Source organism: Pelosinus sp. IPA-1 (assembly GCF_030269905.1).
Lineage (GTDB): Bacteria > Bacillota > Negativicutes > DSM-13327 > DSM-13327 > Pelosinus.
Genome location: NZ_BSVC01000003.1, coordinates 115,344 through 173,014, shown reverse-complemented (window position 1 = coordinate 173,014; position 57,671 = coordinate 115,344). Strand labels below are relative to the sequence as shown.

Below are 57,671 nucleotides of genomic sequence, written 5' to 3'. Positions count from 1 at the left end.
AACGCAACTCGTCCACTGCCAAATCTGACAACATCCATTCCCAAGACCGTCGAGTAAAATTCTATTGCTTTTTCGATATCAACAACCGTCAAAACAAGATGATCGATTCTATCCACTACTTTTAGGCACGGAGTAACTACATTTACATCATTACTTGACGACGCACTTGCTACCACATTGTCCTCCTCCTTGCACGTCAATTTCGAATTCCTGTCTGACCATTTGAGCGAAGGTCATCATCACTCACATTGAATAAGGAATTTTCTCTTTGTCTTCCAATAAGCTTGCACTATTTTACTTAAGAATCATATCTTTTAACAAATCCAAAAAATGCTTACTACTAGCAGACAATTTGTGATTTCTCGCCCAGACAATTACCGTTTGCGTTGATACGGCAGGCTCCACAATTGTTTTGTAAGTCAATTCTGAATCAGAAATAAGTCCCTCGGTAGACTTCGGAACTAAGGCCATACCAATCCCCAATTTTGTCCATATTATATTGAGTAAAATCCCATCACTAATACATACGATGTTTGGCGTAAACCCGACCTTCTCGCACCATTCTACGAACATGGCTTTCCACCTTAATGGAACAATCAACGGCTGGTTAGCAAGTTCAATCAGCCGAACATTGACAGGATCATCGCCACAAAGGCTTCCATCCTTTCGCATCGCAATTACTAGCGGCTCATCGGGTAGAGTAATTGATTCGTAAATTTCCGAATCAAAAGGGGCTCGTATAATACCAATCTCAATGACTCGATTATTCAATAACTCTAAAATCCGACTGCCGTCCCCTTCCCATAGTTGGAATGTAACATGAGGATATACATTATGAAATTGGTGAAGTAAGTTTGGCAGCAATGTTGCCCCAGATGTGGTAACCGTTCCTATAGAAAGTGTACCGACTAAACCTGAGTTCAATTCAGTAATTTCTTTAACTGTACCATCGACTAATCCTAAGATTTGTTCTACCCGCTCCCGTAATAACTGACCAGCTTCGGTCAATCTGATTCTACGACTGCCGCGCTCAAACAATTGAACTCCAAGATCATCTTCTAATTGCTTCATCTGCTTACTAAGGGGCGGCTGCGCTATATTAAGACGCTTCGCAGCATTGCTAATATTCCCCTCCTCAACAATGGCATAAAAGTTCTTCATATCCCGAATATCCATTTTACATACCTCTTACTATACTTTTTCGATATAGAACGTATATTTTATTAGTAATTTTATTATAGTTTGCACCATGCTATAATTGCAACAAATAATAGAAATGCCACATCAATTTTCCTAACGTTTGATTTCTTTAGATCGCAGAATAAACAAGATTAAGGATTGGGAGTGATTGTAATGAGTGACCAAACTACTCTTTGTAACAACTTTGACATTAGAAACATCGCAACTGCTAACCCTTCCCCTCGGATGAAATTCCAAAACATACACCTGCTTTTAATGACTGTTCCTATATTTCTTGGAACTTCCTATGTTGCAGCTAAAATAGGGATGCAACAACTTCTTCCTCTGAACCTAGTTATCTTACGTTTTGTTGTTGCCTCTTTCGTGTTTACCCTTATTCTATTACTTAAAAAGGGAACTAGCTCCATCGATAAAAAAGATATACCTCAATTTTTCACACTTGGCTTCTTTGCGATTACTTCCTTTTTCTATATTCATTATACTGGTTTACAATATACAACCAGTACAAATGCCGGTCTCATTATGGCAACGACCCCGGTCTTTGCTGCTTTATTCTGCATAATTACTAAAAAAGAAAAAGTGACTACTCGTAGTAGGATAGGAATCTGTATTGCCTTTATGGGTGTTCTGCTAGTCATCAGCCAAGGAAAATTTGGCGATCTATTCCACCAAAAGACACTTTTAGGAGACGGTTTACTGATCCTAAATGCACTCGTTTGGGCCTGGTTTACTCTTAAAGGTAAAACAGTGTTAGAAAAATATAGTCCATTTACCGCAATGGCTTATATTCATATTTCTGGAACCATTCTATTGCTGCCATTTGCATTTTTTCCAACGGTATTTGCGGAAACATCACTGTTGCAGCAACTTCCCACAATTAGCAGGGCTACCCTCTTAGCCACCGCATATTTAGCTGTTTTTTGCTCCGTTTATTCATACTTTATTTGGTATTTAGGAATCTCAAAGATCGGTGCCGTTAAAACAGCAATCTTCAGTTATTTTAACCCAATTATGGCTATCGTAGCAGGCATACTGTTTTTTGATGATAAACTGACTCTATCGATTGCTTTAGGTGGATTATTCGTCATTTTAGGTGTATATATCACCAATCAAAAAAATGCCCTCTCTTCAGATAACACTATATCTGCCAAATAAAATAGAACCTTCTTTAGCAAAAATTCTTTTCAATAACCCCCGCTTTACACTATGCTAAATCGAAAGAGAAGCTGCCCATAATCTACTCTTATTAGTAGATTATGGGCAGCTTCTCTTTCGTTAGAAACATTTTAGGTCTTACACTTGATACTCAGATTTTAATAAAGAATAACAATATTGATCAACGAATTTACCACGATTAAACTCGTATTCTCTAAGTAAACCATCTAATTTAAAACCGTTTCTCTCTAATACTTTTTTTGACCTTACATTACCAAAATTAACAAACGCCTCAATCCGATTATATTGCAGCGTATCAAACCCGTAGTGAATAATAGCCTGTAACGCTTCCGTCATAATTCCCAGGTTCCAGTATTCTTTTCCCAGCTCATAACCCATTTCAGCTCTACGGTGCTCACTTTTAAAGTTATGAAAACCGCATGTGCCAATTATCTTTCCGCTATCCTTTAATGTGATCACCCATCTGGCTCCTTGACTATCACCGTATAAATTTTTTAGGATAGCAATCATATCAAGGCTTTCTTGTATGCTGGCAAAAGGATCGATGGAAAGATATTCCAGAACATCCGAATCTGTCCAATATTTATGTAACGCTTCAGCATCTTGGTTGGTTAATTCGCGAAGAATTAACCGACTTGTTGTAATAACAGGAAATATATCCGTAATATTATTATTTTTCAATGTAAACACCTTCCTTATCGTTTTTTCCCAAAAAGGAAAACCTCTGTAGTGTTACTCCCATCTAGCTCTAAATAGTTTTGTCGTATACTATTATAAAGTGTATTGGTTTAATTTCAACTATTTTCCATACAATAAAAAAACTCCTGCATTATGCAAGTACAATGAATTCGCTTGCATTCTTGCATTCACATTAAAGGGTTTTGGATTCTCATGGTAAATAGTATTAACAACTAGATGATCTAGGTGACTCGTCGCTTGTATTCGTCATTAAGGAGGATTTATGCCGATCAATACATTTTCAAATCGCTTGCATACTCTTAGAAGCCAGGAAGTAAAACAACAGGAGACCTCTAATCGAATTAGCAATATTCGTATGCTAGTATTTTTAATAGGCGCAGGGATTACTAGCTTCTGTTTTGTCAAAATAGATTCCATTTATGGATATTTCGTTTTGCTCCTATCTCTGATACCATTTATTTACTTTGTGCTTAAACATCAACAGGTCAAAAGAGAATTAAATAAGATCCGCTGTAAAATTGAGATTAATGAAAAGTATCTCAGTAGAATGGACGGAAGTTGGATCAATTTTAAAGAAAACGGGCAGGAGTTTATTGATCCAGGTCATTCTTATACTGGAGATCTAGATATATTCGGAGAAAAATCTTTGTTCCAGTGGATCAATGTTGCACACACCTTTTATGGAAGAAAGACAGTAAAGAAGTTCCTTGCAACTTCAGAAAAGGATATCGAATTAATCAAGAGACGACAGCAGGCTGTAAAAGAGCTGGCAGAAAAGGGCAACTTTGTCGAGGAATTACAGTGTCTCGGTATGCTTGCAGCAGACATTGAAAAGGACCCTAGCAGTCTAATTGCTTATGCGGAAAATCCTTCACAACGATTTCAACGTAAGTGGCTACAAAGTATCTTTTATATACTGCCTGTGGCAACGGTTCTCTCATTGATTCTGTTTCTTTTTGAAATTTCGATTCCTACTTTTATACCATTGAGTCTGATTTTCGTCCAAATGATACTTACCGCCATTGGTTTTAAAGAAAACTCCCTAGCATTAAATACGGTACACAAATTTAAAGAAAATCTGGACGCTTTCAATCAGTTTATTTCCCTAATTGAAAAAGAAAAATTTCAGGATAAGTATCTGACCCGGTTGCAATCCGACCTATTACAGGAAGCCAAAGCAGCGTCTCTACGAGTAAAGCATCTTGAAAGAATTGTAACAGCTAGTGAACTTCGTTATAATCTCATCTCATTTAGTATCATGAACTTTCTCATGCTGTGGGATTTTCATTGTGTCTTCGCATTAGAGGCTTGGAAGAAGCAAAATGGAAAATTGATACGAAGTTGGCTTCATACCATTGGTCACTTTGAAGCACTGACAAGTCTAGGTGTCATCTTACAGCTACATCCCCAATGGAGTTTTCCTGCCTTCGCGGAAAAAGGACTATTGTTTTCAGCAGTCGACATAGGGCATCCGCTACTCGTTGAAACCAAAAGTGTACGCAACAATATTGATATGAAAAATACGATTTGTGTAATTACAGGATCAAATATGTCAGGAAAAACTACCTTATTACGAACCATCGGTATAAACCTTGTCCTGGCCTATTGTGGAGCTCCCGTCTCAGCCAGCAAGCTGGAATGTTCCATTATGAATATCTTTACATCTATGAGAATTAATGATGATTTAAACAGTGGCATATCAACCTTCTATGCGGAACTGCTGCGCATAAAAACCATCATTGATTTTTCACATAAACAACAAGACATGATTTTTTTAATTGATGAAATATTTCGCGGCACCAATTCACGAGATCGTGTTCTAGGAGCTGCCAGTGTGTTGAAAAATTTAAATAAGGATTGGATTATCGGACTGATTTCCACCCATGACTTTGAACTATGCAATCTAGAGAAAGATACAAATGGCAAAATTGTAAACTATCATTTCACTGAGAACTATGTAAATAATGAAATACAGTTTGACTATAAACTTCGCACTGGACAGTGCACAACTACCAATGCGAAATATCTGATGAAAATGGTGGGCATCGAATTATACGAGTAGTGGGATCGGCCAACTCATCCAGCAATCTACCAATATAAAGCCAAAGCTCTTGCAAAGCTTATCAAGCTTGCAGGAGCTTTGGCTTTATATAAACAAATCCTCAAGATTTTTTAACGAAAGAACTCAAAATAGTTTTACCACTGGCTAAAACCATATCTCCAAATCCTCTATTTTTTGAGCATATTTCTTCCAATGCTGCAAGTAATGTATCAAGTTGCTCATAAGATACGATCAGAGGCGGTTCTAAGCGTATCACATTCGGATTGTTCAAGGTATATGCCGTAACAATTCGATGTTTATTTAAAAGTTCTCCAGCTACCATAGCACCCAAATATTCACTAGCTAACTTTTCCACCGTTCCCCCAGTCAGTCTATTAAGCAGCCCCTTCTCAGGCTGAGCAAACTCAAGTCCAATCATAAGCCCTCTTCCGCGAACTTCTTTTAAGAAGGGATATTTTTTCTGGAGCTCCTGTAATTTCCCCATGAGATATTCGCCCTTTTCAGCAGCCTGACGGGATAAATCATCTCTAAAGAGAATTTCTAAGGTGGCAATTCCTGCTGCTACCGCCCTCGAATTTCCGCCAAAGGTAGAAGTATGTAGTGTCGCTTTTTCTATACTGCCATAGGCCTTTTTCCATATTTTTTCTGTTGTAGTATAGGCAGCTAATGACATCACCCCGCCTCCGAAAGATTTGGACAGACATAAAATATCAGGTACAATGCCGTCCTCTTCACAGGCAAAAAGTTTTCCAGTACGTCCAAATCCTGTTTGGATCTCGTCAACAATAAGCAGCGTATTATAAGTTGTACAAATATCTCTAACCTTTTTCAAGTATCCTTCCGGTGGAACAATAATTCCTCCTTCTCCTTGAATGGGTTCCACGATAAAGGCCGCTACATCTTTCTGGCTCAAAGCTTGTTCAAGGGCTTTGGCATCTCCATACGGAATAAAGTCTACACCCGGCAGTAGAGGGGCAAAAGGTTTCCTATATTTCTCCCGGCCTGTAACCGACAGAGCTCCGAAGGATTTTCCATGGAAAGAGCCTTCACAGGAAATAAATTTTGTTCTTCCAGTAGAGGCTCTAGCTAGTTTTAATGCCCCTTCCACAGCTTCTGCTCCACTGTTACTAAAAAATGAGTATTGCAGTTCTCCAGGAGTGAATAATGCTAGGTTTCGCGCTAATGCCCCTGCTAAAGGGTTTAGAGCCGCTTGCAGCAGATTTGGAAATTCCTTTACTGCCTCAACTGCTGCATTGATCTCAGGGTGGTTATGTCCTAGGTTTAATGCCCCATAGCCTCCTAAAAAATCTAAGTATTCATCATTGTCTTTATCCCATAGCGACGCCCCTTGCGCCTTAACAAAACACTTATCAAAATTTAAAAGTCCCATGAGATTTACCAACTCGGGATTTATAAATTTTCGGTGATTTTCCCGATTTTGTTCCCGGGATAATTCCATAGCTTCTCTCAGCCCTATAAATTCAGGCATATTGTCTTTTATCTGTCTTTTCATACTTCTATTCCTCCCTGTCCGAAACACTTGTATACATTATGTACAATCATTGCCTCCAAGCACTTCCCTGAGGCACTTCAATGCATAAATGAGCTGGAAACCTGATTACTAATCTACTAATGCCACTCCTATTATACTTGCATTAACTCATTCAGTACGGCTTTGCGATTATTGAAAAAATGTTTATTAATCATAAAATGATCCGTTTGCTCATATTCGATCTTATTAATGCCGCTTCCATCAATATTATATATGTAGGAATTAGGATAGGATAAAATAATCGGTGAATGAGTAGCAATGATAAACTGTGAATTGTCTAATACTAGCTGGTGAAGGCGGCTGATAAAAGCAAGCTGTCGCATTGGAGATAAGGCCGCTTCGGGCTCATCAAGAATATAAAACCCCTTCCCCTTAAATCGATGTAAGAAAAGTGACATGAAGGACTCACCATGTGATTGCTCATGAAGAGAATGCTCACCATAGGCTTCTCCAACACCTAGATCATCAACATTCGTAGCCACGTTAAAGAAACTCTCCGCCCGTAGAAAAAAAGAATCCCTTGGCCTTTTAACGCCTTTACATAAAACCATATGTTCATGCAACGGCGAATGTGATTCTTTCGTTGAAAAGGTAAAATGTTTCGATCCACCCTCAGGATTAAGCCCAAAAGCAATTGCGATTGCTTCGACTAACGTTGATTTTCCTGCTCCATTTTCTCCAATCAAAAAAGTCACATTGGGATGTAATGCAAGACTATCCAATTTTGCTATAGCAGGTATTGAAAACGGATAGTGCTTACCGGAGGGTATATTATGTTTCTCCAACAAAACTTTAGAAACATATTGATTCTTATCCAAGAAATTAATCTCTACCACCTTCTTTCGGAAAACCTAAGATAAAACAGTAACTAAGAACCCCAATCAGTAACTTCTTCCATAGTAATACCCTACATTCCTCTTTTATGATATTTCCCGATTCTGACTATAATTATATCATTTGTCTATTTCTACTAAATAAATAGCTATAAGAAAAAGTCCTGTAAAGCATCTACTTTACAGGACTTTTTTCAATGAGCAGGTCCCTTTAAGTTAAGCATTACTACGCCAATGACGATTAATCCTATCCCTATACCACTATAGATATTAATAGATTCTTTCCAAATCAAAATAGACACTAATGCTGTCAAAACCGTTCCTAATCCAGCCCAAATCGCATAGGTGATGTTTAGTGGAATAACCGTCATGGCTTGAGCCACTGCATAAAATGAAGCACTCATCCCTACTACAAAAGCAAGACTAGGGTATAGCTTCGTAAAGCCTTCTGAATATTTAAGCATAGATGTAGAAAATACTTCTAAGGCTATTGCTATGCCTAAAAAAACATATCCGTTCATTTTATATCCTCCTTAGTCAAAGAAATTAAATATTTTAAATATCCTTGATACCTCTCCAACAGGAAGAATCAAGGACATTGTTATTTAAACAGTATTTATGCTGAATAGACTTCTTTTTTCTTTTTCTTCCAGCTTAATTTAGCTACAATCCATTCCACAACCACAAATAATACGGGAATGAGGAAAATACCAAAAGCCGTAGCGATCGTCATACCACCAACAACCGCAGTCCCCATCGCCTTCCTTGCGCCAGCACCAGCACCACTAGCCATTGCCAGCGGCAGGCATCCAATAATAAAGGCGAAAGAAGTCATCAGAATAGGTCGAAGCCGTAAGGATGCCGCTTCGATAGCAGCTTTAACCGGGTCCATCCCCTTATCCACCCTAACTTTAGCAAATTCAACGATTAAAATTGCATTTTTAGCGGCTAAACCGATCAGCATAATCACTCCAATCTGCATATAAACACTGTTTTGCAGATTCATAGTATATTGGGACAATAATGCCCCAAAAATGCCGGTTGGCACAGAAAGCATAACAGCATAGGGAACGCTCCAACTCTCATACAGTGCCGCCAGGCATAAAAAGACAAATACCAAGGCCAGTGCCAAAATCTGCATGGTTGTGCTGCCGGCTTTCTTTTCCTCCCGGCTTTGCCCTGACCACTCCACACTAAAACCGGAAGGCAGCGTTTCTTTCGCCAGTTTCTCCATAGCAGCAAGAGCTTGCCCCGAACTGTAGCCTTCTCCTACGGAGCCATTAATCTGAATGCTGCGAGCAGCATTGAAACGGGAAATAATGGACGTCCCTGTCGTTAGCTTCGGTTTAAGCAAGGTATCTAACGGAATCATGGAGCCATTCGAGGACCGGACATAGATAAAGCGCATCATGTCAGCTTCATTACGGAACATTGTATCTGCCTGCATAACCACTTTATAAGTACGGTTGAACAGGTTAAAGTCATTCACCTGGGTACCGCCGAAATTGACTTGCAGCGCCGTGAATACATCATTTAAGGCAATGCCCAGATTTTTCACCTTTTCCCGGTCAACTTCGAACTCATAGCCGGGAGAATCACTTTTATATGTTGAGTATACCGCCGCCACTTCCGGAAGTTGATTGGCGGCAAGCACAAGTTTCTTCGTCATACCATCCAGTTCTTCCTTGCTGTGACCGGACATATCCTGCAGTACCATAGTAAAACCGCTGATCATCCCCAGACCTGGCAAGGGCGGCATGTTAAAGGCCATAATAGAAGCTTCTGGAAAGAGGTCAGATTTGCTTTGAACCTGACCGATGATGGAATCGATCTGGGTAGCAGAATCTCTTCGGTTACTCCACGGTTCAAGACAAACAAATAGAGCTGCCGTGTTGGCCTTGGCACCATTTGACAACATATCAAAACCGTCAATTGCGATAACCTGATCGACACCTGGCAGTTCTTTAATTTCTCCAGCCAATCGGTCGGTTACTGCCTGTGTCCTATTCATACTCGCGCCTTCCGGCAGAGTGACAGCTACCGCAAAATATCCCTGATCTTCATCCGGTACAAAGGTCGTCGGGACAATTTTGTATAGGAACACCATCCCTACTAAAATGATCAACAAGAATATACAAGAATATTTCGCTTTGGAGATTAATGATTTCACCATTTCACTATATGCACTGGTAGTTCGGTCAAACCAGTCATTAAATTGGCCAAAAAATCTGCCCAGAACACTGTCCTTTGCCTGCTCTTTGTAAGGCTTTAATAACAGGGCACACAGTGCCGGGGTCAGGGACAAAGCGACTAGAGCAGATAAAGCCATCGACACCGCTATCGTCAAGGCGAACTGGCGGTAGAGAACGCCTACCATGCCGCCGATGAAAGCAACCGGAACAAATACAGCGGCCAATACAAAAGCAATGGCAATAACCGGCCCGGACACTTCGGCCATTGCTTTTTTCGTGGCCTCCACCGGTGTCAGTTTATTAAAGCGCATATGATGCTCGACGGCTTCAATAACGACAATGGCATCATCGACAACCAATCCAATTGCCAATACCATAGCGAATAGAGTCAAGGTGTTAATCGAAAAACCAAGAAGCACAAAAGCACCAAACGTACCAATTAATGATACGGGAACGGCCAGCATCGGAATCAGCGTTGCCCGCCAGCTTTGCAGAAAAAGAAATACTATGATCATAACGAGGGCCATCGCTTCAAAAAAGGTTTTAACCACCTCATGCATGGATTCGGCGATAAAATTCGTATTATCAAAGATGGCTCTATATTTCATATCCGGTGGAAAATTTTCTTCTGCTGCTGCTACAGCTTTTTTCACTCCCGCAATGGTATTCATTGCATTGGCATCGCTGGTGAGCTGAATGCCCACTGCAACTGCATTGGCTCCATCTTGTTTTGTGGAATAATTCAAGTCTTTCCCGGCATTCTCGACTCGCGCAATATCTTTCAGATAAACGAAGGAGCCATTCGGCTGGGCCTTCACGATAATATTTTCAAAATCGGCGATACTTGCTAAACGCCCCCGCACTTTCGCGGTATATTGAAACTCCTGCTTTTTGGGTACAGGCATGGCACCGATTGTACCGGCCGGTGCCTGAACATTCTGTTCCTTGACGGCCTCAAGCACATCGGCTACCGTTAAGCCCAGTTCCGCCATGCGATCTGGATTAATCCAGATACGCCGGGAAAAATCCGACCCCAGGACCATCATATTGCCGACACCGTTAACCCGCTTAATAGCATCCTTCAAGTAAACATTGAAATAATTAGTTAAAAATACACTGTCATAAGTGCCCTTGGGTGAATAGAAGCTCAGCATCATAGCCATGTCTGAAGATGCTTTTTGGGTGGTAATGCCAGCCGCGGTTACTTCTGCCGGCAAATTGGCATTGGCCTGGGCGACACTGTTCTGCACCTTGACGGCAGCAATGTCTCCATCGACTCCCAAATCAAAAACAACTTCCAGACTGTAGGCACCCGAATCATCGGAATTTGAGCTCATATAGTTCATACCCTGTACACCATTAATCTGCTCTTCCAAAACCTGGGCTACCGTCTGATTGACAACTTCAGCATTCGCGCCAATATAGGATGCCGACACCGATACTGTTGGCGGCTGGATTTGTGGATACTGGGCAATGGGGAGATTCAGCCCAGCAATCGTTCCCGCTACCACAATCATAATGGAAAGAACAATTGCAAAAATTGGACGCTCGATAAAAAATCTTGCCACGATTATGCACACCTCCTACGAGTTAATAGATAGCTCCAACTCTTCCGGAGCGACGACAGTCACATCAAGGGTCACCCCTTCCTGAACCTTTGTCAGTCCTTCTACAACCACTATGTCATTTGCAGTCAAACCTTCTTTTACAAGATAATAACTGCCCACCTTTTCTCCCAGAATCACCGATCGGGGCTCCGCTTTGTTGTCAGCATTGACAACCGTGACAAGGGATTTATCCAATACTTGCTGCACAGCCCGCTGGGGAACCAGCACCGCATTTTTTACCGGTATGCCAGGGATTTTAACTCTAGCAAACATGCCCGGAATTAACATCCCATCTGGATTGGCAAAAGAGGCTTTTAGCGTCAAGGTTCCACTATTATTGGCCAAACCTCTGTCCGCCTGCGTTACTTTCCCGCTCAGCGGATAGACTGCACCGTTGCTTAATGTAATCACCACGTTTTCACCCCAGCCACTATTGGCAACGTTGTTTTGCGAAACCTGCCGCAAGCTAAGGTATTCATTTTCGCTCATGTTAAATTGCACAAATACCGAATCCAGAGCACCCATCGTGACTAACGTGGTACTTCCTGCTTGCACATAGGTTCCCACACCGACATCATTTACATCGATGCGTCCGTCTATTGGAGAAACAACCAAGGTACCGTTTACATCATCCTGAGCCTTTCTTACTAATGCACGGTTGGAAGACACTAAGGCTTCATTCTGGCGTTCGGCCGATCTCTGGGTAGTTAGCCGCTGTTCCGGGATGGCCGCAGCGTTTAACAGGTTTTGATACCTTTCTGTATCAATCCGTGAGTTTTCTAAGTTAACCTCGGCTTGCACTAATTGCGCCTGTGCAGAAAGCAATGTGCTTTCATATTGAGTGCTGTCGATTCGAAATAACGGCTGCCCTTGTTTAACAATATCGCCACCAGAAATCATTTTTTCGATAATATTGCCTGACACACGGGCCTGAATCTTCACTTCATTTTTTCCCTGTACCTGGCCTGCATATTCATTGACTCTCGTTACATTCTGCTGGATAACCTTTATTGCTTTAACTGGCACTGCTTTTTCCTGCACCATCATCTCCGTGCCGCCACATCCTGTTATAATCAAACCAATCATTATGGTACCCAATCCTACACAGCAACTTTTTCTGAATTTTGCTGAAAACACAATTTTCAACCTCCCCATTCGTTAACGGTATTGCAGCATACCTATGCTGCGCCACCAAGATATATCGGCCCAGCATCCTTATGTACTCCAAAATTGACCAATTTGGAGCTATGGGATATGATAAACTATACAGTAACTGTATAGTCAAGGGGAGGATTTTGCATCATGCATGATTTTTTACAAAAAGAATTTACTACCGGCCAATTTGCCGCTCTTTACGGCATTAACAAGCGCACCTTGATGTATTACGACAACATTGATTTATTCAAACCGGCTATCGTGAAAAAAAACGGGTACCGCTATTATACGTTTGGGCAAAGCACTGTTTTTGACGCCATTCAACTGCTGCGCAAACTCCGTGTCCCATTAGAAGAGATCAAAAAACATTTGGTACACTGCACTCCGCAAAAGACACAAACGGTGCTGTATAATCAAAGTCAAATGTTAGAGCAAGAAATTGCCGAGCTTATGTGGCTGCAAAGAATTGTACAGAATAAGATCAAGAGCATGGAAGCAAACCTAGAAATGGATTGTTCTAAAATCGAAATTATTGAATCAAAAGCACAAGCAATCGTAATCAGCGAACCGACTAACGAAATGTCTATGGAACAAACAATGAAAGTTACGCTGAAATTTATGCGTGACTGCTACCACACTCGAAACTATTGTGGCTACCCCCTTGGCTACATGATGGCTACTGACAAAATACAACAAGGAATTTTCAGCCAATTGACCAATTGCTATTACCGTATTGATGAGAAAAACACTGAAGCCATCAATTGGACTTATAAACCTGCCGGCCGTTACCTTGTGAGCTATTACAGAGGATCTTGGACGGAGATAGATCCAACCCTTCAACAACTTGTAGACTATGCAAATGATCACGGGCTTACATTTAGGGGACACGCCTATATAGAAAGCATCCTGGATGATACTACGGCAGCCGTTGAAGATCCCTACTATTGCGAAGCTAAAATTTCAATTCTATTGAAATAACTCAGCTTTTTACATAACAGTAATTTCCCTTATCAACGATACAAATAAAAAAAGCCTAAACCGAAGTCTAGACGAATATATCATCTTTCTATATAAGCAACTATGGGGCACTGGGACAGGCTCTTTGTCTCATCATACAAATATCATTATAACCTATAGTTATCATACCATGATTATTCAATATTTCAGTTATTTTCATAGTAGGAATATAATAAAGGAAAGGCATAGGTATTCAGTATACTGTATTCTAAATACATTCAACAGAGAAGATATACTCCACTGTGGTGCCTTATTGGCAGGTCAAGAAGCAGAGAGTTTTTCGAAAAAAAATTTATAGCTGTCAAATGACTATCTATCAGGTTTCTAAAGCCCTATCGCAACTGAGTAATAGAATAGTTTTATAATTTATGCTTATTTAGGAGGATTGATTATGTCATTAGTCAAGGTAGAATTCTTAGAAAAAGTGGGCGTTATTACGCTAGATAATACCCAGAAACTAAACGCATTAAGTGCTGAACTCGTTGATGATATTATTGAAGCACTTGATAATTTTCAAAAACAGAAGATCCATATCGTTATTTTGCGTGCTCCAGATGGATCTAAGGTATGGTCGGCAGGTCATGATGTTAAAGAATTACCATTAAAAATGAGGGATCCGTTAAGTTATTACGATTCACTTGAGGTACTTTTACGGGCTGTGGAAGAATACCCTGGTCCGGTTATTGCAATGGTACAAGGCAGTGTCTATGGTGGTGCTTGCGACTTAATAATGACTTGTGATATGGTGATCGCCGATAAGACGGCTAAGTTTGCCATGACTCCTGCTAAGCTTGGGGTTCCCTATAATTCTACAGGTATTTTACATTTTATGAATCGTTTACCGATTAATATTGCTAAAGAGATGTTTTTTACTGCTGATTTAGTACCTGCGGAACGGGCTTTAAATGTAGGCATTATCAATCATTTAGTTTCAGAAGAAGAACTTCTCCCTTTTACATTGAATTTAGCTGCGACAATTAGCACACGATCGATTTTATCGATTGAGGTAATAAAAGAACAGTTCCGTGTTTTATCAAAAGCATATTCTATCACTCCATCCGCTTTTGAACGGGTACAGGGGATGCGGCGGAAGGTTTATGACAGCCATGATTATGAAGAAGCGATTACTGCATTTTTAGAAAAACGCCCAGCACATTTTAAAGGCGAATAAGCTATCTTCACATAGCGAAGATATTTTGCAAAAAAGATATTTCCAATACCCATGTTCCAAACAAAGGGATACGGGGACAGTTTCACTGTCCCAATAAAAAAACAATACTTCTAAATTGTCTTTATCTTATTGATATGTTAAATAAAAGAGAAGCTACCCATAAATCTACTAACTGTAGATTAGGGGTAGCTTCTCTTTATAAATGCTAAATCCCGCTATATTTTTTACATTATATTCATTATTTTACCAACAAGCTTCTATTTTAGGCTTCTTGTCAATCTGCAGTTGCCTTTATCCCAATAACAATTGTAGTTTATGACCTTAATTCTTCCATCTCTCGGGACAAAAAACCTATCCCTTGTTGCATTCAGCCTGCAAACACTAATACTATAACTAAAATTGTAGCAAATAATACTACTCTGGGTTTCATATACCGTTTATTTTATATACTCATTACTAACCAAAGTATCTGATAAGATATTGGTTGGAATAATGAATTGACCAATTCCCATATATCCTGGGGCAACCTCGTATTTGTCAAATGAAATTACCAGCTTACCTTCTGAGTTAATATAGAAGCTTTGCTCCTTTGAAATTTTTTCAAATAGCTTCATATTCCCTTTCTGCTCAATCCCTGCAACCCAATAAAACTTATTGTTATCCGCTTTATTTTGTTCTATCATTTGCTTCTTAATGTTTTCACTTATAATTTCAACATACCTATCGTCTTTAAATAAGCTTGGTAAAGTAATCAGGATTCCGTTTTTCTTATCTACAGTATCATACTTCATTGTTGTTGATGAAGAACCCACAGTATTCACCACATAACGACCTATAGAAAGAATTCTGTCAGTATCGGTCTTCACTTCATAGCCGCTATTTACGCCTAAATGACCGCCACCGTTTTTCTTCAAGTCTTCCATATCAGCCATAAACTGCTCATATAACTTTTTGTTTTCAGCAAGGTATTTTTCATTCAAGCTATTTTCCAGGGTTTTATTTTCTAAACCTTGTATGGCAGGTACTTTTATATTCGTATTGAAGGTATCTTCGTTTACAGTAAATTCTCGAAAAGTTAGCACTTTTACAATACTACCTACAACCGGTACTTTAGTCATTGCTGCTGCAAAAACTGGGCTAGTATTAACGCCTACAGTAAGTACGACAAATGCTGCGGCTATTGAAGCGACTGCTATTTTTATTCTTTTAAAGTTATTATTTCTCATACTGCTATTAATTTCGTTATCTTTTAAGGCTTTTCTTACTATAAAGTCCAATTCCGAAGGAATAGGTACGTTCATGTATTCCTTTTTCAGCATTTTCAATTTTTTATCCATCACAAATGGCTCCTCCTTACTCTAATCATTCATTTGAATACGTAACATTTTTAGTGATTTGTATAAGCGCGTTTTTATTGTATTAACATTTTCATCTAAAATAGCCGCAATTTCTTCTATTTTTAAGTCCTCAAAAAACCTAAGTACTACTACACTACGGTATTGAACAGGTAAATTATCTAATGATTTTTGAAGATCTATGTCCTCACAATTATCAAATGTACCTGAATCCAAACTTAATAAAACTTCATCATTTACTACAACTAGTTTCTTCCGTTTTCGAAGTAAATCCAATGAGGTGTTTACTAAAATTTTATAAAACCAAGTTTTAAAATAGCCAGGATTTTTGAGAGTATCAACAGTTGAAATGGCTTTATAAATAGATTCCTGTACAACATCCAAAGCGTCGTCAACATTTTTAACATAACTAAAAGCAAGCCGATAGTGGTTATCCTTATTTTCCATAACGTAATCTACGAATTGTTTTTCTATATTGCATTTCCCCATTAGCACGAGTAGCTCCTTTCTTTGCTTTACACAGTATAGACGCTGGTGGTCCATAAAAAGTTTGCGCCATATATGGATTTTGTAACAAAAATCTTTCCAACCTATTCTTAGAACGGTTTATGTAATAATAAGCTACGCTATGATGTACTAGACATAAGAGGACAAAAGTGACTTTCTTTTTGTCAGCCTTTCGCTATTATACCTCTCGATATTCCTGTTGCTCGCTCAATTTGACGTATCGATAGCCCGTCTTCTTTTAGTCGCCGAATTATAAGGGGCAAGAGGACAGATTAGTTTTCCCTATTAAAAACTCTAGCTTTAAATTGTCTTTATTTTATCGCTATCTCAAATTAAAGAAAAGCCACCCATAATCTACTAACTAGGTAGATTATGGGTAGCTCCTCTTTCATAAATATTAAATCCTGCTCTGTTTCAGTTTTCTTATCAATTGACAGTTTCTCTAATCCCAATAAGAATCGCAGCTTAAAATTATCTTAATTATTATATTGCCTCTTTCATCTCTCGGGACAAACAACCTGTCCCCGTGTCCCATTTACTTTTCTACTCACATATGTTCAACTGGACAATTGGATGGATTCTGCTTGAATTTATCGTGTTTTTCTGTTATGGTTATGACTGCTGTATATGACTCGAAATCTGAGGGATTGCTTAGTTATTAAACTAGTAGCCTTCCTTTTTGAATTTAATTTATTGTAATGCAGATAATAATTAGGGAGGCGATACTTATGGGGCAAAAAAAAGTAAATAAGGCTAATGATGCTTTTGGACTAAAGAAATCTAGAGAACAAAACAATCAAAAGAATGATACCAGTTTTAGCAATAAATCTACTAATCATCCTAATAAAACAGCACTCATGAATACATTCTTAGAAAAAGTAAAAGGAAAAACTACACAAAAATAAACAGGCTAAAAATAGCCTGTTTTTTTTGATACCCTTCCTATTATGCAGACATAACATGAAGAACGGGACATGGGGACAGGTTGTTTGTCCCACTCCTGGATTTGATGGTCTTTTTGCTATCCATTTATTTACCGTTGGGGCTGGACGGCACGATCAGCGTGAGAAGTAGCAACCTTTATTGTAATTTTTGAGAGAGCAACACCAGATAAAATAAGTGCTGCACCTATGTAGCCTTTTACATTAACACTTCATGCAAGAAAATGTAGGATAAAACCGCAGAGAATACTTTACTTTTTCTACTGACATTTTGTTTGCCTCATTTAATATGGAGTTCCGCCGTAGCGTATAGGACGGCTTTACCTGAAAGTTTTATCCGCTCGCCGCAATCCTGACAATACAAAGTGCCGCCACGTCGGGAGGCTTGACGGGCTACCAGCGTATTTTTTCCTAATTTCTTAGCCCACAAAGGTATCACATGGCAATGACCGGAACCACAAACCGGATCTTCTTCCACACCTAATTTGGGAGCAAAACTACGGGTAACACAGTCATATTCTGTCCCTTTTGCCGTCAATTGCAGCAGCAGACCGTCGAGCGTCTTTAGTTTTGCCTGATCAGGCTGTGCATCAAAGACTTGATTTTCTTCTTCTAATACGCAAACCAAGTCCCGCCCCATCCATGCTTCCACCGGCCGTACACCTATCGCTTCTGTCATTTTATCAGTAACAGGCACAGGTGACAAATGATAAGCGGGAAAATCCATCTCGTATAAATCACCTTTTCGTACTACGGTTATTTTCCCTCTCAAAAACAAATTCAGTTGAAGCCGTTTCTACAAAGTTTGCAAGTACAAATGCGGTTGCCAATGTTGCATGGCCGCAAAGGTCAATCTCTCCACCGGGGGTAAACCAACGCAGACGGTAACTGTTATTTTCCTTGACCGCAAACGCTGTTTCAGAAAGATTGTTTTCCATTGCGATTTTCTGCATAACCTCGCCTGAAAGCCAATTTTCTAAAACACAGATACCGGCAGGGTTCCCCTCAAAAATTTCTTCTGCAAATGCATCTACAACATAGTATTTCATTCGTTTATTTACCACCTTTCTTATTATTGAATTAAGCAATAGCCTCTATTTCACAAAGACTCCTCTTGCCAATATGGATACAGTAAGCGCACGCTTACTATTCATTTTAATTTACAAGCCATCCCTTGCACACGTCTATCCAGCCTGCAGATGCGGAATGGGTTTCAAGCTCTTCTAAAGATAATTTTACTGTGCTGTTTAAGCTGCCTCCAGCTGTATACATAATGTCGAAGCGTTTGAGGGATATATCCAGAAATACACGTACACCATTGTTGACAGCAAAAGGGCAAACCGCGCCTGGGAAATGACCTATATAGGTTTCTACCAGATCGCCAGGTATCATTTTTGCTTTTTGCTGAAAGCAGGCTTTATATTTTGTATTATCTATTTTGGCGTCACCTGCCATTACAAGCAGAGCAGCTTTTTCATCGAGAAAAACCGACATTGTTTTTGCAATCCGTGCGGGCTCACAACCAATCGACACCGCGGCCTGTTCCACTGTGGCGCCAATCTGTTCCCGTTCCACGACACGCCGACCTAAACCCACTCCGTCAAAATATACTTTAACTTTTTCAAAAGACATATTTCATCACCTTTTCTTGTGTTTTTTTATTATGTAGTATATACTGCACTTTAACATAAGTAAAATTAATATTTCTTATTTAAACATTAGAAAAGGTGATTTATAAATATGAACCGATATTTTGCACTGCAAAAAATTGTGGAGCTTGGGAGCTTTACCAAGGCAGCGGAAGCCCTTGGATACACGCAATCCGCTATGAGCCAAATGATCTCATCGTTAGAAGAGGAATTGTCTATTACATTGCTATATCGTTCCCGTGTGGGGGTAAAGCTGACATTAGAGGGTGCAGACTTATACCCATTTATTCAGAGAACCATTCTTCAATATCAAGCCATGCAGGAAAAGGCAAACGAGATAAAAGGTTTGGAAACGGGAGTCATCCGCATAGGTACGATTTCAAGTATTTCCTGCCACTGGATGCCACAGTTAATAAAAGAGTTTCAAGTACTTTATCCTAATGTGCAATTTATTCTTCATCAAGGAGATTATAGTTCTATACAGGAGTGGATAAAAGTTGGGGCCGTAGATTTCGGCTTTATCACTCCCCCTGCCGTAACTGATTTCCATACAATTACTATAAAAGAAGGAAGCATGTTAGCGATTTTGCCAGCAAATCATAGATTGGCTTCCCATAGTACTGTTACTTTGCATGAGATAGTGAACGAGCCATTTATTTTGTTAGAGGAAGGTCATTTTAGTGAACCGATGGAAGCGTTTCATGCTTGCAATTTAGAACCAAATATAAAATTTTGTATCCATGACGATTATGCTATTATGACAATGGTAGAAGCAGGATTGGGTATCAGCATTTTGGCAGAACTTGTGCTACGTCGCACGAATTATAATATTGTCATGCTGCCGGTTGATCCTCCTATTATCAGAACAATTGCTATCGGATTCAAAGATAGAACTAGTTTGCCGATTGCGAGCAAATATTTTATTGATTATTTGATCTCGAATATCGAAAAGCTACCTTAAATTTGGGGCAACCCCACTGAGAAACGGGAACAGGTTAGTTGTCCCTATTAGAGATGTTCACTTTAATTTTTCTAAATTTCACCGCCACGTCAAATCTAAAGAGAAGCTACCCATGAATCTACTAACAAAGTAGACTCTGGGTAGCTTATTTCGTTCCTTATTCGCATTTAGGACTTGACTTTAATTTGCTGTGGTCTACGTTTCTTCTATACTTATTCTTCTTAAGACATTCCCTCATTTTCGTCAAACTCTGGATTGATTCTTAAGCCTTTACGACCTCTTTGTAGAATGACTCGATTTTCGACCTGCATTTTTTGCAACAAATTACGCACCTGATTTTCAGGTATTGCTAAACGTTCAGCTAGAGATCGTCGGCCAATCGAATGGTTTTGCTCATTTGCTAAATTAATTTCATCATAGATTCGTTTGACAAGTTCTTCTTCCGTTTCTTTTGTTAAAAAATCACTCTTATAATTAACCTTAAATTCTTCTGGCAAAATATCAATATCGGGTGGAACATCTGGACAAATATTTACTAGGTATTCAACTACATTTTGTAGTTCGCGAATATTTCCTGGCCAGCTATATTCTAAAAGACAAGAGGCTATCTTCTTGAAATATTGTTCAGCTTCCTCATCATCACTTCTATGCGTATTATTTTTATAAAAAGCCTTTGCTAATAATAAAATATCCTGTCCCCGCGTTCGAAGCGGCGGAACTTTAATAGGCAAAACATTTAATCTGTAATACAGATCCTGCCGAAATTGTCCCTTTTCAATCAAATCTTTCAAATCACAATTGGTCGCCACAATCACTCTAACATCAATAGGAATCAGCTTTGAACTGCCAACTCGCCGTATCTGTTGTTCCTGCAAAACACGCAGTAGCTTCACCTGAAATGCCAACGGAGCATCCCCAATTTCATCAAGAAAAATGGTTCCTTTATGTGCTTCTTCAAATAACCCTGGAGCTCCACCACGCATTGCACCAGTGAAGGCTCCTTCTACATAGCCAAATAACTCTGACTCCAATAAATTTTCTGTTAACGCTGCAAAATTAACAGCAATAAATGGTCCACTATTACGTGGTGAAGCATTATGGATCCCTTGTGCAATAATTTCTTTCCCCGTACCACTTTCACCTTGAATTAAAATCGTCGAACTTGATAACGCCATTTTTTCGGCAATAGCCAGCATCTGCTTAATTACCGTACTTTGTCCAATCACCTGGCAAAGTGTATATTTAGCAAACTTCTGTTCTTGAATCAACTTGCGTCGTACTGACTCTTCCAAACGCCTAATTTCTGAAACATCTTTGAATGTATAAATCCGACCAAGCTCGAAATTTTCTGGATGCATGTAGGCCATATTAACAATCAAATAATGTTGATTTACCATTACCAAAGATTCTCTTATATTGTTTTTTCCATCCAAAATATATAATAAATTTGTATTTGTTATTTGATTTACTGAATGTCCTACTGCCTGCTCTGCTTTTATATTTAATAACCTTTCAGCAACTGGATTAAATACAGAAATTTTTTCACAACTGTCAATTACAATAATTCCATCATGTACCGTATCAATTACAGTTTCAAATTGAGCCCTAATTTTATTACTTTCATAAATTCTCTGATTGTCATTTTTAATTAAACGAATGATATCCTGTACATAATTCGCTGATAAGAAATCCGCATACAGTTCCAATAAATCCAACTGAATTAGTATTTCTAGCAAAGTTGTAATATCGATTAATCGTGTTTTTATATCAATCACTTCTTCAACAAAATCTGGAACAAGTTCTTTTTCACCAGGAGTTACCGCTATTTTTAATCTAGGATAATTAAAAATTTGAGGTGAATACGGATAATAATTAATATGATCAATCCCCAGTGTCTGTAACAATGCAATTGTTTGATTTGCACTTGATGGCAAATCATTAACCAACAGTACATCCGTACCTAATGGAATCTCAAATAATTTATTTACTTCATGATAATTTATCGAACGTCGTGCAACTAATATCGGACAAGTTTTATTCACATAAGATTTCGATCGTTGATATGCAGCTTGACTAGAAAATAAAACGAGATCGGCTTCAATGTTAGTGGGCAGTAGATTACCTTCTATATAATAATTATTAACATTAACTCTGTTACCTAACAATCGATACAATTGTTCACGAAATGCTACGGATGTATTTTGCCCCATGGCAATTACGGCTAGATTTTTCATTAGATGCTCCTCTCTAAAAAGGGAAATATAAAGGGATTAAGAAAATCATCACCCTTTATATTTCCCTTTTATCATTAAGAAGTCCTCTCTTCTTACCGAAAACTCTCTAAAATATAGGAATTGTTTATACAGGAAGAACATATTGATTCTTTTTTTAAAAATTATATTGGCATGAAAGTTGCATTTATAAGCAAATGTACAAAAATTCATATGGAGGCTACATCATGAAACAAACAAATAACTCTACGCTACAAGTTCCCTGGATCGGTTACCTAGCATTCTTAGCCGCTATTGTATTATTTTCTGGAATTTTCTCATCAAGTGACGGTTGGGTGAAAGCGTTCGACTTCAACGTACTCAATGGTTCTTTCGGTAAAATCCAAGGGGCGGATAAAGCTTTCACATTTCGCGGTGTAGGCGGCAGCGGTGCAAGAGATGGTTTCTTATTCGCATTTGAATTAATTCCAGCCGTTATACTCGCTTTAGGTCTTGTTAATGTCGTTGATGGTCTTGGCGGATTAAAAGCAGCACAAAAACTAATGACGCCTATATTAAAACCACTATTAGGTGTTCCAGGAATTACGGCATTAGCAAATATCGCCAATATGCAAAGTACAGATGCCGCTGCTGGCATGGTAAAAGAACTAGTAGATGCAGGCCAAATAACCGATGAAGAGCGTTCTGTCATTATATCTTATCAAACAAGTGCCAGTGCGTTTATTACCAACTACTTTTCTTCTGGAGCAGCTGTTTTTAGTTTTATGCTCGTACCTATTATAGTTCCTATTATTGTTATGTTTACCTTTAAAATCATAGGTGCGAACCTGATGCGTTTATATTTAAAAGCCGTTTTGAAAAAGCCATTGATCGGAGGTATCAATCATGACAACTAAAGAAATTACAGAAAATAAAAATGTTCTTGATTTGTTTATCGAAGGAGCGAAACGTGGTTTTACGATTGGAACCACCAGCCTCCTACCAAATGTTGTAATGGCTTTTGTTATTATTCGTATTTTAGAAGTAACTGGATTATTAAAACTAATCGGTATTGTCTGTTCACCAATCATGGCTTTATGGGGACTCCCTGGAGAAGCAGCTACCGTTATCATCACTTCCATAATGAGCATGGGCGGCGGGATTGGTGTTGCAGTAAGCCTTTATACAAGCGCACATTTAGATGCTACTCAAGTAACAATGCTTGTACCAGCAATTTATCTGATGGGAAACCCTGTGCAAAATATCGGGCGCTGTTTAGGGATTGCTGGTGTCAATACGAAACATTACGCCGCTATTTTTTCTATCTGCGTAATAAATGCACTTCTATCGATTTGGGCAATGCGATTGATTTTAATGTTTTTTTAAGCACTGAGTAAAAGTATTAAACCAGTATATACAATTTATAAGGAGGACATATTTATGTCTAAAACCCAACCATTTTTCAGCTTATTACGCAATGCAAATATCATAGGGCCAGACGAACTAGGACAACAGGATATTTTGATTGCCGGTACAAAGATTGCTGCTATCGGCAAAGATTTAGCACTTCCGCAAGGTTATGACATTCAGGAAATTGACTTGACTGGACACACTATACTTCCCGGTTTTATCGACAGCCACGTTCATATGATTGGTGGCGGCGGCGAAGGCGGCTATGCAACTAGAACCCCAGAAATTCTCCTTTCTAAAGTCACAACATCTGGAGTCACTACTTTGGTTGGCTGCCTTGGAACTGATGGTACAACACGTCATATGGAAAGTCTACTTGCTAAAGCCCGGGGACTTGAAGAAGAAGGGCTTTCCACTTACATTTACACTGGCGCCTACGAAATTCCTACACCCACTATTACAGGCAGTGTACGCAAAGATATCATAATCATTGATAAAATTATCGGTGTCGGTGAAATCGCTATGTCAGATCATCGTTCAGCACAGCCAACAAAAAGTGATTATCAAAAGCTAGCTGCTGAATCAAGAGTTGGCGGCATGTTAAGCGGTAAAGCTGGCATTGTAAACATGCATCTTGGCGATGGAACTGATGGTATGAAGCTTTTATATGAAATTACAGCAAATGGCGAACTCCCAAAATCGCAATTCCTACCCACTCATGTAAATCGTAATGCCAGATTACTGGATGAAAGTATAGAATGGGCTAAACAAGGTGGCATCATGGATATTACTTCTGGTGTCAGCCCAGCCAGTGGATCAGCCAAAGCAATAAAACCTAGTGCGGCTGTAAAAAAAGCGTTAACTGCAGGTGTTCCATTAACACAAATCACAATGAGTTCTGATGGCAACGGCAGCATGCCAATTTTTGATGAGAAAGGCTCTACCATCGGTGTCGGTGTCGCAAGTCAATCTTCCATGCTCGAAGAAGTTCGTGATATGGTACAAAACGAAGGTATAAGTATCAGCAATGCCATTCAAATCGTCACTAGTAATGTGGCAAAAGCTTTAAAATTATGGCCAGAGAAAGGAACGATTGCAGTCGGCTCCGATGCTGATATCATTGTAATTAATAAAGATTTTAACTTAACAAATGTTTGGGCTAAAGGACAACATATGGTAAAAGATAGTAAAGCAATTGCTTGGGGTACCTTCGAAGCAAAAGAGTGAATTGCAAGTAAAGTTAGACATGCGAATCGTTTTTTCCTAGCTGGTCGCATATTTTACAATTGATACACGCCAGCCCAGCCGACTGTATAACCGGAAAAAGGTTAGCCCAGGGCAGTTTTTTAAACCCAATAAGAATCATATCTTAAGATTATCTTCGATATTATATTGCCTCTTCCATCTCTCGGGACAAACAACCTGATCCCGTGTCCATAAATTTTAGGAGGTTCGCCCTATTGCTTAGTTTTGCAAGCGAGAGTACACTGGGAAACAAAGGAGGCGATAAAGTGGACATTGCAGCTTATTCTATAGCCAACTCTCTGATGCAAACGCAAAATGAAGTTGGGATTTCAATATTAAAAAAGGCTATGGACTCTGCAGAAGCAGCTAATTTAAATTTACTATCAATGTTGGTTCCACCTTCTTCAACACTTGGCACAAATGTCGATATAAGCGCCTAGAAAAAAAAATCACCGTAATATTGAACAGCACCTCCTGAGTTAGACTTACTTGTCTAACTCAGGAGGTGCTGTTTATTTACAGGTGGTTCCCCTTCCCTCTATCACATTCCACTGAGCCCTAACTGATAAAAAGGTTCCTTGTCCCAAATAAAGACGCTAGCCTTAAATTGTCTTTATTTTATCACTATGTCAAAGTTAAGAGAAACTACTCAGATCTACTAACTAGGTAGACTCTGAGTAGTTTCTCTTTTATAGTTTTGCATGAGACATATACGCTGCATCGCGCAGCATGGGGTGGAGGTTTTTTACAACGTCAGAACGACTTGATGGGGCTGCCCGTCATCGCGCATTTTAACGTAAGGACCATCCTTCACGTCTTGCTCCGTAAGTGCAACTTCCCGTCCATCAATTTGTAAGGCAATCGCTCCAGCCGACTTATGTGACGGATTTTCAACGGTAATATGGTAGGAACTGTTACCAAAACGGTAACTAACGGAAAACCCTGGCCATTCACAAGGAATGCATGGGCAAATGTACAGTCGGTCACCACGGCGACGAAGGCCGAGAATCGCCTCAACACCCGCCTGATACATCCATCCGGCAGCACCGGTATACCAAGTCCAGCCAGCGCGCCCCTGGTGCGGTTCAGCCGTATAAACGTCCGCCGCAATGGCGTAGGGTTCGCCTGCATACTGCCGTACTTCATTAGGCGTTCGTGTGTGATTGAGAGGATTTAACAGTTGAAACAACTCCAAAGCCTTATCTCCGTTGCCAAGGCCGCACCAGGCGATAATACTCCAGATAACGCCATGGGTATACTGGGCTCCGTTCTCCCGGATACCGGGCGGGTAGCCCTGAATATAGCCGGGACTCGGATTCGTACGGTCAAAAGCCGGTGTTAAAAGACGCGCAACAGAAAGATCCCGATCCACCAGTTCACGGTCGAATGACTGCATCGCCTGCAGTGCCTTTTCTTGTGGTGCCGCCCCGGAAATTACTGACCAGGACTGAGCGATAGCATCGATACGGCACTCCTCATTATATATAGAACCCAGCCATTGTCCGGCGTCGGTGAAAGCCCGCCGGTACCACTGCCCGTCCCAGGCATGCTTATCAAGAGAGGCTCCTAATTGTCTGCATATATCTAGGTAGCGTTCCGCCCGCTCAATAGCACCACGCTGCCGGCATAGATCTGCAAACCGATTTAACACGTCACAGAGAAACCAACCAAGCCATACGCTCTCACCGCGGCCTTCAGCGCCGACATGACTCATACCGTCGTTCCAGTCGCCGATCCCGATCAGCGGCAGCCCATGTTCGCCAAAGCGCTGCACAGCTCTGTCAATAGCACGTAAGCAATGTTCAAAAATAGTGCCCTCTTGAGCAGAGATTTGGGTCGGCTCATACCGTTCATGTTCACCCTCTGATAAAGGTTCACTATAAAGAAATGGTACCGCCTCTTCCAGTATACCGTCGTCCCCCGTATGCTCGACATACCGTCCGGCAGCATAAGGCAACCACAGTAAATCATCGGAAAAACGCGTGCGAATGCCACGCTGCGTCTCTTCATGCCACCAGTGCTGCACGTCGCCCTCCTCATATTGATGCGCAGCATGCAACAAAATTTGCGCCCGTGTTAAATCGGGGCGGGAGTGCAGAAGTGCCAGAGAATCCTGCAATTGATCGCGAAAGCCGTACGCGCCTCCCGCTTGGTAAAAGGCGGAACGTGCCCACATTCTGCAGCCAAGAGCCTGATACAAAAGCCAACCGTTTAATAGTAAATCCATCTCTAAGCAGGGCGTGGAAACCGAAATTTGTTCCAAAACACCATCCCAGAATTTACGTACATGCTCCAAGGCTTGATGGCAAGCTTGGGCTTGGTCGTACTTTTTAGCCAGTTTCACAGCGGCGTCCCGGGAATGTTCCGCGCCGAGCAGGATGTAGATAGTCTGTTCGGCCCCAGGCTCAAGTAAGAGCTTGGTCTGTACCACGCCGCAGGTATCATAAAGCGGTCCCGTTTGGCCTGAAAGGCGCTCCCGGGCCATAGCAGCCGGATTCTCCCAAGTCCCGTTGCGACCGAGAAATTCGCTGCGGTCTGCTGTCCAGGATAAATCCCCAGAGCTGTTATTCTGCTGCGCTTTACCTTCTACTGAAGCCGTTGGCCTAACAGAGGTTCCCATTTGCGAATATACGCCTAAAAAGGCGCATGTCCCCTGAAACTCCTCCTGATATGCATTACGCGCCAGTAGTAACCGAGCAGAATCATCCCACTCTGTGATGATGAAAGAAGCATTTTTCGTCCGCTGTACACCCATCACCCATTCTGCATAATAGGTGATGGAAAGATGCCGCTGCACGGCACTTTTATTCTGTAGCCGCAAATGAATAACCTTGACAGGATCATCTTGGGGAACAAAAACAGTCATTTCGTTCCTGATACCGTGTCCCTCATGACTAAAACAGGTGAATCCCCTGCCATGGTTAATGGTGTAGCCTAAGGCAGAAGACCCGCCCTCCTGTCCGTCGTCCCCTCGTCTTGGCGCAGTAGACCATATTTCGCCACTCTCTTCATCACGCAGATAACAGATTTCGCCTGGCGGATCAAGCACAGGATCGTTAGACCATGGGGTCAGTTTGCACTCACGGCTGTTCTGCCACCAGGTATAGCCCGTGCCGAGTTCGGAGACAAGGCAGCCGAAACGGGGATTGGCAAGCACATTGATCCATGGCGCCGGTAAATAATTGCCGTTTTTAAGCACAATTCGATACTCCCGGCCATCAGGTGAAAATCCTCCCCAACCATTGAAAAACAGTAAGTCTTCTCCGTTATCTGTCACAGATCCAGCAAATCTGTTTACTGACGCTGTCATCCTGAGAGGCTCCGGAAAAGCCACAGCCTTCCGGAGCAGATTGGATTGGGCCTGGAAGCTGGGACCATCTGCCCTGAACACAACACGGGCGGTGGCTAGGAGTAGCATTCTGTCTTCTTCAGGTAGTTGGCTGGAATTTATTATAAAAATCCCGCCCGGGCCTGGACTGTGCCAACCAACGACTTGTTCAACCGCCCGCCGCAGTGTCTCCTGCAAATTCTGCTGGTAGCCTTCCGCCGATTGGTTCAGAATAACCAGATCGAAAAGTAACCCTAAACGGCGCAGATACTCGTGCCCGGTAAGCAGATTGACCACAAGCTGCATATTGACCCGGTCCTCGATCCGTACCAAGATCATCGGCACGTCGCCGGAAACGCCGTAAGACCAGAGGCTGGACTGGCCTTTTACATTAGACAAGATGCTTTGCGCCCGCTCCTGCCGCAACATCGGAGTATACACAATCCGGCCAGCGAAAGTTTGAAAAGCCATAGCCTGAGCAGCAGTCAAATGCAGGTGCTGAAATTCGATTTGACTGCGATTCCAAGCCAGTTGAAATGTTCGTTCCACTACCAGATCTCCAGAGAAACGACTGACAATCTCCAATGCCTCTTCTTTCGTACCTGCCACAGCAGTAACAGCGAACAATTGCACCTGTTCGCCAGGCTTGATGCTCATCCGCCTCCTCATGATAAATGCAGGATCAGCTACAGAACCAACCGTTCCGCGCAAGCGGGAACGAACTCCCAGTGGCAATGCGAGCGTATGCCCCCGTCCTACGAAACTGGCACGGTCAGTCTCATATTCCACCGGCCCGAGGGTTTGGCCTGGGGTCAGCAAGGAGTGCGCCGCCCACAAAGATTTTTCGTCATCCCGCCGGGGTCTGCGTCGAGCTAGCAAGCACTGGGCATCCTCAGCATAAGCCGTTTTGATGAACAATTTACTGAAAGCCGGATGTGCATCGTCGGCCATAGGAGATGCCAGAGCTAGTTCAAGGAAGGTTGTTACTTCCATAATCTTCTCTTCTTTTCCGCTATTCGTAAGCGTCAGCCGCCTGACTTCAGCATTCCATTCCGGTGATACACAAATTTCCAGGCTTGTCTGCACGTCTCCATCCACTCGCATGAAGGTAGCCCGGTCAAGAGCAAACTGCACACGTTGTTCGTCAGACTGAACACGGCAGGGCTGAAATGCCGGTGACCAAACTACATCTCGGGTAACGTCACGAATATATATATAGCTTCCCCAGTTGTCTAGCACCGGATCCTCCCGCCAGCGGGAAATGGCCAAACCTTCGTAACGGCTGAACCCGCTGCCGCTATTGGTTACGGTGGTCGTAAATGTCCCGTTTGACAGAACACACACTTCGGGTGCAAGGGTGTCTGCACTGCGATATTCCCGCAGAGTTACGTTCTCTGCCGGCTTCTTATAAGACACGTATTCACGTGCCAATGCGGGATGTTTAATAATTTTAGGCCTTACTGGAATACGCTCCTGTAGAAGAAGCTCCGCTGCTCGTACGCGCTTGTCACTGTGAAAGCGATCGGTTATTTTTCCCGGTGCCAGCAAGTTAGCAAGTGCCAGCAGACTCATTCCTTGGTGATGGGCCATAAAACTGCGGATGACTTGACTGGCCTGCTTCTTCGGCAGTCGCACTGACGTAAAATCAATGGCTTCATAATAGCCGTATTTTCCCCGGGCGCCAAGCTCATCTAGCCTGCGTAAATCCTGCAGCCCTTGATGCTTAGCAAAAGGTAAGGCAAGGATTGTTGCGTACGGCGCCACAACCAAATCCTGCTCGAGACCGCGCTTGAACCCCAGGCCGGGAACACCAAACGCTCTGTATTGATAGTTCATCTGATAATCAAAGGCATAGTAACCTGATTCTGAGATGCCAAAGGGAACTCCCCGCAGGTGGGCGTACTCAATTTGCCGCTGAACCACCCCACGGTAGGTACTGTCCCAAATGGTTTTCGGATAGGTGCGCATAAACAGCCACGGCATTAAGTATTCAAACATTGTCCCGGACCAAGAGAGCAGCGTAACTCGTTTTCCCACCCGCGTCATAGTCCGTCCGAGGGCATGCCAGTGTGACACGGAAACCTGACCAAGGGCAATGGCAATAAAACTTGACATCCTAGCCTCCGACGCCATCAGGTCATATAGAATTGGATCGGGTTTACCCGGCCCTGGCTTGTAGCCCAAATTAAACAATTTGGCTTTATGGTCATAAAGCGGACGAAAGTCTGTTTCATTGATTAGCATATCTAGGCGGGCCATCAAATTTCCCCCGCGATAGAGCCATTCCTCCCGTACGCTTTGGGCCGATGTACCGTATTGGTCTATTGCTTCCCCTTTCCGTACAGGCGTTAACTCCTCAGCAAAAGCAACATCTAATGTTTCTATCGTTTTACCGTGGACTTTATTGGTACCTGACCATCCATCCCCTTCTAGGTCGGATTTGAGCCATTCCGCTACCCCTTCTTTGACAGCGACCAAACAGACAACGAGATTACCGGAATCTACCGTTGAGACGTACATCGGCGGCAACGGCTCCAATGTAACAGTATCGTACCAGTTATAAAGATGGCCTTTCCATTTATCCAGGTGCTCCACTGTGCCAATCGTACGCTCCAATCGCTCAATTAAACCGGGCGTATCGATAAACCCTAAATCCCGCGCAGTCAGTGTACAGGTAAGGTAAAGCCCAATGTTAGTCGGCGAAGTGCGGTGAGCAATTCCGTTAGGTGGCTCCAATTGAACATTATCAGGTGGTAACCAATTCTCTTTGTCAGTAACGTAATCCTCAAAGAAGGTCCAAATCTCTTTTGAGAGTTTTTGCAGTTCTTCCTGCTCATTCGCCGCCAGCGGTTGCTCAGGTTGCTGCACAGGTTGGTTCAACCAGCGGATCGCAAAAGGAGCAACGGCCCATAAAGCACAAAACGCCAGGCCTGTCCACCGCAGAGCCGGAACGGTACTAGTCGCCGTCGCCAGCACAAAAAGAAACACTACCCCATAGCCTCCATACATTCCCATCAACACGGGGTAGCGCCCACCCCGCTGCCTGCGTTCGACCTCCGCCGCACTCACCCATTCAAGTAAATGACGTTTTGTCACAACTAAACGGTACAAAGTTCTGACGATTGCATCCAGCAAAAGCACACTCTGAAACGGCATTGTCATTATGCTTACCAAAACTTGAGCGGCGGTACCCAGTAAACTCCGCGGATGCCCAATAACCCACCTCACCGCCACCAACTGGCGAAGTAACGGCAACAATAAGGTAGCGACCATAAAGACAATCCAGTGACCTGAAGAACCTGGCAGTACGTTCATCCCAAGCAGTAGTATGGCAAACAGCACCGGAGGCAGCACACTGCGCCGCAAATTGTCAATGATCTGCCAGCGGGTGAGAGAGGATAAATCAACCGGCAGAACTATTCCCCGGCGATCGGCAACACTGTGTAACAGCCATGGAATGAGTTGCCAGTCCCCACGCACCCAGCGGTGCATTCTCATTTGATAGGCACTAAACACAGCTGGATGGTCATCAATTAATTCGATATCTGACAGTAGACCAGCGCGTAAAAATCCACCTTCTAGCAAATCATGACTAAGTACCCGGTTTTCCGGGATGCGCTCGCATAAAACTTGCGCAAAAGTATCAACATCAAATATACCCTTTCCCGTAAAAATGCCCTGACCCAATCCATCTTGGTATGGGTCGGAGGCGGCAAAGACATATGGATCGATTCCCGGGTCCACTGACCACAGATAAGCGAAGCGCGAGCGCAAGGCCGCGTCGTGGCTAATGCCAATACGTGGCTGCAATACGCCGTATCCCTCGACGACCCTTGTCCGATTATGGTTTAGCCGTGGCCGATTATAGGGCAAATGCATGGTACCGATTATCCGTTGCACGCTTTCCAACGGTAGTTCCGTGTCCGCATCAAGGGTGATTACGTAACGGATTCGCGGCAAGACGTCTGTGTCTCCAACTACAAAATCATAGGTTGTATCAGTCTTTCCTTTAAGCAGTTCAACAAATTCCACCAATTTACCCCGCTTGCGTTCCCAACCCATCCATACTCCCTCGGAAGGGTTCCACATCCTGCGGCGCTGAAAGAGGTGAAAGGTGTTCCCATCAGGGCCAGAGTATGTGCGGTTTAACTCCTCAATAATTGCGCAGGCGGCAGCATGAATAGCAGCATCTTCCGGCAGCTTTTCCTCACTTGCATCGGTAAAATCGCCTAGGAGAGCAAAATGAATATTCGAATAGCGGTTTGCCAAGTAGTGTAGTTCCAGCCGATCCGCCAATTCCTGCACCTCTTTGACCGTGGACCAAATAATGGGAATGACCACCATTGTTGTTGCATCCGGTGGAACACCGCGCGAGAAATCGTACCGGAGTAGCGCCCGTGGCTGCCTGATGCATTCTATAAGCCAGTGTGCCGCCGTGATGGCCCATTCGCTGACAGGTAAACACAGCGCCAGTATAACGATCACCCACTGGGTAATGGTAAAGCTTGAGCCCCCGGATACCCACCAGGCAAATCCAAGAAGGAAAACCATGAATAATCCTGTCAGAGCAGTAAAATATGTACCAGTGGAACGACGTAACATTTCTAATTCCGGTAAATGCGAAGGAGTGCCACAGATCTTCAGCGCATTCCGCAGTTCCTTGACGCCATCCGCTTCGAGCAGATAGTATGCAGCAAATACCTGGCGTGGCATTTCGTCCAGCATAACCGGACCGCATGCTGCCTCGCTTACTTTTGCACACTCTATACACGCCTGTTCATATTCCTTCGCAGCAAGCTCGACGGCCTGCTGCGCCACTAGATTTTCCGGCACATGCAGGCGAAAGGCCAAATTTTCAAGACGCTTACGTAGCACGTCGCGGCTTGAGAAATCAAGAAGCTGGTATGTACCTGTATTTTCTCCACGCAGTGTATGTTCAACCATACAAATCTGTTCAAACCGTTCTTGCCAATCCAAGCGGGATATTTTACGCAGACTTCCCATAAGGTTACCTGTAGATACTTGATAGGCTGCCTGAAGCTGATACTCGTAGGAAACAATTTGATCCAGGCTTTCGGGGCCATTTTCTAACTTGCACATTAGCCATTCCCGCACAGTTGCCGAATCATCTGCCCACTCACGCAGACGCCTGACCAAGTAGGCAATCTGGCAGCCAGAAAGCAACATATCCCGGCCTGCTTCTTCAAGAGCGACCTTTAGCACTTCCGGGTTTAACTTCGCCGACTCCAAACGTGCCAGCAGCCGTTCGGTTAAAGTACACACTTCGCGCCGTTCGCGAACTAGTTCCATGACTGCGACCAGGCGCCGGATTAAGGCGATACGCAAAATAAGCGGGACAGCCCACACCTCTGCTATAGTCAAAACTGTTACTTCCTGGTAAAAATTGATATATGAGATGAGAGAATCCTCATCTAGATGCCCGTCCACATGCTCGAGATAGTCAGCACAAATAGATAGTATCCTTGTTTTGCCGGTCTTACGTAAATCGGGCAAATTTCGCAAAAAGGCACCAGGAAGCTGATGACGGATGACCAGCACCTGTTCGTCGATGAATTCAGCATGATCCAAAAGCCATTCTTCTGCGGGCTGCAAACAACTTGCATCACCTTCCTGTAGAGAACGAATAAATGCGCGTAATTTTTCAATGTCGGCATAAAAATCCCGCCATAGGCGCTTTGCTGGCCAACGTCTCACATAAGGATCATGAGTCAATGCAAGTTCATGAGCTTTTTGTCGGAGTTGTTCTGTATGTAAAAGCATAGTCCTCCCAAAGACAATCAAAGATTGAAATGTAATTATCGTTTATTCCATACGATACTGCTGGTAGAAATAGATTCATTAAAAATATACCCCTTTGCAGTACTAATTATTAATTGTAAATTTCGGTAATTTCTATCATAAAGCGCATTTCATAGGACAGTGGCGGCGTATGTGACACTTGGGACGTTCGAAACCACCGAAAAAGTCAGCAGCAGAAGGGGCAGGCTTCTGGCCCCATAAAAAACATTATTTTATCGGTATGTCAAATAAAAGAGAAGCTGCCCATAAATCTACTAACATGGTAGATTATGGGCAGCTTCTTTATAATTGCTACATCCTACAAAATTAAGATGAAGAATATAAGATTATGTGAATAAACTGTTATTATAGTATAATTAATCTACATGTATGTTAAATTTGCATATAGATTTTATTTATTGGAGGAATAGAAATGCAAATCGGTTTTTTTGATTCTGGTGTCGGAGGTATTACAGTATTACATGCCGCATTAAAATTGTTACCTAATGAAGATTATATATATTACGCAGATACATTAAATGTTCCATATGGGCCAAAACCGAAAGACGAAGTGAAAAAACATATTTTCAATGCAATAGAGTTTATTATCCAACAGCAAGTTAAAGCCATAGTGATTGCCTGTAATACTGCTACAAGCGTATCAATCGAAGATTTAAGGTCTAAATATACTATTCCAATCATAGGCATGGAACCTGCTGTAAAACCAGCCGTTGAAAAAAATAAGAATGTAAATAAACGAATTTTGGTAACGGCTACTACTTTGACTCTAAAAGAAGAGAAACTACAAAATCTTATTACTAAATTAGATAATGAACACATTGTTGACTTACTACCACTTCCAGGATTGGTTCAATTCTCAGAAAGGTTTGAGTTCAATGAACAAATAGTATTACCTTATCTTCAAGAACAGTTATCTAAATATGATGTAAGTAAGTATGAAACCATTGTTTTAGGCTGTACTCATTTTTCTTTCTATACGGATATGTTTAGAAAGTTACTTCCATCAGATATCAATATAATTGATGGAAACATTGGTACTGTAAACAATCTAAAAAGAACTTTGAAAAAAATGAACTCTTTAAATGAAGGTAATGGTAATATTATCTTCTATAATTCAGGATTCAAGGTTGAGGATAAAGCAAAATTAGATGAATACAGTAAATTATTTAAAAGATTAGATGACATTAACGTAAAATAAAGCTTGTTCTAAAGGACAGTTCTAGACGCAAGTTAACAGTCCCAATAATACAAAAAAAACCGGCAAGGCTCAGAATCTCTGAACCTTGCCGGTTTTGTGCTATTAAGGGATGTGGAGGATTCGAACCATCGACCAAAAATCAATACAGGTAGTTAAAAAGAACTCTCTAGAATCACCCATCTCGCTACTATATTTTTACATTAATTATTTTACCAAAGCAATGCGCTGTTTTAGGTTTCTTATCAATCGGCAGTTTCTTTAATCCCAATAAGAATCGAGTTTAAGATTAGCTTCATTATTATATTGCCTCTTCCATCTCTCGGGACAAACAACCTGTCCCCTTGTGACCATTAATAAAGGCACTTATGCGGACAAATGGCCAAACCACCGGGGCCGGAGATATCGGCTACTGTTCCTAAAAGGGTGCCGAAAGTAGTAAATACAGCCACTTGCCCCGCAGCGGAAATAAACAGCCTGGTTTCACTGGGGTCAAGGGCTATTTGGTCAACGCCAAAAAAGGCTGTGATCTGAAGGCCGTGGGCAAAGGAACGCGCCAGGGCCAAGCTTCCAGAAACCGAGTCGAAGGTAAAAATGTCAACATTGCTCGATCCTAGAACGAATAAATGCCTGCCATTCCTGGAAATAGCCATGCTTTGCGGCTGACTGGATGCCGGTATAGTACTGATCAAGCTGATTTTGTCCGGAATAACGGTGCTCAGCACACTGATAAAGCCAGCGAAATCGACTACAAAGGCAAAATCTCCGTTGGGGCTAAAGTTTATGTTAATAGGGTTCGTCCCAGCAGGGAATTGCTGCTCGGTGTCCTTGAGGTCACCGCAGCGGTTAATCATAAACCGCCGAACGCTGTTAGTACTCGATACAGCGGTTAATACCAGTCCGTCGCACATCGGAGATATAGCGACAGCTTGAGCACTAGTTGCCAGTGTGGAGACAAAAGCATTTTTTCTCAGAGAATAGGACACAATGTTTTGATCTGCAGCAGAACCATCCACGCTCAACGCAAACATGTCATCGGGGGTGATCTGAACGTCTTCAAGGAAAGTAGCGGTAGTTGCGCTGCCAACCACTTTGGCCGGACTCTCGCTCAAGTCGATTTGAAATATAGTTTTGCTATTGAAAGAAGTTACAACCGCCCGTCGGCAATCGCTCGTCAGTGCTACATCTATAACATCAGCTTCTAACGGGATGTGCTGCACGAGGGTCAAATCGTCGGTGTCAAAAATACTGACTCTTCTGTCCGAAAAATCTGCAATGACGCCAAAATGATTTGTAAAATGTGACATTGTCAATTCCTCCATTTATAAAGATAGACGCGGGACTAATTATTATATATTATGTGAATTAAGTGCAATGTGTTCTTGTTGACGCAAAAGGAATGTCAAAAGAGGGATAATACGGCGATAAGTTATTGTCCTTATTAAGAATGATAACTTTAAACAGTCTGCATTTCATTGTTATGTCAAATCTCGAGAAGCTACCCACAATCTACTAGAAAGGTAGATTATGGGTAGCTTCTCTTGCATAAATACTAAATGCTGCTTTATTTTTACATTATAAGCGTTATTTTACCAAGGGAACGTTCTGTTTCAGGCTTCTTCTAGCAACCTGGTAGTTGCCTTTATCGTAACAAAGAAGCTTAATTTAGTAATCTTTATCTTCCCTATTCAGTCTTCCTAGCAATTGACGAAGTTCTTCACCATCCAACTTTTCTCGCTCTAATAGGGTAGTTGCAATCAGCTGTAGCTTATCAAGATTGGATTTGATTATTTCTTCGGCTTTTCTATAAGCGTTCTCTAGTATCTGGCATATTTCTTTATCTATGGTATACTCCATTTCCTGGCTATTATTGGGGCCGCGAGCAATATCACGACCCAAGAAGACTTGTTCCTTAGATCGCGATAAAGCGACTGGCCCCAAGGTCTCGCTCATGCCGTATTCACAGACCATTTTACGTGCAAGCTCGGTGGCCTGTATTAGATCATTATGGACTCCGGTGCTCGTTTCATTAAATATTAGGTTTTCAGATGCTCGACCACCCAGCAGAATTTTAATCTGATCGAAAATTTCTGACCTAGTAAGACAATAGCGATCTTCCTTCCCCAATGTAAGAGTATATCCACCAGCCTGCCCCCGTGGAATAATAGACACCCTATGAATCGGGTCAGCGTGCCTTAGAAGCATTGCGACTAAAACATGACCAGCTTCATGGTACGCAGTAAGTTTCTTATCTATTGCGTTGATAAAACGGCTTTTACGCTCCGGTCCTGCCACTACACGTTCCACCGCTTCCTCCATATCATGCATCTCTATACATGTTTTCCCTTGGCGCGCGGCAAGAATGGCAGCTTCGTTCACTACATTACTGAGATCAGCTCCTGTAAAACCAAGTGTGCGGCGGGCGAGGACTTCAAGATCCATCTTATCTGCTAAGGGCTTATTCCTAGTATGCACTTTTAATATGTTAAGACGTCCCATAAGATCTGGTCGATCGACTACAATACGGCGGTCGAACCGTCCAGGTCGTAAAAGTGCCGAATCGAGAATATCCGTTCGATTGGTGGCTGCCACAACAAAGACACCTTTATTAGCCTCGAATCCATCCATTTCTACTAGCAACTGATTAAGGGTTTGTTCTCGTTCATCATTTCCGCCACCTACACCAGCTCCACGCTGCCGCCCAACCGCATCAATCTCGTCAATGAAGATAATACATGGTGCCTTCTTCCGTCCTTCCTTAAATAGATCACGCACCCTGGAAGCACCAACACCAACGTACATCTCTACGAATTGGGAACCGCTGATACTTAAGAAAGGTACTCCTGCCTCACCTGCCAGCGCCTTTGCCAGTAATGTTTTACCTGTGCCGGGAGGCCCGTACAACAGAACTCCTTTAGGAATACGAGCACCCAAATTACTAAATTTCTTGGGATGCTTGATAAACTCTAAAATCTCTTTCAATTCTTGCTTGGCTTCATCATTACCTTCCACATCTTTAAAGGTAATGATATTAGTATTCTTATTACGTAATTTAGCCTTTTTCTCAGCATTGGACACATTTGACCATTTACCATTTTCTATCCGTCTCATTATAAAAAGCCAATCGTCAAGTGAGAACAGCATGGGCAGATTGGCTATAGACAACACTGGAGTACTGGTTTTTAGCGCCAGTTGCTTAAACTTCTTAAAGATAAATCTGGAGCTTATCACATTAAATCTCCTTTCCTTTATTATGTCATATTATTTTATGCACTCCAGCGGTCCATGTTACCATTTATATGGGGAAACGGGACAGGTTAATGTCCCCATTAGGGACATTAACCTGTAAATTGTTCATATTTTATCGTTATGTCCAATCTAAGAGAAGCTACCCACAATCTAACTTATTAGTAGATTATGGGTAGCTTCTCTTTAATATATCTCAACAATATCTTGCCATCTTCCATCTCTCGGGGCAAATAACCTATCCCTTTGTCCCCTTGAGCCGGTTTTCCTTTTGCTTTAACTCAAAAGACCTTCAAAGCGTGGATCATATTTGGATGGGATAAACTCAATAACTTCATACTCTGCTGCTCCATTACTATGAAAAGGATCTTGTTTGATTATATCCCATACTTCTTCTTCACTGCTCGCTTTAGCAATAATAACTCCACCAACTCGTGGATTTCTACGCCCTGAGACAAGGAACTTCGATTGATTATAGAACCGATCCAGAAACTCAATGTGCGCTGGTATTAATTGATCAAGATACTCCAATGGTTTAACGTAATTCAAAATTATAAGAAACATCAATATTTCCCCCTTATTATTTGTTTTTTTCTATTTTTAAGGATGATCATAAAATTGCTATTCTTGGACTCGAATTATTTCCTGGTCAGTTGCATATTTTACAATCTATGGGTATAATATAAGAAAAGGACTGACGTGCGCTAACACGCCAGCCCAGCAGGTTGTCTAACCGAAGGGTTAGCCCAAGCTAGAGTTATTAAGAAATAACCGCAGACCTTGGTCAGGGGCGGTTATTTCTTTTTTATGATTAATACGATTAACGTAGCAAATGCGACTGCAAAAGACAACGTCTCATATGTAGTCATAAGCACCACCCCCTTTCTATAAAGGGTATGGCTAACCGTCCCTTGACAACCTGTTACGATTATTATAGCATAATTTTCCAGTGTTAGAAGAAAAAAAATTGCCCCTTGGATGTTGTCACGGCTCACTGCCGCCTTTCGCATTAAGGCGGCCTTTTATTTTTTCTGTCACGAGTTCGCAGCTCCCTTGCTGCCGAAAGGCTCCTCGGTACAGAACGTGGCGGTGTAGATTTGGTCGCCTCGCCGCGCCTCCTTGCCTAGCCTGCGCCACATCAGCAGGCTTGCGCTGCACGGCCACACGAAGTGAAGTTCAAGGGCAGGTGATGATTCGCTTGACTCGCCATGCTAATACCTTAGGTGCTAAATTTAAATTATCCACATTTACCGCTACGCCAAATCCAAAGAGAAACTACCTGTAAATCTACCAATGAGGTAGATTTATGGGTAGCTTCTCTTTAGTAAAATTTCTTAATTTATTTCTTCTAGTTTAACTTCCAAACTTACTGCAGCAATGCATTTTTGTTATCTAATATCTTTTTTATTTGTTTAAGAGAAAGCCCTGTTTGACGATAATTGGTAATCTGCTCTAAACGCTTACAATCTTCTTCCGAGTATATACGGTAATTCCCCTTGCCTCTCTTTATGGGAGATAACACGCCGATCGAATCATAATAGCGCAGCGTACTTCGTGACAGGTTAAACTTGCTCGCTAATCTACCAATCGTAGGTATCATATCTTTACTCCATTCTCAAAAGCCAATGACACATGGCTGAATTTCAAAAGAGTTCCTTGTTTTTTAAAACATGGGTAATCATTACTTAAAAAACTACCTACTTTTATAATGGCTTGCGGATTACGTCGAGAAGCGTTCCATCGCGGTACTCAACAATCGCGACAATGTCCTTATCTTCTTCGCTCAAGACAATTTCCTGTGGTTTTCCAACAAGTTTATGTGCCACCTCTTGTAGTTCTTCGATCGTCATGATCTTGAGCCCACTCTTACGTAGATTATCAATGAGATCTTGTCGGCGCGGATTGACGGCAATACCACGGTCCGTCACCACCACGTCGATGCTTTCCCCCGGCGTGACGATGTTTTGCACTCGGTCACGCACCATAGGTAACCGGCCCCGGATAAGTGGCATGACAATAATCGCCAACTTGGATGCAGCAGCAATATCGGAGTGACCGCCAGAGGCGCCCATCAATAGGCCATTAGAGTTAGTAATCACATTAACATTGAAATCGAGATCGACTTCCGTCGCACCCAAAATAACAACGTCCAGATCATTAATGATCGGGCCAGGGCTCCAGGGGTTAGCATAGAATGAAGACGATATTTCCACATGGCGGGGATTTTCCCGCAAGGACTGAATCGCCGTTGTATCAAATGTTTGAGTATCGTAGCAAATTTCAAACAACCCTTCTTCCAGCATTTGAGCGAATAGGCCTGTTACGCCGCCGACGCCAAAGCTGCCTTTGATCTCTTGTTTGAGCATCTTCTCACGGATAAAGCGGCCCACCGCTAAGGCCGAACCACCACCGCCCATTTGGATTGAGTAGCCATTTTTAAAGTAACCTGAGTGTTCGATAACTTTGGCTGCCGCTTCGGCCAGCAGCAATTGAATCGGATTTTTGGTAATTTTCAGGATGCCGGAAGCAATACCTTCCGGATCACCGATTGCTTCCACCGCAACAATATAGTTGACATCAGTCTGAGGAATGCTATAGGGGAAGACATAGCCATCGATCAGGTTATCCGTCACCAATACAACCTGTTCAGCAAAGCGAGAATCGAGCATGGCATACCCGAGGGAACCGCAAGCTGATTTACCTAGGCGGCCCGTAGCATTGCCAAAGCGGTCGCATGTCGGCACCCCCATAAAGGCCACATCGATTTTCACTTCGCCCGCCTCAATAGCTCTTGCCCGTCCACCGTGAGAACGAACGATAACCGGTCGCTTCAATTTGCCGGGATTCTTAGTCAGATAAGCACCGAGTTTGCCCCGCAAACCGCTCGTCTCTAAAGCCGTAATCGTGCCATCTTCAATGTAATCAATGAGAAAATCGTGACAATCATTAAGGGAGCTGGTCGCAATGGTAATGTCTTTAATGCCTTTGGCGGCAATGGCCGTCATCACTAATTTGTTAACGTAGTCGCCATTGCGAAAATGGTGATGAAAGGATATGGTCATGCCGTCTCTTAGGCCGGTGGCTTCCACTGCTTCTATCAACGAGGGCAATACTTTATTGCTGCTAGGCCGTCCAACGCGCAGCGTTCTGCCCGCCATAGGCACTGGCTCCGGAGGATTGACAAACAGCCCCTCGTATGGCCGATACGCTTTCAGTCCATAAATGTGATTCGGTAGCTCACGTCCTGCTTTATTTTTCATCTTTGCATCCCTCCTCGGTAAGAATACCCGCCGCTTTTGCTTGTGCTACAATACGTTCCGCACGAACAACAATTGGTCCATCAATCATTTTTCCGTCAACTGTTATTACTCCTTTGTTGTTCTCTACAGCATCTTTATAACAGGCTAGTACCTTCACGGCATGAGCAATTTGTTTTTCCGTTGGCGTATAGATTTCATGAACAATGCCGATTTGAGTGGGATGAACCACGGATTTTCCATCGAACCCCATATCCTTGATGTCCGTTACTTCCTGACGGAATCCCTCTAAATTCGCCACATCAGCATATACAGTATCCATTGCCTGGATACCAGCATCACGGGCTGCCATAAGGATTTCGGAACGGGCATGATAAAATTCAATTCCTCGTTGGGTCCGCTGCGTCCTTAAGTCGGCAATGAAGTCCTCTCCCCCCAAGGCAATCGCTATGACACGCGGCTCCTTAGCAATGGCACGTACTTCATAGAGACCTCTGACGCTCTCAATGGCGCAAATGATATTGATGGAGCCTTCCGGAAAGCCTTCCCTCTGTTCCACTTCCTTAATCATCTTGGTTACCAAGCGGACTTCATCGACAGATTCGGTTTTCGGCAAACGAATCAAGTCGGGCTTAGAGGGCAAAATGGCTTTCAAGTCATCGATGCCAAAGGGAGTCTGGGTCACATGGTTGACGCGCACCGCCGTTTCGCAGCTAAATGGTATTGCCTTAAGGGCATATTTGACCATGAGTCGGGCTGCGTCTTTTTGCGATACGGATATGGAATCCTCCACGTCAAACATGATTGTATCGGCACCATAAAGGTCCGCATTGTTAATCATTTTTGGGCTATTGCCAGGCACAAACATCATTGTACGTCTGAGTCTTGATTTTACATCCTGATTCATGCAGCGTTCCCCCTATATAAGGCAGCTACGATACGCGCCTTCAACGCATAATCCCAAGCCCCTTTATCTATTACTTTTACATGGACGTCGGTATAACCCACTTCATTGACTGTCGCCACAATCAAATCTTCTAGGTGTTGACCATACTGGCGTTTCACAGAAGAAACAAGTTCAACGGTAATTCCTTGTCCTGCTGTCAAAGGGCTGACAGTAACCAATGCATCGTTTTTTTCTTCAAAACCGACAGTCGCTTCTTTTTGAATGGTTTTCAAAAGAATTCCTCCTAACAAATTTACGTATATTCGCTCTATTTCACCAACAAGCAAATTATAATATAGGCAAAATCATAAGTCTAATATTATAATAGGTATAATAGTTATACGTTTTTAGGTATAAAGGAGGCTTTGCCATGGAATTACGTCAATTGCGCTATATGTTGATGGTCGCAGAAGAAAAAAGCTTTTCCCGCGCGGCAGAAAAGCTCTATATTGCTCAACCTCATTTAAGCCAGTATATTCAAAAACTTGAAAATCAGATTGGCATCCAGCTATTTGACCGTAAATCAACACCAATTAAGCTTACTTACGCTGGTGAACAGTTCGCACAAGTAGCCCGGCAAATGTTGCAACTGGACAGTAACCTGCTGCAGCAAATGAAAGACTTCTCCGAAGAAAACAGTGGGCGCCTCGCTCTCGGAATCTCACCTGTGCGCAGCGCCTATATCCTCCCGATTATACTGCCTGCATTCCGCGCACTTTTCCCTAAAATCGACTTGACCTTGCATGAAGGCACCTCGGCCAACCTAGAGGAATGGATGAACCAGGGCGTAACAGACCTCACCATTCTCTCGTTGCCAATTAGAAGCGAAGGCTTCTCACATGAAATTTTAATGGAAGAAAAATTGCTAATCGTCGCGCCGCCCACCCACCCGCTGACGAATGGTTTAGGAGACGATGATGCACTAGTTTCTTTAAATTTGTCTGAATTGGAGCACGAACCCTTTGTTTTGCTTCAGCAAGGGCAAGCTTTGCGCCGTATTGCCGACAGCCTATTTTTACAGGCCGGTTATCAGCCACGCATCGTTTTGGAAACGAGAAGCTCCCAAACGGCACATAATCTTGCTTCCATCGGCACTGGTTTTACTTTTTCCACCCTTTCCATAAGCCAGCTAAACAGCAATGTCAACAGACCAGTGCGTCTCTTTACCGCTGAACCGTCCTTTACTCGCACCCTGGCTGTGGTCTATCGGAAAGGCAAGTATTTAACAAAATACGAGCAGGCCTTTATCCGCATTACAAAGAAAACCGTTCAATCGGTCCTAGACAAGGCCTTGCCTAAAACATAATAAAAGAAGCTGCCACATAACGAAAACAATTCGCAGTGGCAGCTGTAAAACTAAATCATCAGCAAACTCATTGATCATGCTGATTCTTCATCATATTCATTTTCCCGCCACCATAAAGTACTTAAACTTTACTATTAGGAGAAATCTCCTTCGGCAATGAATTTCACCTCTAATAAAAATATTGGGTATTCGGAAGTCTTGGTTCTTGAGCAACTAAGTCATCTACAACTACAATCAAATTTGCTCCCAACGCGGTAGTCCAAGTCACACCTACTTGCCCATGTACAAGAAGATTATCTATTCTGGTTAATGAAATATTAGGTTCTTTCATGTTATTGCCCCCTTCTCATATGATATTGAATCCACCAGCTAACATTATATACTTCATAGAATGCTAGCTGGTGGATTTTCAATTCTTGCACAAATCATGCTAAGATTCTAAAGTTTCCTCACCCCTGCTCTTGTACGAGGATTTTGTACTGATGATGGGCAACATCACTGTGCGTTGATGATCTATGAATTATATATTGATACACCTTGTACAATCTTGTTCACCTCACCACTAGGAAACGGATTATCAGGTGTGCAGTTTAATTGAACTGAAGCAAACAATGCATAAAGTTGGGCAATTACAAGTGAAACATATGGTGTAAAAGCTTCATCTAAATTTTCCATGTTCGAATTAAATATATAAACGTCAGCATGTTTTTCAATATCAGCATCATATTTGTCCGAAACAGCTATTAAATTATATTTGCTAGCCTGTGACAGTTCTTTTAACATATCTAGATCATATTTCTGTGTGTACTCGTTGTTTGATACAAAATATAAAATAGTCGTATTGGGTGTTAGCATCGCTTTAGGTCCATGGCGAAATCCCATTGGTGTATCATAGCGAGATATTATTTTGCCGGCTGTCAATTCGAGCAATTTTAATGCTGATTCCTTAGCCGCGCCAAGTAAATTACCGGCCCCCAAAACAACCAGTCTATCTACACCATTTTTGTACGAATCAAATATGATAGGATATTTAGTATTGATCAGTTCTTCGGTATAAGCTACAATTTTTGCAACATCACCACTCACATCTTTTGCAATATTTAAAATGCTATATGCTGCCAGCATCATTCCTGTGACACTACTAGTCATTGCAAACCCTTTATCACCAGCTTCGTCAAAAACAAAGTTTATTGTCCTTTCATTATTGAAACTCGCTAATTTTCCTTGGGAGTTGCAAGTTATAATAATGTGGAATAAGTCCTTAATATTATTTTCAGCAATTTCAATCGCTGCAATACTTTCGGGACTATCCCCCGACCTACCAAAGGATATCAATAATGTTTTAGCATCCTTTACTAAATATTGTGATGGATTTGCAACAATATCTGTCGTATGTATTGATTCAATATGATGATAACCTAATTCTTCTCTAACAGCTGGCGCTAATGAATCGCCTACAAAACCAGAGCTGCCCGCACCTGTAAAAATGATTCTAGTGCTTTTATCTATCTTTTCCATAAAGCTTTCAATTTCTTTTTTTCTCATTAATACCTTATCATATATTGCTTTCCATACATTTGGTTGACGTGAGATTTCACGAATGGTATTTTCCATTTTTTTATTTACTGCTTCATTTTCAGTAAAACCTAACAACTTGCTCACAATATTCACTCCTCTTTTTTATTATGTAATGTATAAGATTATTAATCGTTGGTTGTTGGCCCTATAATTTTGTAGCATACATATAATCATCTATGCAGTTGATGATGCGATCTTTCAGCAGATTTTCTGGGTCCTTCTTCAATAAGCCACTGCGAATTTTATTATATTGAATTGGCATAAACTGATTTATCAGCGTTAATGGAATATCAACTGAACTTAAATTCATGACCAGCCTGTTAATTGAGTCCTTAACCTCGGGCACTGGTACATAATATCTGCATCGATCAGAAAAACTGTATTTTCTGGCATATCGAATTTTAGCCGAATCTCCATAGTAATGCATTCTCCAGTTTTCGGGATTGCGAACCATAAATGAGTCCAATACTTCTATGAACTGAGACTGTTCGATTTCCGGCCTATACCGAAACAATTCAGCTTCCATGTGACGTAAGGCAAATAGCCCCTCTCTCATGGCAAACGTTAATGCAGGACCTACTTTCAAAATGGCAATTCCATCTTCCACCATTTCTTTTAGCGCCTGGGGTGTTTGGTAATCAGTCGAATGCCCTTCAAATATAATTCCCGGATATTTCTTCAAAGCTTGGGTAAGTTCCTGAGCAGCTGAGCGGCTATATTCATGTATGGTTTCATCGCCAAATTCTACACCCGGCTGCACAACTACCCCAATAACATTATTCCAAGCATTAGCAAGGCCATGGAGTTGAAAGGCCTCTTTAAAAGCAGCCACTGTATTCTCAAAATCCAAAGCTTTGGTAATGTGAAGACCTTCTTCCGCTTCTTGGCTACCTCCTGGTATAGGTACCTCGCTGCCCACAATATATACAGGATGCACTGCCCTAGGATTAACCGCTTGCAACTTTGCAAAGGCTATTTCGGATTCTTTACACAACATAGCTCCTCTTTCGGCAATCACAGCTGTATCAATTTGACAGTTTTGAGGATCATCAGCCAAATTCATGCTAGTATCGATATGGATCTTATTAAACCCAGCCATAACATACTGCTTTATCAATTCTTGAGATTTTTGCATAGCTGAAGCTGCCGGCTCATTTTTCCAAGTTAAGGGCCCTAAATGATCACCACCAAGAATTATTTTATCCACAGGAAAATTGACCTTTCTGGCTAAGGAATATACAAAATCACGAAAATCCGCCGGTTTCATACCTGTATATCCACCAAACTGATTGACTTGGTTAGCGGTTGCCTCAATAAGAATATATTCGTTATCTTTTAATGCACGTTCCATCACCGCTTCAATTACATATTCATTGGCACTACAAGCCGAATAAATACCACGAGGAACTCCCTTTTTTTGCTGTTCTACCAATGCTTTCAAATAATGTTTACTACACACATAACCATCCCTTATACTTTTTTACCTACCATCTTCACCCTATTTACTAGTCACACTAAGCCGGCATCAACTCCTTTCTCTCCCGGAGCATTTTTATCAACCTTTGCCCAATGATTATTCAAAGTATAATGATAATCAGGCTCTACCAGCGCTTCCACACATGATAATTTTATCTATAACCACCAGTCCCATTGCTACTTTGCCTGGCATCATATATCTACGCGGATCATTAGCGTCAGGATTATGCTGGAAATAGTCTTTAACAGCAGTGGCAAAAGGTATCTTTAAATCGGTGGCAATATTGACTTTTGTGATACCAAGCTCAATACATCTGCGTACCATGTCATTGGGTACATCAGATGCACCATGAAGCACTAGAGGCACGGACACTTTACTTCTAATTTCGGCTAACCGATCAAAATCTAATTTAGGCTTTCCCTTATATAAACCATGCGCTGTACCTATAGCAACTGCCAAGGAGTCTATCTTTGTTCGCTCAACAAACTCGACCGCAGCTAAGGGGTCAGTGTAGGCAGAATCTTTGCTCTCTACAACCAAATCATCCTCCTGACCACCCAACCTGCCCAGTTCAGCTTCTACAGTAACCCCATGGGTATGGGCATATTCCACCACCTCTTTTACCATCACAATATTTTTTTCAAAAGGTTGATGTGAGGCATCAATCATAGCTGATGTAAACCCCATATCAATATATTGCTTAATTTCTGCCACATCTTCAAAATGATCTAAATGCAGTGCTAAGGAAATATTATATTTCGAAGCAGCCGCCTTAGCCATTGCCACCAAATACTCTCCACCAGCATACTTGATAGTACCAGGCGTACCTGCCAAAATAAGCGGTGTCTCAAAGTTAGCTGCCTCTTCCACCACCACCTGTAAAGTTTCTAGATTGTGTATATTAAAGGCTGGAACAGCATACTTGCCTTGCTGTGCGCTAAGTAACATTTCTTTGGTAGATATAATCCCTCTCATACCAGTAACCTCCTACAAGTAAAATGTATTGCCTATCTCTGGTAAACTACTTTACCTTTTACCACAGTCATCACAACCTCAAAATTATTATCTACCACTACAAAATCGGCCTGTTTGCCACGTTTAATGCTTCCTATGATAGAGTCCACCCCCAGAAGTTTACTAGGATTGAGAGAAGCCATATGCACTGCAGACAAAGGTGGAACCGCCATTTTCTCAATTAATCCCTGAACGCACTGCAATAAATTAGTAGTACTACCAGCCAAAGACCCACTTTCCGTCCGTGCAATGCCCTTTTTCACAACTATCTGTAACGTGCCCAACATATATTTCCCATCTGGCAAACCAGTAGCCTCTATAGCATCACTAATTAAAATAACCTTATCCTTAGGTTTACAGCGCAAAAGAATTTCCATTGCTGCTGGATGGGCATGAGTAAAATCAGCAATTAATTCTGTATAAATCTTATCGTTTACCAATACTGCCCCTAATGTTCCCGGCTCTTGATGATGAAGACCCCGCATGCCATTATAGGTGTGTACTGCAATATTAGCCCCAGCCTCAGCTGCCTGCTGCACTTCTTCATAAGTAGCACTAGTATGTCCAATGGCCACATGAGTGCCCACCTGATGTAAGTATTTAATAAGAGCCAGAGAATTTTGTTTCTCAGGAGCCAAAGCAACAGTTCTCACCGTATTTCCTGAGGCAACAATTAATTCTTCCATTTCTGTCAGACGAATTTCACGAATCAACTTTTCCGGATGGGCACCCCTATGTTCTGGCGTAATATACGGCCCTTCTACATAAGAACCTAATATTTGGGCTCCCTCAACCTCTCCCATACAAGCATTTACATTAGCCAATGCCCTTTTGATCTTAGGCAGTTCATCAGTTACTGTCGTAGGTACAAAAGCTGTAATGCCTTTTGTCGCCAAATAGTTAGATATCTCATTCAATGCAGTGAAATCAGCTTGCATAGTATCACAACCATTGGCTCCATGAATATGAGTATCTATGAGCCCAGGAAGTACCTGAAACTCAGAAAAATCATAGAGAACCTTTGCCTGCAAGTTAGCATCTTTCTCCTTAATAGCAACAATGCTGCCATTCTCTACAATGACTACACCATTTTCGATAATCTCATCTTCTGTATATATCTTCCCAGCAGCAATAGCATACCTTAATCTTTCCATACTTAAATCCCCATTGTAGCTATGTTTTTTTTGACTTTGGGCTCATCACCAAAACATTTTATAGCATTTTTCCCCACTTCTAAGGCTATATTTTTCAACACTTCCAAATTCCCAGAATCTCTAGCAAAAACTATTTCTAACAACATTGGCAAATTAGCTCCGGCAATAATCTTACTCTCAATCCCCTCTTGACCAATTAGAACGCAGCAACGAAAGGGTGACCCCCCCATCAAATCAGTAAAGAACATAACCTTATCGCAATTAGCAAAATCTTGTACTGCCTGTGTTAATTTTTCACTCAGGTCCTCTGTAGAAGTATTTACAGCAAAATCTACAGCTGCCACATTAGCAAAATCTCCGGCAATCAGTTGTAACGAGCTTAATAGCCCTGTAGCAAATTGACCGTGACCAGTTATTACAATTCCTACCATATCTATTACCTCCTAGTCTCCATTAGTAAATGTGGATCAGAGTAAGTTCCCTTCTTATCTCTGATCCATCCCTTGTATTACAATAAACCTACCAATTTACCAACTATTCCAATAATTACAGTTAATAAAATTAATTTCACTGGTGAGAAGTTTTTATTTAGCAGATAGTACATTAAAATGGTATAACCAAAAGGAAGCATATTCGGCAAAACTTTATCTAACACATCAGCCTGTAGTGCTACTTTAGCCTGCCCGGCAGTAACAACTAAAGGAATTTTCAAGCTGATATATGAGGCAATTAACGCACCGATTACTGTTAAACCAACGATATTGGCTGCCCGCGAAACATATTTGGTATTTTCCTTCAAAGATTGCATCGCACGCACGCCAGTATTGTAACCATAACTCATCAGACCAAAGCGCAGTCCAAAGTGAATGATATTAAACAACACCAAGAAGATAATCGGTCCTAGAATATTACCATCAATGGCGAGAGAAGCACCAATACCTGCTGTAATAGGTAATGCAGTCAGCCAGAACATGGCGTCACCAATGCCGCCCAACGGCCCCATAGTAGCTACTTTAATACCACGAATGGTTTCTTGCTCTTCTTTGTTTTCTTCCATAGCAGCTACGATACCCATAATAAAAGTTACGAGGAAGGGATGGGTATTAAAAAACTCCATATGCATTTTCATTGATTTCGCCAAATCTTGCTTATTTTTATGAATTTTTTCCAAGGCAGGAATCATACTATACAACCAACCACACGCCTGCATCCGCTCGTAATTAAAGGAAGCTTGCAAAAATAATGATCGCCAGACCATTCTATTTAATTCTTTCTTAGTTATCACTTTCTCGATAGAAGTATCTTGATAGCTAGCGATATTAGATTCCATGACTTCTTACCTCCCTTTTAGCTGGTTTGTCAGTATTATTCTTGTTCATATAGTAATCATATCCAGCCACGCAAACGGCGACAATGGCTACTGCCAATAGTGGAAGTTTCAAATAAGTCGCGAGAATAAAACCAATAATCAAGAACATAGCATATTCTTTTTTATACATAATTTTTAGCAACATGGCAAAACCAATGGCTGGCATCATACCACCTGCGACTGATAAGCCACCAATAAACCATTGAGGCAAAGAAGAAACTACGCTTTTTGCTAGATCAGCACCAAAGTATATGGGTAAAAAGGCAATCAGGGCATAAAATAATCCTAAGAATAACATTCCTATGTAATTAATACGGGCAATGGCTTTGGTATCAGCATTTTCTGCATAGGTATCTGCTTTGTGCATAATAGGGGAAAAAATTGTAAACATCAAGGTAATAGCCCCTTGAACAGCAACCGCAAACGGAACAGCAACACCAACAGCCACTTTAGGGTCCTGTTGGGTCAAGATAGCAAAAGCGCATCCAATAATTCCGCCAATAACCACATTCGGTGGTTGGGCACCAGCCAATGGTACCATCCCCATCCACACTAATTCCAAGGTAGCACCAGTAATTAAACCTGTTTGTAAATCACCAAGAATAAGTCCAACAACGAGCCCTGTAACCAATGGTCTATGAACATGAGTTAAGCCATCAAACAAATCGATACCAGCAATAAATGCCCAAATTGCAATCAGTAACGCTTCACCAAACATGTTATCACTCCTATTTTTAAATTCCCATTGCTGACAATATGATTAATTACCATCACCTCCGAATTATTAATACAGAAACATCTTTACTATAAGAATTTTAAAATATCAATACTGCTTTCATCAGGAACCCGACGAATTTCCAGTTCAACCCCTAGCTCACATAACCTTCGAAAGGCTTCTTTGTCAGCTTCATCTAAAGAAACAGTACTGGTAATTTGTTGTTTTCCTTCACTAAAATGCATATTTCCAATATTGACTTTGCTAATCGGCACATCCCCTTCTACTAATTTCACAACATCCTGCGGATTTCTTACTACCAGAAAAATCAGTTGATCATCCGCAGCATAATGTATTTTCTCTATCGTCTCTTGAATAGTAAAATATCTTGTTCCTACCACATCAGATACCGCCATATCCATTAAATTTTGCTGCACATCATCAGTAGCAACCTTGTCATTAGCAACTACAATTAAATTGGTTCCTAGATGATTAGACCAAGTCATTCCTACCTGCCCATGAATCAAACGATTATCAATTCTTGTCAATAAAATATTCGGCATACCTATCACTCCCCCAAAATCAGTTCACTTTTCACTAAATATTAACTCCTTATACCACGCGATTTACGGTACCATCAAAGCTGGGATTGTCGGAAGTAATCCCCAATGCCAGAGAGTTTAGAAAAGCATACATTTGAACATATAGAATATGAACCTTTGTTCCATTTTGCAGAATGTCCTTTCCACAATCAATAATTTCCTGGATTTAGCACGAATCCGTAGATTTAACCACTCCTCTTCTATATCTAATTTACCATTCGGACTCATCATGACGTCCGTACCACTATTGGTAAAATAAAATAATAGAGTCAATTGGCAGCTCTATTATTTTTCTAACGTAATACAATACTCAATTTTATCGCCTCTAGCAATGCTTACAGTATATTCAATAATATGGTCATTCTCAAAGGTAAATCGTTCAATCTTCAAGCTGGGAATTTCTTTAGCAACCTGTAAATATTTAGCTTCTTCCATATTAGTAGTAACAGACTGGAATTTTTCTTTAGCTGAAGTGATTTTGACAGCGAACCTTTGTGTAAAAACATCATACATAGCCGTTTTTTCCAATTCTTCTCGCGTAATATCAGGAAACCTATCGTAAGGCAAATAAGTCGTCTCAATCATCATCGGCTTATTGTCAGCTAATCGTAATCGAACAATTTTATATACCTTTTGGTTTTCTTCGATAGCTAAATTTTTACTGATTTTTTTTCCACAATCAATAATGTCAAAATTTAGTACGATCGAAGAAGGGTTTTTACCCATCTTTTTCATTTCCTCAGTAAAACTATAAAATTTTAATAGTTCCTGATTTACTTTCTGAGGCGCAACAAATGTTCCTTTCCCATGTGATCGATAGATATAACCTTCCTGTTCCATTTCCTGCATGGCTTGCCTAACAGTTGCCCTACTGACATTAAATTTTTCACATATTTCCCGCTCAGAGGGTAATTGATCTTCTTCTCGCATATTTGTCTGGATTTCACTTACTAAAATATCCATAAGCTGACAATATAGAGGAATCCTACTTGTTTTGTCTATGTGCACCGTCTACCATCCTAAATCAACTTATTTTTTAATATTATCGCAAGTGGTACGTACCACTTGTTTTTAAGTATATAGTTAATTATCTTTTCTGTCAATAGCGTTTAATGATTTATGTTTAACTTGTAATAATGTAACTATGTAGCCTATCGCGAGAAAATGTCCTTATAAATCACTTTAATTTTTCCACATTTCACCGCTACGTCAAATCAAAAGAGAATCTCTCCATAAATCTACTAACGGTTGATTATGGGGAGATTCTCTTTTATAAATACTAAATCCTGCTATAAAAACAGTTCACGGTTCATTATGTTTTTTTTATATGTTACAAATTTGAAGCAACCTCATAAGCATCCCAAATCGCATACATGATATTTGCCACTTTACGAGCATCACCGATTAAATGAACATCAGCGTATTCATATTTAATCTCGTTATAGAGGGAGTTTTCAGCGCTGTAGCCTACGGCAAGGACAACGCTATCCGCAGGAAGTTCGCGGTCATTACCGTTGCTGTTTACTATAACGCCTTTTTCCGTGGTTTTCACAACCTTCGAGGAGGTTAATACTTCGACACCGCTAAATGGTACCAGTCTTTCTAGCATTTCTGAATTGGCATGGCAGAGTGGACCGTTTACAGCTAACAGCTTATCTTGAATCTCGACCAGAGTAACATTTTTTTTGCTCCGTGCCAACCAAATAGCAAGTTCGCAGCCTACAAGTCCACCACCTACAATTACTACATTTTTGCCAGAATCAACCTTCTTTAACAATACATCTGCGGCAGCATATACTTTACTGTCATCGCCAAAACTGAACATTTTGGGTTTTGATCCTGTCGCAATGATGGTAGCATCTGCAGAGATTCCGCTGAGCAAATTTGCATTGACTTCGGTGTTTAGATTAATTTCTACCCCAAGTTCCTTGAGCGTATGTTCATACCAAGCAACTAAAGCGTGGTCATCTTCTTTAAAATCAGGCGCCCCGCCGGGAATTAGATTACCGCCCAACCGGCTAGATTTTTCATAAATTACAGGTTTATGTCCTCTTAATGCTAATACTCTTGCCGCTTCACATCCTGCGACTCCGCCGCCGACAACCACTACCTTTTTGCTCTTGAGTGTCGGAAAAAGTGCAACGTCTTTTTCTCTGCACGCAGCAGAATTTACGGCGCAGTTGAGCACAGAATACTCCTGGATACGTCCCATGCAGCCTTCCTGACAAGATAAACAAGGCCGAATATCCGCTGTTTTTCCCCCTCGAAGCTTATTGACATAACTTTCATCTGCCAATAGCGGACGACCAAGACTTATCATATCACAAGCACCGTCATTTATTGCACTTAAGGCTAAATCAGGATTGTCCATACGTCCTGCACAAATGATAGGTACATCTACTACGTCTTTGATGATTTTAGCATAAGGAATATAGAGTCCTTTATTCTGATACATTGGAGGATGACTCCACCACCAGGAATCGTAAGATCCCACATCTATGTCTAGGGCATCATAGCCGTAGGCCACAAGCAGTTTTGCCACTTCGATACCTTCCGGGATATCTCTGCCCTTCTCTTCGAATTCTTCACCAGGCAAAGCGCCTTCGCGCCAGTCCTTTATGAAGCTTTTAGGACTATACCGCAAGGTAACAGGGAAATCCTTGCCACATCTTTTTTTGATTTCTTCCACAATTTCGCGGGCAAAGCGCAGACGATTTTCCAAAGGACCTCCGTATTCATCGGTTCTGTTATTGAAAAAAGAGATGGCAAACTGGTCAATCAGGTAACCTTCATGAACCGCATGAATCTGCACGCCGTCAAAACCCGCCCGTTTAGCACTTACCGCACCGTCGCCAAATTTTTTAACGATAGATTTAATCTCTTCAATTGTCATTTCTCTACAAGTTTTGTCAAGCCAGCGATGCTGAATGGGTGAAGGGGCAACCGGAGGAAACTCGCCTAAATTAGTCGGTATCGTTACTCTGCCAAAACCGCCGCTTAACTGCAGAAAAACCTTTGCATCATAGGCATGAATGCGTTCTGTCATTTCACGGGCTGTACGAATAAAATGCAAAGGATTGTGAGTAGAACAAGGAACACTTGGCATTCCATGTTCTTCAACAACGTTATCTACAAAAGTTACCCCTGTAATAATAAGACCAGTACCACCCCGGGCACGAGCGGTATAGTATTCCACCCCACGCTGATTAAAGCCTCCTTCAGCATCTGCAAGTCCTAAAGGCCCCATAGGCGCCATGGCAAAACGGTTTTTTACCTCTAAGGAGCCTATTTTAACTGGCTCAAATAATTTTTTGTACTTTAAAGACATTATAAATACCTCCTCAAATTTATCTATATAGCCTCCGCTGAGCTTTCTCACCATTACCTGAAGACTGCATTTACCCAATATTGATCATGCTGATTCTTCATCATATTCATTTTCATTAACACTATCTTGTTTCGCCTTTATCAGGTGATACCCATAGATCACGGCAAACACTACTAAAAACAAAACAGAGATTCGATACATAGTAGCATAGTTAGTGTGGGTAGCAATTAAGCCCAACAATACGGCACCAACTGCATATCCTAAATCCAAAGAAGATAAGAATGTTCCATTGGCTGCGCCCTTACGTTCTTCGGGAGATCGTTGAATTGCCCATGCTTGCAGTGAAGGATGGGCCGCTCCATATCCTAATCCATAACATAATGAGGCTGCAACTAAAGAGTACATGGAGGTTGCATAGGATAAGATAAAGAGACCAATTATCATAAGCAGTACGCCTGGTATGATTACAAATGAATGCCCCTTTCGGTCGAATAGTTTTCCCGCAAAGGGACGGCTGATTAAAATCATTGAAACATGGCCGACGAAATATAGCCCCACATTTTCAATACCAGTTTCTTGACCAAATAATATGATAAAACTCATAATCCCACCAAAGGTAATTGAATGTAAGAAACATAGAAATGCAGGCAATAATGCATTTTTTTCAAATAAATCATTCCAACTAAACCCTTGTGTAATAGGTTTTGATTTATGTAATTTTGGTATCGGCGCAATTGATATACCTTGCGTTAATGCCATCCCAAGAGCAACTAGAATTGTAGAAATAGTTAGAATGACGTCAAAGTTATAACGCTTCATAGCTTCAATTCCTAAGACTGTTGCAAAAGACGTTCCAAGAATAATGGATAATGCGAAATATCCTGTACCCTCCCCCCGCCTTTTAGCGGATACAATGTCAGACATAATCGTTGCTAGCACTGTCGATGTCATTCCCCAACCGATTCCCTGACAAAATCGCAATACTAGAATAATGGCCATTCCTGAAACTAGAAAATAAGAACAATTAAAAATAATAAGGAGACTCATGCCGATTATCAGTAGCGGCCTTCGTCCATATGTGTCTGCTGCATTGCCGCTAATGGAGCGAACAATCAGAGCAGAAATCGAAACAACCGCAAAAGGAAGACTAGCTTCTAAATCATTCCCGCCAATTTGTTTTATATATAGTGGAAAGGTTGGAATCAACATCAATATTCCTTGATATACAAAAAAATTCCCAAATATAAGTAATAAAAAGTTTTTTGACCACAATGATGTAGCACTGCTACTTTCATCCTTTTTTATTTCCATCATATCCTCCATTTAAGTTGCCCTTTTCTCACCACTAGGATTTCTGTGCTGCTATCTAAAGTCCCTCGTACTGCTGAGCACTTTGAAAAATTGTTTTTAGCAATGTTGTTACTTCCTTTTGTTTTTCCTTAGGCACATTTGCTAAAATCGCTTTTCTATGATGCCCTACTATTTGGCTCCAAGTCAGGTATTGCTCTTCGGCTTTTTCAGTTAAAATTACTTTCTTTTCTCTTTTGTCATCCCCCGGAATCCTCATGATTAGCCCCTTTTGTTCTAGTTTGACTAAACTTTTAGATACTGCAGGTGGCTCAATATTTAAATAGCTTGCTAATGCTCCCTGGGTCATTGATTTTTTTTCCTTTAATGTCGTTATAATTGACCACTCAGAGCTATAGATTCCATGAGACTCTAAGTTCTTATTTAAACCTTTGGAAATAATACGGACCGTTTGAAAAAGTTGATGTAATAGCAATTCTGAGCATTCCATACTTTTCACCTTCTTATCATTGAATAATAGTTAACTAGTTAACTATTATTCAATGATAAGTCTTTATGACAAATCTGTCAATCGGATAGGGCAAATTGTTTTCGGCAGATCCGCTCTTTACGAAACATATGTATTTTTTTACAATATCCCGGATTATTTCTTTATGATTTTTTCAAGCTTAAGGCATCAGCATATTTGGCATGCTGATAATTATCCATATTAAAAAGAAGCTCAATAGTATTGTTATATTCGTTACAGTCCCCACAAACTTCTGGTCATAATCAAACTCTATTGCATATTGTATGACCGCCGTAGGCATAGGAAGCAATAGTCCAATCAACATGGTGTATTTAAACATTCTATCAAAAGGCATTATGAAAAAAAATGTTGTACCTACCGCTAATCCAACCAAATATCGTAAGGCCAACACTTTGGCCATATTTTTCAAATAATTTGATTCTAAGGAAAAATTTAAATATACTCCCAAGAGCAGCAAGGAGAGCGGCATGTTAGCACGCCCTAAGATTTGTGTACAATCAACAACAATCCCCGAAAAATGTACCCCTATGGCAGAGAGAGAGAAAGCAATTAGATAG

48 protein-coding genes (2 of these 48 cut by a window edge) are annotated in these 57,671 nt (G+C 41.4%); 12 read left to right on the top strand and 36 right to left on the bottom strand.

All coding sequences use genetic code 11. The annotated features are described in order from the left end of the window. A protein-coding gene (locus tag QSJ81_RS07550; RefSeq protein WP_285716797.1) for a VOC family protein crosses the window boundary here: on the bottom strand, nt 1-176 show its beginning. It extends 262 nt beyond the left edge of the window; 176 of the gene's 438 nt are visible here — the first part of the coding sequence; its start codon is at nt 174-176; its stop codon lies off the left edge, out of view. A gap of 118 nt (nt 177-294) precedes the next feature. After that, nucleotides 295-1,176, bottom strand: coding sequence for a LysR family transcriptional regulator (locus tag QSJ81_RS07545; RefSeq protein ID WP_285716796.1), 882 nt, complete (start codon nt 1,174-1,176; stop codon nt 295-297). 177 nt (nt 1,177-1,353) lie between these two features. Between QSJ81_RS07545 and QSJ81_RS07540 the strand changes: the two genes are divergently transcribed. Beyond that, the gene (locus QSJ81_RS07540) at nt 1,354-2,355 is read left to right on the top strand and encodes a DMT family transporter (RefSeq protein ID WP_285717203.1); all 1,002 of its coding nucleotides are present in this window, start codon (nt 1,354-1,356) and stop codon (nt 2,353-2,355) included. Nucleotides 2,356-2,493: 138 nt separating this feature from the next. Here QSJ81_RS07540 and QSJ81_RS07535 read toward each other — a convergent pair whose 3' ends face one another. Beyond that, nucleotides 2,494-3,057 (bottom strand): GNAT family N-acetyltransferase, encoded by a 564-nt coding sequence (locus QSJ81_RS07535; protein WP_285716795.1) that lies wholly within the window; start codon nt 3,055-3,057, stop codon nt 2,494-2,496. Nucleotides 3,058-3,337: 280 nt separating this feature from the next. Here QSJ81_RS07535 and QSJ81_RS07530 point away from each other — a divergent pair, with 280 nt between their 5' ends. Then, nucleotides 3,338-5,137, top strand: a complete 1,800-nt coding sequence (locus QSJ81_RS07530) for a MutS-related protein (RefSeq protein WP_285716794.1) — start codon at nt 3,338-3,340, stop codon at nt 5,135-5,137. Between the two features lie 100 nt (nt 5,138-5,237). On the opposite strand, the gene QSJ81_RS07525 is transcribed toward QSJ81_RS07530, so the two are convergent. The 5 genes from QSJ81_RS07525 to QSJ81_RS07505 all read right to left on the bottom strand — a co-directional run bounded on the left by QSJ81_RS07525 (nt 5,238) and on the right by QSJ81_RS07505 (nt 12,458). Further along, on the bottom strand, nt 5,238-6,650 hold the full coding sequence (locus QSJ81_RS07525) for an aspartate aminotransferase family protein (RefSeq protein ID WP_285716793.1): 1,413 nt from the start codon (nt 6,648-6,650) through the stop codon (nt 5,238-5,240). Nucleotides 6,651-6,781: 131 nt separating this feature from the next. Next, entirely contained in the window at nt 6,782-7,507 is a 726-nt protein-coding gene (locus tag QSJ81_RS07520; RefSeq protein WP_285716792.1) for an AAA family ATPase, read from the bottom strand. Nucleotides 7,508-7,716: 209 nt separating this feature from the next. Next, nucleotides 7,717-8,043, bottom strand: coding sequence for a DMT family transporter (locus QSJ81_RS07515; protein WP_285716791.1), 327 nt, complete (start codon nt 8,041-8,043; stop codon nt 7,717-7,719). A gap of 95 nt (nt 8,044-8,138) precedes the next feature. After that, nucleotides 8,139-11,282, bottom strand: a complete 3,144-nt coding sequence (locus QSJ81_RS07510; protein WP_285716790.1) for an efflux RND transporter permease subunit — start codon at nt 11,280-11,282, stop codon at nt 8,139-8,141. A gap of 15 nt (nt 11,283-11,297) precedes the next feature. Next, nucleotides 11,298-12,458 carry an efflux RND transporter periplasmic adaptor subunit gene (locus QSJ81_RS07505; RefSeq protein WP_285716789.1) on the bottom strand — a complete coding sequence of 387 codons (1,161 nt, stop codon included), beginning with the start codon at nt 12,456-12,458 and terminating at the stop codon, nt 11,298-11,300. Between the two features lie 165 nt (nt 12,459-12,623). On the opposite strand from QSJ81_RS07505, the gene QSJ81_RS07500 reads away from it, so the two are divergent. Then, complete coding sequence (locus QSJ81_RS07500; RefSeq protein WP_285716788.1) at nt 12,624-13,454, top strand: MerR family transcriptional regulator; 831 nt, start codon at nt 12,624-12,626, stop codon at nt 13,452-13,454. Nucleotides 13,455-13,884: 430 nt separating this feature from the next. After that, nucleotides 13,885-14,664 (top strand): methylmalonyl-CoA decarboxylase, encoded by a 780-nt coding sequence (scpB, locus tag QSJ81_RS07495; RefSeq protein WP_285716787.1) that lies wholly within the window; start codon nt 13,885-13,887, stop codon nt 14,662-14,664. 437 nt (nt 14,665-15,101) lie between these two features. Here scpB and rsiV read toward each other — a convergent pair whose 3' ends face one another. Together rsiV and sigV are read right to left on the bottom strand one after the other, a co-directional pair. Beyond that, a complete protein-coding gene (gene rsiV / locus QSJ81_RS07490; RefSeq protein ID WP_285717202.1) occupies nt 15,102-16,001 on the bottom strand; it encodes an anti-sigma-V factor RsiV in 900 nt (299 codons plus the stop codon). A 21-nt stretch (nt 16,002-16,022) separates the two neighbouring features. After that, entirely contained in the window at nt 16,023-16,508 is a 486-nt protein-coding gene (sigV, locus tag QSJ81_RS07485; RefSeq protein WP_285717201.1) for an RNA polymerase sigma factor SigV, read from the bottom strand. 746 nt (nt 16,509-17,254) lie between these two features. Here sigV and QSJ81_RS07480 point away from each other — a divergent pair. Then, nucleotides 17,255-17,431 (top strand): hypothetical protein, encoded by a 177-nt coding sequence (locus tag QSJ81_RS07480; RefSeq protein ID WP_285716786.1) that lies wholly within the window; start codon nt 17,255-17,257, stop codon nt 17,429-17,431. Nucleotides 17,432-17,747: 316 nt separating this feature from the next. On the opposite strand, the gene QSJ81_RS07475 is transcribed toward QSJ81_RS07480, so the two are convergent. The 3 genes from QSJ81_RS07475 to QSJ81_RS07465 form a co-directional block, all read right to left on the bottom strand. Beyond that, nucleotides 17,748-18,194: a PhzF family phenazine biosynthesis protein gene (locus tag QSJ81_RS07475; protein ID WP_285716785.1), complete on the bottom strand. Its 447-nt coding sequence runs from the start codon at nt 18,192-18,194 to the stop codon at nt 17,748-17,750. A gap of 10 nt (nt 18,195-18,204) precedes the next feature. After that, the gene (locus tag QSJ81_RS07470; RefSeq protein WP_285716784.1) at nt 18,205-18,516 is read right to left on the bottom strand and encodes a PhzF family phenazine biosynthesis protein; all 312 of its coding nucleotides are present in this window, start codon (nt 18,514-18,516) and stop codon (nt 18,205-18,207) included. Between the two features lie 106 nt (nt 18,517-18,622). After that, nucleotides 18,623-19,099: a YbaK/EbsC family protein gene (locus tag QSJ81_RS07465; RefSeq protein WP_285716783.1), complete on the bottom strand. Its 477-nt coding sequence runs from the start codon at nt 19,097-19,099 to the stop codon at nt 18,623-18,625. Nucleotides 19,100-19,207: 108 nt separating this feature from the next. Between QSJ81_RS07465 and QSJ81_RS07460 the strand changes: the two genes are divergently transcribed. Beyond that, the gene (locus tag QSJ81_RS07460; protein ID WP_285716782.1) at nt 19,208-20,077 is read left to right on the top strand and encodes a LysR family transcriptional regulator; all 870 of its coding nucleotides are present in this window, start codon (nt 19,208-19,210) and stop codon (nt 20,075-20,077) included. A 221-nt stretch (nt 20,078-20,298) separates the two neighbouring features. Here the strand turns inward: QSJ81_RS07460 and QSJ81_RS07455 are convergent, their stop codons facing one another. Then, the gene (locus QSJ81_RS07455; protein WP_285716781.1) at nt 20,299-22,311 is read right to left on the bottom strand and encodes a sigma-54 interaction domain-containing protein; all 2,013 of its coding nucleotides are present in this window, start codon (nt 22,309-22,311) and stop codon (nt 20,299-20,301) included. Between the two features lie 224 nt (nt 22,312-22,535). Between QSJ81_RS07455 and QSJ81_RS07450 the strand changes: the two genes are divergently transcribed. The 4 genes from QSJ81_RS07450 (at nt 22,536) to QSJ81_RS07435 (ending at nt 25,382) form a co-directional block, all read left to right on the top strand. After that, a complete protein-coding gene (locus tag QSJ81_RS07450) occupies nt 22,536-23,204 on the top strand; it encodes a nucleoside recognition domain-containing protein (protein ID WP_285716780.1) in 669 nt (222 codons plus the stop codon). Continuing rightward, nucleotides 23,194-23,673 carry a YjiG family protein gene (locus tag QSJ81_RS07445; protein ID WP_285716779.1) on the top strand — a complete coding sequence of 160 codons (480 nt, stop codon included), beginning with the start codon at nt 23,194-23,196 and terminating at the stop codon, nt 23,671-23,673. The genes QSJ81_RS07450 and QSJ81_RS07445 overlap by 11 nt, the downstream gene beginning before the upstream one ends. A 54-nt stretch (nt 23,674-23,727) precedes the next feature. After that, a complete protein-coding gene (gene iadA / locus QSJ81_RS07440) occupies nt 23,728-24,924 on the top strand; it encodes a beta-aspartyl-peptidase (RefSeq protein WP_285716778.1) in 1,197 nt (398 codons plus the stop codon). A 284-nt stretch (nt 24,925-25,208) separates the two neighbouring features. After that, the gene (locus tag QSJ81_RS07435) at nt 25,209-25,382 is read left to right on the top strand and encodes a YjfB family protein (RefSeq protein WP_285716777.1); all 174 of its coding nucleotides are present in this window, start codon (nt 25,209-25,211) and stop codon (nt 25,380-25,382) included. Nucleotides 25,383-25,687: 305 nt separating this feature from the next. Here the strand turns inward: QSJ81_RS07435 and QSJ81_RS07430 are convergent, their stop codons facing one another. Further along, the gene (locus tag QSJ81_RS07430) at nt 25,688-34,051 is read right to left on the bottom strand and encodes a glycoside hydrolase family 94 protein (RefSeq protein WP_285716776.1); all 8,364 of its coding nucleotides are present in this window, start codon (nt 34,049-34,051) and stop codon (nt 25,688-25,690) included. A gap of 451 nt (nt 34,052-34,502) precedes the next feature. On the opposite strand from QSJ81_RS07430, the gene murI reads away from it, so the two are divergent. Further along, nucleotides 34,503-35,288, top strand: coding sequence for a glutamate racemase (murI, locus tag QSJ81_RS07425; RefSeq protein WP_285716775.1), 786 nt, complete (start codon nt 34,503-34,505; stop codon nt 35,286-35,288). A gap of 350 nt (nt 35,289-35,638) precedes the next feature. On the opposite strand, the gene QSJ81_RS07420 is transcribed toward murI, so the two are convergent. The 7 genes from QSJ81_RS07420 to citD form a co-directional block, all read right to left on the bottom strand. Continuing rightward, entirely contained in the window at nt 35,639-36,592 is a 954-nt protein-coding gene (locus QSJ81_RS07420) for a lactonase family protein (protein WP_285716774.1), read from the bottom strand. Between the two features lie 358 nt (nt 36,593-36,950). After that, on the bottom strand, nt 36,951-38,516 hold the full coding sequence (gene ftsH / locus QSJ81_RS07415; RefSeq protein WP_285716773.1) for an ATP-dependent zinc metalloprotease FtsH: 1,566 nt from the start codon (nt 38,514-38,516) through the stop codon (nt 36,951-36,953). A 291-nt stretch (nt 38,517-38,807) separates the two neighbouring features. Further along, a complete protein-coding gene (locus QSJ81_RS07410) occupies nt 38,808-39,095 on the bottom strand; it encodes a YciI family protein (RefSeq protein ID WP_285716772.1) in 288 nt (95 codons plus the stop codon). Between the two features lie 802 nt (nt 39,096-39,897). Then, nucleotides 39,898-40,131, bottom strand: a complete 234-nt coding sequence (locus tag QSJ81_RS07405) for a MerR family transcriptional regulator (protein ID WP_285716771.1) — start codon at nt 40,129-40,131, stop codon at nt 39,898-39,900. A gap of 103 nt (nt 40,132-40,234) precedes the next feature. Further along, nucleotides 40,235-41,791 (bottom strand): citrate lyase subunit alpha, encoded by a 1,557-nt coding sequence (citF, locus tag QSJ81_RS07400; protein WP_285716770.1) that lies wholly within the window; start codon nt 41,789-41,791, stop codon nt 40,235-40,237. Then, nucleotides 41,781-42,695 (bottom strand): aldolase/citrate lyase family protein, encoded by a 915-nt coding sequence (locus tag QSJ81_RS07395; protein WP_285716769.1) that lies wholly within the window; start codon nt 42,693-42,695, stop codon nt 41,781-41,783. The genes citF and QSJ81_RS07395 overlap by 11 nt, the downstream gene beginning before the upstream one ends. Beyond that, on the bottom strand, nt 42,692-42,967 hold the full coding sequence (gene citD, locus QSJ81_RS07390; RefSeq protein ID WP_285716768.1) for a citrate lyase acyl carrier protein: 276 nt from the start codon (nt 42,965-42,967) through the stop codon (nt 42,692-42,694). The genes QSJ81_RS07395 and citD overlap by 4 nt, the downstream gene beginning before the upstream one ends. A 137-nt stretch (nt 42,968-43,104) precedes the next feature. Between citD and QSJ81_RS07385 the strand changes: the two genes are divergently transcribed. Further along, nucleotides 43,105-44,040 (top strand): LysR family transcriptional regulator, encoded by a 936-nt coding sequence (locus QSJ81_RS07385; RefSeq protein ID WP_285716767.1) that lies wholly within the window; start codon nt 43,105-43,107, stop codon nt 44,038-44,040. A 169-nt stretch (nt 44,041-44,209) separates the two neighbouring features. Here QSJ81_RS07385 and QSJ81_RS07380 read toward each other — a convergent pair whose 3' ends face one another. The 14 genes from QSJ81_RS07380 to QSJ81_RS07315 form a co-directional block, all read right to left on the bottom strand. Beyond that, entirely contained in the window at nt 44,210-44,371 is a 162-nt protein-coding gene (locus tag QSJ81_RS07380; protein WP_285716766.1) for a PTS sugar transporter subunit IIB, read from the bottom strand. Between the two features lie 182 nt (nt 44,372-44,553). Beyond that, nucleotides 44,554-45,702: an SIS domain-containing protein gene (locus QSJ81_RS07375; protein WP_285716765.1), complete on the bottom strand. Its 1,149-nt coding sequence runs from the start codon at nt 45,700-45,702 to the stop codon at nt 44,554-44,556. 61 nt (nt 45,703-45,763) lie between these two features. Further along, a complete protein-coding gene (locus QSJ81_RS07370) occupies nt 45,764-47,077 on the bottom strand; it encodes a class II D-tagatose-bisphosphate aldolase non-catalytic subunit (protein WP_285716764.1) in 1,314 nt (437 codons plus the stop codon). Between the two features lie 135 nt (nt 47,078-47,212). Next, nucleotides 47,213-48,070 carry a tagatose bisphosphate family class II aldolase gene (locus tag QSJ81_RS07365; protein WP_285716763.1) on the bottom strand — a complete coding sequence of 286 codons (858 nt, stop codon included), beginning with the start codon at nt 48,068-48,070 and terminating at the stop codon, nt 47,213-47,215. A gap of 32 nt (nt 48,071-48,102) precedes the next feature. Further along, the gene (gene nagA, locus QSJ81_RS07360) at nt 48,103-49,263 is read right to left on the bottom strand and encodes an N-acetylglucosamine-6-phosphate deacetylase (protein WP_285716762.1); all 1,161 of its coding nucleotides are present in this window, start codon (nt 49,261-49,263) and stop codon (nt 48,103-48,105) included. A 2-nt stretch (nt 49,264-49,265) separates the two neighbouring features. Further along, nucleotides 49,266-49,694, bottom strand: a complete 429-nt coding sequence (gene agaF / locus QSJ81_RS07355) for a PTS galactosamine/N-acetylgalactosamine transporter subunit IIA (RefSeq protein WP_285716761.1) — start codon at nt 49,692-49,694, stop codon at nt 49,266-49,268. Between the two features lie 77 nt (nt 49,695-49,771). Further along, nucleotides 49,772-50,593 (bottom strand): PTS system mannose/fructose/sorbose family transporter subunit IID, encoded by an 822-nt coding sequence (locus QSJ81_RS07350; protein ID WP_285716760.1) that lies wholly within the window; start codon nt 50,591-50,593, stop codon nt 49,772-49,774. Continuing rightward, a complete protein-coding gene (gene agaW, locus QSJ81_RS07345) occupies nt 50,583-51,350 on the bottom strand; it encodes a PTS N-acetylgalactosamine transporter subunit IIC (RefSeq protein ID WP_285716759.1) in 768 nt (255 codons plus the stop codon). Before agaW ends, QSJ81_RS07350 begins: the two co-directional genes overlap by 11 nt. A gap of 86 nt (nt 51,351-51,436) precedes the next feature. Then, nucleotides 51,437-51,910, bottom strand: coding sequence for a PTS N-acetylgalactosamine transporter subunit IIB (gene agaV / locus QSJ81_RS07340; protein ID WP_285716758.1), 474 nt, complete (start codon nt 51,908-51,910; stop codon nt 51,437-51,439). A 324-nt stretch (nt 51,911-52,234) separates the two neighbouring features. Beyond that, entirely contained in the window at nt 52,235-52,957 is a 723-nt protein-coding gene (locus tag QSJ81_RS07335) for a GntR family transcriptional regulator (RefSeq protein WP_285716757.1), read from the bottom strand. A gap of 322 nt (nt 52,958-53,279) precedes the next feature. Next, nucleotides 53,280-55,277, bottom strand: a complete 1,998-nt coding sequence (locus QSJ81_RS07330) for an oxidoreductase (RefSeq protein ID WP_285716756.1) — start codon at nt 55,275-55,277, stop codon at nt 53,280-53,282. Between the two features lie 84 nt (nt 55,278-55,361). Then, nucleotides 55,362-56,591 carry an MFS transporter gene (locus tag QSJ81_RS07325; protein WP_285716755.1) on the bottom strand — a complete coding sequence of 410 codons (1,230 nt, stop codon included), beginning with the start codon at nt 56,589-56,591 and terminating at the stop codon, nt 55,362-55,364. 52 nt (nt 56,592-56,643) lie between these two features. Continuing rightward, complete coding sequence (locus QSJ81_RS07320) at nt 56,644-57,075, bottom strand: MarR family winged helix-turn-helix transcriptional regulator (RefSeq protein WP_285716754.1); 432 nt, start codon at nt 57,073-57,075, stop codon at nt 56,644-56,646. A gap of 178 nt (nt 57,076-57,253) precedes the next feature. Further along, nucleotides 57,254-57,671 carry the 3' end of an AEC family transporter gene (locus QSJ81_RS07315; RefSeq protein WP_285716753.1) on the bottom strand. It continues 506 nt past the right edge of the window, so only the last 418 of its 924 coding nucleotides appear in the window; its start codon lies beyond the right edge, outside the window; it ends in the stop codon at nt 57,254-57,256.

Bases quoted from the DNA above. Each gene is read 5' to 3' on its own strand.
- QSJ81_RS07365 (WP_285716763.1), bottom strand. From the start codon at position 48,070: ATGAGAGGGATTATATCTACCAAAGAAATGTTACTTAGCGCACAGCAA.
- nagA (WP_285716762.1), bottom strand. From the start codon at position 49,263: ATGGAAAGATTAAGGTATGCTATTGCTGCTGGGAAGATATATACAGAA.
- QSJ81_RS07445 (WP_285716779.1), top strand. From the start codon at position 23,194: ATGACAACTAAAGAAATTACAGAAAATAAAAATGTTCTTGATTTGTTT.
- citF (WP_285716770.1), bottom strand. From the start codon at position 41,791: ATGAAAAATAAAGCAGGACGTGAGCTACCGAATCACATTTATGGACTG.
- QSJ81_RS07325 (WP_285716755.1), bottom strand. From the start codon at position 56,591: ATGATGGAAATAAAAAAGGATGAAAGTAGCAGTGCTACATCATTGTGG.
- QSJ81_RS07430 (WP_285716776.1), bottom strand. From the start codon at position 34,051: ATGCTTTTACATACAGAACAACTCCGACAAAAAGCTCATGAACTTGCA.
- QSJ81_RS07460 (WP_285716782.1), top strand. From the start codon at position 19,208: ATGAACCGATATTTTGCACTGCAAAAAATTGTGGAGCTTGGGAGCTTT.
- QSJ81_RS07330 (WP_285716756.1), bottom strand. From the start codon at position 55,277: ATGTCTTTAAAGTACAAAAAATTATTTGAGCCAGTTAAAATAGGCTCC.
- QSJ81_RS07450 (WP_285716780.1), top strand. From the start codon at position 22,536: ATGAAACAAACAAATAACTCTACGCTACAAGTTCCCTGGATCGGTTAC.
- QSJ81_RS07455 (WP_285716781.1), bottom strand. From the start codon at position 22,311: ATGAAAAATCTAGCCGTAATTGCCATGGGGCAAAATACATCCGTAGCA.
- QSJ81_RS07515 (WP_285716791.1), bottom strand. From the start codon at position 8,043: ATGAACGGATATGTTTTTTTAGGCATAGCAATAGCCTTAGAAGTATTT.
- rsiV (WP_285717202.1), bottom strand. From the start codon at position 16,001: ATGGATAAAAAATTGAAAATGCTGAAAAAGGAATACATGAACGTACCT.
- QSJ81_RS07380 (WP_285716766.1), bottom strand. From the start codon at position 44,371: ATGAAAGAACCTAATATTTCATTAACCAGAATAGATAATCTTCTTGTA.
- QSJ81_RS07320 (WP_285716754.1), bottom strand. From the start codon at position 57,075: ATGGAATGCTCAGAATTGCTATTACATCAACTTTTTCAAACGGTCCGT.
- QSJ81_RS07395 (WP_285716769.1), bottom strand. From the start codon at position 42,695: ATGAATCAGGATGTAAAATCAAGACTCAGACGTACAATGATGTTTGTG.
- QSJ81_RS07470 (WP_285716784.1), bottom strand. From the start codon at position 18,516: ATGAAATACTATGTTGTAGATGCATTTGCAGAAGAAATTTTTGAGGGG.
- QSJ81_RS07350 (WP_285716760.1), bottom strand. From the start codon at position 50,593: ATGGAATCTAATATCGCTAGCTATCAAGATACTTCTATCGAGAAAGTG.
- QSJ81_RS07385 (WP_285716767.1), top strand. From the start codon at position 43,105: ATGGAATTACGTCAATTGCGCTATATGTTGATGGTCGCAGAAGAAAAA.
- QSJ81_RS07480 (WP_285716786.1), top strand. From the start codon at position 17,255: ATGGGGCAAAAAAAAGTAAATAAGGCTAATGATGCTTTTGGACTAAAG.
- QSJ81_RS07465 (WP_285716783.1), bottom strand. From the start codon at position 19,099: ATGTCTTTTGAAAAAGTTAAAGTATATTTTGACGGAGTGGGTTTAGGT.
- murI (WP_285716775.1), top strand. From the start codon at position 34,503: ATGCAAATCGGTTTTTTTGATTCTGGTGTCGGAGGTATTACAGTATTA.
- iadA (WP_285716778.1), top strand. From the start codon at position 23,728: ATGTCTAAAACCCAACCATTTTTCAGCTTATTACGCAATGCAAATATC.
- QSJ81_RS07500 (WP_285716788.1), top strand. From the start codon at position 12,624: ATGCATGATTTTTTACAAAAAGAATTTACTACCGGCCAATTTGCCGCT.
- sigV (WP_285717201.1), bottom strand. From the start codon at position 16,508: ATGGGGAAATGCAATATAGAAAAACAATTCGTAGATTACGTTATGGAA.
- QSJ81_RS07420 (WP_285716774.1), bottom strand. From the start codon at position 36,592: ATGTCACATTTTACAAATCATTTTGGCGTCATTGCAGATTTTTCGGAC.
- agaV (WP_285716758.1), bottom strand. From the start codon at position 51,910: ATGCCGAATATTTTATTGACAAGAATTGATAATCGTTTGATTCATGGG.
- QSJ81_RS07475 (WP_285716785.1), bottom strand. From the start codon at position 18,194: ATGGATTTTCCCGCTTATCATTTGTCACCTGTGCCTGTTACTGATAAA.
- QSJ81_RS07540 (WP_285717203.1), top strand. From the start codon at position 1,354: ATGAGTGACCAAACTACTCTTTGTAACAACTTTGACATTAGAAACATC.
- QSJ81_RS07525 (WP_285716793.1), bottom strand. From the start codon at position 6,650: ATGAAAAGACAGATAAAAGACAATATGCCTGAATTTATAGGGCTGAGA.
- QSJ81_RS07545 (WP_285716796.1), bottom strand. From the start codon at position 1,176: ATGGATATTCGGGATATGAAGAACTTTTATGCCATTGTTGAGGAGGGG.
- scpB (WP_285716787.1), top strand. From the start codon at position 13,885: ATGTCATTAGTCAAGGTAGAATTCTTAGAAAAAGTGGGCGTTATTACG.
- agaW (WP_285716759.1), bottom strand. From the start codon at position 51,350: ATGTTTGGTGAAGCGTTACTGATTGCAATTTGGGCATTTATTGCTGGT.
- QSJ81_RS07405 (WP_285716771.1), bottom strand. From the start codon at position 40,131: ATGATACCTACGATTGGTAGATTAGCGAGCAAGTTTAACCTGTCACGA.
- QSJ81_RS07530 (WP_285716794.1), top strand. From the start codon at position 3,338: ATGCCGATCAATACATTTTCAAATCGCTTGCATACTCTTAGAAGCCAG.
- agaF (WP_285716761.1), bottom strand. From the start codon at position 49,694: ATGGTAGGAATTGTAATAACTGGTCACGGTCAATTTGCTACAGGGCTA.
- QSJ81_RS07410 (WP_285716772.1), bottom strand. From the start codon at position 39,095: ATGTTTCTTATAATTTTGAATTACGTTAAACCATTGGAGTATCTTGAT.